The sequence below is a fragment of the Isoptericola sp. GX10416 genome (assembly GCF_056590155.1).
Genome location: NZ_JBWPVO010000004.1, coordinates 271,779 through 327,096 on the forward strand (window position 1 = coordinate 271,779; position 55,318 = coordinate 327,096).

55 protein-coding genes, 4 pseudogenes and 1 riboswitch (2 of these 60 only partly in view) are annotated in these 55,318 nt (G+C 72.0%); of the genes and pseudogenes, 30 read left to right on the top strand and 29 right to left on the bottom strand.

Going from position 1 to position 55,318, the window contains the following annotated elements:
• The 9 genes from ACWAT2_RS09000 to ACWAT2_RS09040 all read right to left on the bottom strand — a co-directional run.
• Window positions 1-114 carry the start of a proton-conducting transporter transmembrane domain-containing protein gene (locus tag ACWAT2_RS09000; RefSeq protein ID WP_402374995.1) on the bottom strand. Its footprint begins 1,833 nt before the window's first position, so only the first 114 of its 1,947 coding nucleotides appear in the window; its start codon is at window positions 112-114; the stop codon falls past the left edge of the window.
• On the bottom strand, window positions 111-425 hold the full coding sequence (locus tag ACWAT2_RS09005; protein ID WP_402374997.1) for an NADH-quinone oxidoreductase subunit NuoK: 315 nt from the start codon (window positions 423-425) through the stop codon (window positions 111-113). The genes ACWAT2_RS09000 and ACWAT2_RS09005 overlap by 4 nt, the downstream gene beginning before the upstream one ends.
• Window positions 422-985, bottom strand: coding sequence for an NADH-quinone oxidoreductase subunit J (locus ACWAT2_RS09010; protein ID WP_402374999.1), 564 nt, complete (start codon window positions 983-985; stop codon window positions 422-424). Before ACWAT2_RS09010 ends, ACWAT2_RS09005 begins: the two co-directional genes overlap by 4 nt.
• A complete protein-coding gene (locus tag ACWAT2_RS09015) occupies window positions 982-1,950 on the bottom strand; it encodes a complex I subunit 1 family protein (RefSeq protein WP_402375001.1) in 969 nt (322 codons plus the stop codon). The genes ACWAT2_RS09010 and ACWAT2_RS09015 overlap by 4 nt, the downstream gene beginning before the upstream one ends.
• A complete protein-coding gene (locus ACWAT2_RS09020; RefSeq protein ID WP_402375003.1) occupies window positions 1,943-3,010 on the bottom strand; it encodes a hypothetical protein in 1,068 nt (355 codons plus the stop codon). Before ACWAT2_RS09020 ends, ACWAT2_RS09015 begins: the two co-directional genes overlap by 8 nt.
• A gap of 8 nt (window positions 3,011-3,018) precedes the next feature.
• On the bottom strand, window positions 3,019-3,360 hold the full coding sequence (locus tag ACWAT2_RS09025) for an NADH-quinone oxidoreductase subunit A (RefSeq protein WP_402375005.1): 342 nt from the start codon (window positions 3,358-3,360) through the stop codon (window positions 3,019-3,021).
• Window positions 3,361-3,492: 132 nt separating this feature from the next.
• Entirely contained in the window at window positions 3,493-4,239 is a 747-nt protein-coding gene (locus tag ACWAT2_RS09030) for a M15 family metallopeptidase (RefSeq protein WP_402375007.1), read from the bottom strand.
• A gap of 232 nt (window positions 4,240-4,471) precedes the next feature.
• A riboswitch (cyclic di-AMP (ydaO/yuaA leader) is annotated at window positions 4,472-4,628 on the bottom strand.
• A 182-nt stretch (window positions 4,629-4,810) separates the two neighbouring features.
• A complete protein-coding gene (locus ACWAT2_RS09035) occupies window positions 4,811-5,749 on the bottom strand; it encodes a F510_1955 family glycosylhydrolase (protein WP_480048826.1) in 939 nt (312 codons plus the stop codon).
• A 66-nt stretch (window positions 5,750-5,815) separates the two neighbouring features.
• Window positions 5,816-6,430 (bottom strand): DUF305 domain-containing protein, encoded by a 615-nt coding sequence (locus ACWAT2_RS09040; RefSeq protein WP_402375011.1) that lies wholly within the window; start codon window positions 6,428-6,430, stop codon window positions 5,816-5,818.
• An 802-nt stretch (window positions 6,431-7,232) separates the two neighbouring features.
• Between ACWAT2_RS09040 and ACWAT2_RS09045 the strand changes: the two genes are divergently transcribed.
• Window positions 7,233-7,862 carry a DUF305 domain-containing protein gene (locus ACWAT2_RS09045; RefSeq protein WP_402375015.1) on the top strand — a complete coding sequence of 210 codons (630 nt, stop codon included), beginning with the start codon at window positions 7,233-7,235 and terminating at the stop codon, window positions 7,860-7,862.
• Window positions 7,863-8,126: 264 nt separating this feature from the next.
• Here ACWAT2_RS09045 and ACWAT2_RS09050 read toward each other — a convergent pair whose 3' ends face one another.
• Complete coding sequence (locus ACWAT2_RS09050) at window positions 8,127-9,170, bottom strand: S66 family peptidase (RefSeq protein WP_402375017.1); 1,044 nt, start codon at window positions 9,168-9,170, stop codon at window positions 8,127-8,129.
• Between the two features lie 140 nt (window positions 9,171-9,310).
• On the opposite strand from ACWAT2_RS09050, the gene ACWAT2_RS09055 reads away from it, so the two are divergent.
• Window positions 9,311-10,804 (top strand): NAD(P)-binding protein, encoded by a 1,494-nt coding sequence (locus tag ACWAT2_RS09055; RefSeq protein ID WP_402375019.1) that lies wholly within the window; start codon window positions 9,311-9,313, stop codon window positions 10,802-10,804.
• Window positions 10,805-10,834: 30 nt separating this feature from the next.
• On the opposite strand, the gene ACWAT2_RS09060 is transcribed toward ACWAT2_RS09055, so the two are convergent.
• Window positions 10,835-11,725 carry a helix-turn-helix domain-containing protein gene (locus ACWAT2_RS09060; RefSeq protein WP_402375021.1) on the bottom strand — a complete coding sequence of 297 codons (891 nt, stop codon included), beginning with the start codon at window positions 11,723-11,725 and terminating at the stop codon, window positions 10,835-10,837.
• A 55-nt stretch (window positions 11,726-11,780) separates the two neighbouring features.
• Here ACWAT2_RS09060 and ACWAT2_RS09065 point away from each other — a divergent pair, with 55 nt between their 5' ends.
• The 4 genes from ACWAT2_RS09065 (at window position 11,781) to ACWAT2_RS09080 (ending at window position 19,808) form a co-directional block, all read left to right on the top strand.
• Window positions 11,781-17,525 (top strand): DUF5107 domain-containing protein, encoded by a 5,745-nt coding sequence (locus ACWAT2_RS09065; protein WP_402375022.1) that lies wholly within the window; start codon window positions 11,781-11,783, stop codon window positions 17,523-17,525.
• On the top strand, window positions 17,522-18,868 hold the full coding sequence (locus tag ACWAT2_RS09070) for a cellulase-like family protein (protein WP_402375024.1): 1,347 nt from the start codon (window positions 17,522-17,524) through the stop codon (window positions 18,866-18,868). Before ACWAT2_RS09065 ends, ACWAT2_RS09070 begins: the two co-directional genes overlap by 4 nt.
• An 81-nt stretch (window positions 18,869-18,949) precedes the next feature.
• Complete coding sequence (locus ACWAT2_RS09075) at window positions 18,950-19,165, top strand: cation-transporting P-type ATPase (RefSeq protein WP_402375026.1); 216 nt, start codon at window positions 18,950-18,952, stop codon at window positions 19,163-19,165.
• 121 nt (window positions 19,166-19,286) lie between these two features.
• The gene (locus ACWAT2_RS09080; protein WP_402375028.1) at window positions 19,287-19,808 is read left to right on the top strand and encodes an ATP-binding protein; all 522 of its coding nucleotides are present in this window, start codon (window positions 19,287-19,289) and stop codon (window positions 19,806-19,808) included.
• 432 nt (window positions 19,809-20,240) lie between these two features.
• Here ACWAT2_RS09080 and ACWAT2_RS09085 read toward each other — a convergent pair whose 3' ends face one another.
• Complete coding sequence (locus ACWAT2_RS09085) at window positions 20,241-20,648, bottom strand: hypothetical protein (RefSeq protein ID WP_402375030.1); 408 nt, start codon at window positions 20,646-20,648, stop codon at window positions 20,241-20,243.
• A gap of 257 nt (window positions 20,649-20,905) precedes the next feature.
• Here ACWAT2_RS09085 and ACWAT2_RS09090 point away from each other — a divergent pair, with 257 nt between their 5' ends.
• The 4 genes from ACWAT2_RS09090 to ACWAT2_RS09105 all read left to right on the top strand — a co-directional run bounded on the left by ACWAT2_RS09090 (window position 20,906) and on the right by ACWAT2_RS09105 (window position 26,029).
• Window positions 20,906-21,637, top strand: coding sequence for a hypothetical protein (locus ACWAT2_RS09090; protein WP_402375032.1), 732 nt, complete (start codon window positions 20,906-20,908; stop codon window positions 21,635-21,637).
• Window positions 21,637-21,837 carry a hypothetical protein gene (locus ACWAT2_RS09095; protein ID WP_402375034.1) on the top strand — a complete coding sequence of 67 codons (201 nt, stop codon included), beginning with the start codon at window positions 21,637-21,639 and terminating at the stop codon, window positions 21,835-21,837. The genes ACWAT2_RS09090 and ACWAT2_RS09095 overlap by 1 nt, the downstream gene beginning before the upstream one ends.
• An 81-nt stretch (window positions 21,838-21,918) precedes the next feature.
• A complete protein-coding gene (locus ACWAT2_RS09100) occupies window positions 21,919-24,714 on the top strand; it encodes a cation-translocating P-type ATPase (RefSeq protein ID WP_402375035.1) in 2,796 nt (931 codons plus the stop codon).
• A gap of 139 nt (window positions 24,715-24,853) precedes the next feature.
• Window positions 24,854-26,029, top strand: a complete 1,176-nt coding sequence (locus ACWAT2_RS09105) for an AI-2E family transporter (protein WP_402375037.1) — start codon at window positions 24,854-24,856, stop codon at window positions 26,027-26,029.
• 220 nt (window positions 26,030-26,249) lie between these two features.
• Here ACWAT2_RS09105 and ACWAT2_RS09110 read toward each other — a convergent pair whose 3' ends face one another.
• Both ACWAT2_RS09110 and ACWAT2_RS09115 read right to left on the bottom strand, forming a co-directional pair.
• On the bottom strand, window positions 26,250-27,659 hold the full coding sequence (locus tag ACWAT2_RS09110) for a polysaccharide deacetylase family protein (RefSeq protein WP_402375039.1): 1,410 nt from the start codon (window positions 27,657-27,659) through the stop codon (window positions 26,250-26,252).
• Window positions 27,660-27,691: 32 nt separating this feature from the next.
• Entirely contained in the window at window positions 27,692-28,324 is a 633-nt protein-coding gene (locus ACWAT2_RS09115) for an ABC transporter permease (protein WP_402375041.1), read from the bottom strand.
• A gap of 176 nt (window positions 28,325-28,500) precedes the next feature.
• Here ACWAT2_RS09115 and ACWAT2_RS09120 point away from each other — a divergent pair, with 176 nt between their 5' ends.
• Window positions 28,501-30,126, top strand: a complete 1,626-nt coding sequence (locus ACWAT2_RS09120) for an Ig-like domain repeat protein (protein ID WP_402375043.1) — start codon at window positions 28,501-28,503, stop codon at window positions 30,124-30,126.
• Window positions 30,127-30,221: 95 nt separating this feature from the next.
• On the opposite strand, the gene ACWAT2_RS09125 is transcribed toward ACWAT2_RS09120, so the two are convergent.
• Window positions 30,222-31,379, bottom strand: a complete 1,158-nt coding sequence (locus tag ACWAT2_RS09125) for a ThuA domain-containing protein (RefSeq protein WP_402375045.1) — start codon at window positions 31,377-31,379, stop codon at window positions 30,222-30,224.
• 229 nt (window positions 31,380-31,608) lie between these two features.
• Here ACWAT2_RS09125 and ACWAT2_RS09130 point away from each other — a divergent pair, with 229 nt between their 5' ends.
• The 3 genes and pseudogenes from ACWAT2_RS09130 (at window position 31,609) to ACWAT2_RS09140 (ending at window position 33,693) form a co-directional block, all read left to right on the top strand.
• Window positions 31,609-32,409: an SDR family NAD(P)-dependent oxidoreductase gene (locus ACWAT2_RS09130; protein ID WP_402375047.1), complete on the top strand. Its 801-nt coding sequence runs from the start codon at window positions 31,609-31,611 to the stop codon at window positions 32,407-32,409.
• A gap of 52 nt (window positions 32,410-32,461) precedes the next feature.
• Window positions 32,462-33,244: pseudogene (locus ACWAT2_RS09135) on the top strand (FAD-dependent oxidoreductase); the annotation flags it as partial.
• Between the two features lie 77 nt (window positions 33,245-33,321).
• Window positions 33,322-33,693, top strand: a complete 372-nt coding sequence (locus ACWAT2_RS09140) for a hypothetical protein (protein ID WP_402375122.1) — start codon at window positions 33,322-33,324, stop codon at window positions 33,691-33,693.
• A gap of 41 nt (window positions 33,694-33,734) precedes the next feature.
• Here ACWAT2_RS09140 and ACWAT2_RS09145 read toward each other — a convergent pair whose 3' ends face one another.
• Window positions 33,735-34,961 carry an MFS transporter gene (locus ACWAT2_RS09145; protein ID WP_402375049.1) on the bottom strand — a complete coding sequence of 409 codons (1,227 nt, stop codon included), beginning with the start codon at window positions 34,959-34,961 and terminating at the stop codon, window positions 33,735-33,737.
• Window positions 34,958-36,034 carry a flavin-containing monooxygenase gene (locus ACWAT2_RS09150; RefSeq protein ID WP_402375051.1) on the bottom strand — a complete coding sequence of 359 codons (1,077 nt, stop codon included), beginning with the start codon at window positions 36,032-36,034 and terminating at the stop codon, window positions 34,958-34,960. Before ACWAT2_RS09150 ends, ACWAT2_RS09145 begins: the two co-directional genes overlap by 4 nt.
• Window positions 36,035-36,099: 65 nt before the next feature.
• Here ACWAT2_RS09150 and ACWAT2_RS09155 point away from each other — a divergent pair, with 65 nt between their 5' ends.
• Window positions 36,100-36,417: an ArsR/SmtB family transcription factor gene (locus ACWAT2_RS09155; RefSeq protein ID WP_402375053.1), complete on the top strand. Its 318-nt coding sequence runs from the start codon at window positions 36,100-36,102 to the stop codon at window positions 36,415-36,417.
• Window positions 36,418-36,439: 22 nt separating this feature from the next.
• Here ACWAT2_RS09155 and ACWAT2_RS09160 read toward each other — a convergent pair whose 3' ends face one another.
• A complete protein-coding gene (locus ACWAT2_RS09160; RefSeq protein WP_402375055.1) occupies window positions 36,440-37,510 on the bottom strand; it encodes a YihY/virulence factor BrkB family protein in 1,071 nt (356 codons plus the stop codon).
• Between the two features lie 142 nt (window positions 37,511-37,652).
• Here ACWAT2_RS09160 and ACWAT2_RS09165 point away from each other — a divergent pair, with 142 nt between their 5' ends.
• The 4 genes and pseudogenes from ACWAT2_RS09165 (at window position 37,653) to ACWAT2_RS09180 (ending at window position 39,921) form a co-directional block, all read left to right on the top strand.
• Window positions 37,653-37,892, top strand: a complete 240-nt coding sequence (locus ACWAT2_RS09165) for a DUF6480 family protein (RefSeq protein WP_402375057.1) — start codon at window positions 37,653-37,655, stop codon at window positions 37,890-37,892.
• A 95-nt stretch (window positions 37,893-37,987) separates the two neighbouring features.
• Window positions 37,988-38,140 (top strand): annotated as a pseudogene (locus ACWAT2_RS09170) (type IV toxin-antitoxin system AbiEi family antitoxin domain-containing protein); the annotation flags it as partial.
• Window positions 38,141-39,031: a hypothetical protein gene (locus tag ACWAT2_RS09175; RefSeq protein ID WP_480048844.1), complete on the top strand. Its 891-nt coding sequence runs from the start codon at window positions 38,141-38,143 to the stop codon at window positions 39,029-39,031. It abuts the pseudogene before it with no gap.
• Window positions 39,028-39,921 carry a nucleotidyl transferase AbiEii/AbiGii toxin family protein gene (locus ACWAT2_RS09180; RefSeq protein ID WP_416478880.1) on the top strand — a complete coding sequence of 298 codons (894 nt, stop codon included), beginning with the start codon at window positions 39,028-39,030 and terminating at the stop codon, window positions 39,919-39,921. The genes ACWAT2_RS09175 and ACWAT2_RS09180 overlap by 4 nt, the downstream gene beginning before the upstream one ends.
• Before the next feature lie 46 nt (window positions 39,922-39,967).
• On the opposite strand, the gene ACWAT2_RS09185 is transcribed toward ACWAT2_RS09180, so the two are convergent.
• Window positions 39,968-40,318, bottom strand: a complete 351-nt coding sequence (locus tag ACWAT2_RS09185) for a VOC family protein (RefSeq protein ID WP_402375062.1) — start codon at window positions 40,316-40,318, stop codon at window positions 39,968-39,970.
• Window positions 40,319-40,365: 47 nt separating this feature from the next.
• Entirely contained in the window at window positions 40,366-41,154 is a 789-nt protein-coding gene (locus tag ACWAT2_RS09190) for a helix-turn-helix domain-containing protein (RefSeq protein WP_402375064.1), read from the bottom strand.
• A gap of 168 nt (window positions 41,155-41,322) precedes the next feature.
• Here ACWAT2_RS09190 and helR point away from each other — a divergent pair, with 168 nt between their 5' ends.
• Entirely contained in the window at window positions 41,323-43,611 is a 2,289-nt protein-coding gene (helR, locus tag ACWAT2_RS09195) for an RNA polymerase recycling motor ATPase HelR (protein WP_402375066.1), read from the top strand.
• Here the strand turns inward: helR and ACWAT2_RS09200 are convergent.
• On the bottom strand, window positions 43,601-44,812 hold the full coding sequence (locus tag ACWAT2_RS09200; protein WP_402375068.1) for an alkaline phosphatase family protein: 1,212 nt from the start codon (window positions 44,810-44,812) through the stop codon (window positions 43,601-43,603). The genes helR and ACWAT2_RS09200 overlap by 11 nt on opposite strands.
• Before the next feature lie 100 nt (window positions 44,813-44,912).
• Here ACWAT2_RS09200 and ACWAT2_RS09205 point away from each other — a divergent pair, with 100 nt between their 5' ends.
• From ACWAT2_RS09205 to ACWAT2_RS09240, 8 genes are all read left to right on the top strand, one after another.
• A complete protein-coding gene (locus ACWAT2_RS09205) occupies window positions 44,913-45,233 on the top strand; it encodes an STAS domain-containing protein (RefSeq protein ID WP_402375070.1) in 321 nt (106 codons plus the stop codon).
• Window positions 45,234-45,246: 13 nt separating this feature from the next.
• A complete protein-coding gene (locus ACWAT2_RS09210; protein ID WP_402375072.1) occupies window positions 45,247-45,693 on the top strand; it encodes an ATP-binding protein in 447 nt (148 codons plus the stop codon).
• 85 nt (window positions 45,694-45,778) lie between these two features.
• On the top strand, window positions 45,779-46,096 hold the full coding sequence (locus tag ACWAT2_RS09215; RefSeq protein ID WP_402375074.1) for a DUF4235 domain-containing protein: 318 nt from the start codon (window positions 45,779-45,781) through the stop codon (window positions 46,094-46,096).
• Between the two features lie 64 nt (window positions 46,097-46,160).
• Entirely contained in the window at window positions 46,161-47,366 is a 1,206-nt protein-coding gene (locus tag ACWAT2_RS09220) for an MFS transporter (protein WP_402375076.1), read from the top strand.
• A gap of 130 nt (window positions 47,367-47,496) precedes the next feature.
• Entirely contained in the window at window positions 47,497-47,802 is a 306-nt protein-coding gene (locus tag ACWAT2_RS09225) for a type B 50S ribosomal protein L31 (RefSeq protein WP_402375078.1), read from the top strand.
• A 204-nt stretch (window positions 47,803-48,006) separates the two neighbouring features.
• Window positions 48,007-48,477, top strand: a complete 471-nt coding sequence (locus tag ACWAT2_RS09230; RefSeq protein WP_402375080.1) for a hemerythrin domain-containing protein — start codon at window positions 48,007-48,009, stop codon at window positions 48,475-48,477.
• Window positions 48,478-48,593: 116 nt separating this feature from the next.
• Window positions 48,594-48,860: a GlsB/YeaQ/YmgE family stress response membrane protein gene (locus ACWAT2_RS09235; protein WP_402375082.1), complete on the top strand. Its 267-nt coding sequence runs from the start codon at window positions 48,594-48,596 to the stop codon at window positions 48,858-48,860.
• 4 nt (window positions 48,861-48,864) lie between these two features.
• On the top strand, window positions 48,865-49,131 hold the full coding sequence (locus tag ACWAT2_RS09240; RefSeq protein WP_402375084.1) for a hypothetical protein: 267 nt from the start codon (window positions 48,865-48,867) through the stop codon (window positions 49,129-49,131).
• 7 nt (window positions 49,132-49,138) lie between these two features.
• Here ACWAT2_RS09240 and ACWAT2_RS09245 read toward each other — a convergent pair whose 3' ends face one another.
• The 3 genes from ACWAT2_RS09245 to ACWAT2_RS09255 form a co-directional block, all read right to left on the bottom strand.
• Window positions 49,139-49,825, bottom strand: a complete 687-nt coding sequence (locus tag ACWAT2_RS09245) for an HAD family hydrolase (protein ID WP_402375086.1) — start codon at window positions 49,823-49,825, stop codon at window positions 49,139-49,141.
• Between the two features lie 95 nt (window positions 49,826-49,920).
• On the bottom strand, window positions 49,921-50,337 hold the full coding sequence (locus tag ACWAT2_RS09250; RefSeq protein ID WP_402375088.1) for a hypothetical protein: 417 nt from the start codon (window positions 50,335-50,337) through the stop codon (window positions 49,921-49,923).
• Window positions 50,334-50,789 carry an OsmC family protein gene (locus tag ACWAT2_RS09255; protein WP_402375090.1) on the bottom strand — a complete coding sequence of 152 codons (456 nt, stop codon included), beginning with the start codon at window positions 50,787-50,789 and terminating at the stop codon, window positions 50,334-50,336. The genes ACWAT2_RS09250 and ACWAT2_RS09255 overlap by 4 nt, the downstream gene beginning before the upstream one ends.
• 66 nt (window positions 50,790-50,855) lie before the next feature.
• Between ACWAT2_RS09255 and ACWAT2_RS09260 the strand changes: the two genes are divergently transcribed.
• A complete protein-coding gene (locus ACWAT2_RS09260) occupies window positions 50,856-51,638 on the top strand; it encodes an ArsR/SmtB family transcription factor (RefSeq protein ID WP_402375092.1) in 783 nt (260 codons plus the stop codon).
• A 408-nt stretch (window positions 51,639-52,046) separates the two neighbouring features.
• On the opposite strand, the pseudogene ACWAT2_RS09265 reads toward ACWAT2_RS09260, so the two are convergent.
• Window positions 52,047-52,637: pseudogene (locus ACWAT2_RS09265) on the bottom strand (flavin-containing monooxygenase); the annotation flags it as partial.
• Window positions 52,638-52,689: 52 nt separating this feature from the next.
• Window positions 52,690-53,142, bottom strand: coding sequence for a nitroreductase family deazaflavin-dependent oxidoreductase (locus ACWAT2_RS09270; RefSeq protein WP_402375094.1), 453 nt, complete (start codon window positions 53,140-53,142; stop codon window positions 52,690-52,692).
• 151 nt (window positions 53,143-53,293) lie between these two features.
• On the opposite strand from ACWAT2_RS09270, the pseudogene ACWAT2_RS09275 reads away from it, so the two are divergent.
• Window positions 53,294-53,509: pseudogene (locus ACWAT2_RS09275) on the top strand (helix-turn-helix domain-containing protein); the annotation flags it as partial.
• Window positions 53,510-53,677: 168 nt separating this feature from the next.
• On the opposite strand, the gene ACWAT2_RS09280 reads toward ACWAT2_RS09275, so the two are convergent.
• The 3 genes from ACWAT2_RS09280 to ACWAT2_RS09290 form a co-directional block, all read right to left on the bottom strand.
• Window positions 53,678-54,247, bottom strand: coding sequence for an SDR family oxidoreductase (locus ACWAT2_RS09280; protein WP_402375096.1), 570 nt, complete (start codon window positions 54,245-54,247; stop codon window positions 53,678-53,680).
• Window positions 54,248-54,413: 166 nt separating this feature from the next.
• Window positions 54,414-54,743, bottom strand: a complete 330-nt coding sequence (locus ACWAT2_RS09285; protein WP_402375098.1) for a hypothetical protein — start codon at window positions 54,741-54,743, stop codon at window positions 54,414-54,416.
• Window positions 54,744-54,795: 52 nt separating this feature from the next.
• Window positions 54,796-55,318, bottom strand: the final stretch of a protein-coding gene (locus ACWAT2_RS09290; protein WP_402375100.1) for a trypsin-like serine protease. The gene runs 638 nt beyond the window's last position; 523 of the gene's 1,161 nt are visible here — the last part of the coding sequence; its start codon lies off the right edge, out of view; its stop codon occupies window positions 54,796-54,798.

The following is a 55,318-nucleotide window of genomic DNA, read 5'->3' on the forward strand; positions in this document are numbered from 1 at the left end:
GCCGAGCAGCAGGGCGAGCGGGACGGCGGCGCGATCGAACCGATGCCTGCCCAGCAGCAAGACCATCCCCCCGGCGGCGGGCAGCACGACCAGGGCGAGCAGCGTGGCGCTCATCCGCCGAGCTCCTCGGCCGCATCGACCGTGTCGACCTGTCGCGCGCGGTAGATGGCCAGCGCGACGGCGAATCCCATGGCCATCTCCACCGCCATGACCACCGTGGCCACCAGGACGAGCACCTGAGGTCCCGGAAGCTGCGGCGTCACGAAGTACCAGGCCGAGCCGGCAGCCAGGAGCACACCGTTGACGACGAGTTCGAGGCCCATCATGACCATCACGATCGACTGCTGGGACAGCGCGCCGAACAGGCCTGTGCCCACCAGGGCGGCAGCGATCGTCAGCACGACCTGCAAGGTCAGGACACTCATCGGGGCAGCCCTCCATGCACGGGGTCGTCCGGGCGGCCCTGGCCCAGATCGGCACCGAACCGGTCGTAGCGGCCACGGTGCGTCGCCAGCGTGATGCCGGCGACCATCGTCGACAGCAGCACGACGCCGACGACGACCATCAACAACATGTGCTGGCCCATGATCGCCTCACCGACCTGCCGCGTGGGATCCGGCGGCGGGGTACCGGTGCGCTCGGGCCAGTCCACCGTCCAGATGCCCACGACCAGCACGGCGAACGTCGCGGCACCCACCACCGCCGACACCTTGGTGCTGTGCATCATCGTCATCGGCATGAGGCCGGCCGGATTCATCATCAGCATGATCATGAACACGACCATGATCGCCATCTCGATGGTCATCATCAGGATCGTCAGCAGGCCGAGGTAGGCGAGGTCCATGACCAGCAGCATCCCGCCGGTCGCGAGGAAGGACGCCAACAGGCAGAACGTCGCACGGGCCATGGAGTCGACGACGAACACCAGGACGCCCGCGCATACCGCCGCGGCACCGAGGCCCGCCAGCAGGAGCAGCTCCGTCATCCGTAGAAACCTCCCAGGGTCAGCACCGCCGCGACGGCGCTCTGGACGATGACCAACGGCAGGACGACCACCCAGGCGACGTCGGCGAACCGCTCGGGACGCACCAGCGGTAGCCGTCGTCCGACGCCGACGAGCACGGCCATCACGGCCAGGGTCTTGAGCGCATACCACAGTGCACCGGGCAGGGCCGGCCCGTCCTCGGCCCCGAGGAACCAGGCCGCTGCGGTCGCGGACGCGACGCCGAGCAGGACGGCGCGTCCGAGGTCCACCAGCAGCCGGTCGAGCCCGGAGAGCTCGCTCAGGACGCCGCCGGCGACGTCTTGCGCGGCCGGCGCGCCGAACGGCCCCCAGAAGGTGAAGGCCGCCGCACCCAGGAGGAACACGACGAACGCCACCGGCATGGTCCACACGAACCAGGCGCCACCCGCCTGAGCGGCCACCACCTCGGTGGCACGCAACGATCCGGCCCCCACACCCACCGTGATGATCGCGAACATCAACGGCAGCTCGTAGGCGAGCCCCTGGGCGAGGAAGCGGTAGGCGCCCACCAGGGAGTACACCGCGTTGGGGCCCCAGCCCAGCAGCCACACGGCGACCCACAACAGTGCCTCGGCGGCGTTGAACCAAACCAGGTCCGCCGATGTCGAGACCACGCTGCGCCCGTCCCACGGGAGCACCGCGGCGGAGGTCAGCGCGAGCGTCGGCACGGCGGCGACGGCGACCGTGCGCAGCAAGGCGTCCGGAGCCAAGGTGGTGCGCCGCCGACCCAGCAACAGCCGCGTCCCTGCACGCACGGGTGCGGCCGCGTCCGGCCCGGGCCCGGCGCGGAACCCGGGGCGGAACCCGGGGCGGAACCCGGCGCGAGCCGCAGCGTCGAGCCCTGCGAAGAACAGTCCGAGCAGCAGCGCGCCGACCACCACGACGAGCCCGGCCCACACCGAGGTCCAGGTGGTCGGATCAGTCATGTCCGCCCCCGTGGTGGCCTCGTGCCGGCTCGACGTGCGCGGCGCCGTCCCCAGCGTCGTCGTGCGCCAGGGCGTGTCCCGGACCGACGACGACGCTCGCCACGGCGAGGCGGGCGCCGGCAAGCTCCGCACCCTGGAGTGTCGTTGCCAGCTCCTGCGGACCGACGACCGGGCTGCGCGCGTCCGGCGGAGGGCTCTCGCTCAGCACGTCGCACCAGCGGTGCAGGCACTCCGCGACGTCCGTCCCGGCCGGGGCCGGCACGCCGCGCAGCGACCAGGCCAACACCCGGGAACGCGCGAGCCGGCGCGCCGACCGAGCGGCGTGCGCCGCGGCTCCGGGCCGTTGCTCGCGGACCGCCGCGCGAGTCTCACGCCACCGCTGCAGGACGGGGGCGGGCCCGGTCAGCGTGAGCAGCCGGACCAGCGCGTCCAGCGCACACTGTTGCGGACCGGCTGTCCAGGGGTGCGCGTCGTCGGCCCAGCGCACCCCGACATCGGACAGCACGTCGCCCTGCATCGACGCCTCGACGACCAGACCGTCGGGCCACCCGGGCAACCAAGGGCCCAAGGTCACGTGCAACGTCTCAAGCTCGAGCCCGTCCCGGTCTGGCGCCGAGGACGCCATGGGCAGCCCGGCGACGTCCATGTCGTCGTGGTCGTGGCCCTCGCCGCTTGTGGGCCCCTCGTGATCGGCGTGTCGGTCGGTGTCCGCGTCCGGCCCCCGGCCCACCCACGGGTCTGCGGGCCCGGCGTCGGATCGTTGCGCCTCCCACGCCAGGAGGTGGCGAACCGCCGCGTCCAGGCGGGCGTCCAGGTCCGACGCCGTCGCGAGGTGTACGTGCGACCGTGGTGCCGGCACCTGGGCCCAGAGCACCTCCACGGCGGCCGCGAGCTCCGGCCCAGGGCTGCCCGCGACGACCAGCAGGTCGGCATCCGCAGGGGAACGCGCCAAGGGCCAGCCGCGGCGCAGCAGCACGGATTCGACGACGCTCCCGACCCCACGCCCGTCAGGCGCCACCACGACCAGCACATGAGGTCGCGCCAGAGCGAACCGGGCCACCCGCCCTCTCAGACCCATCGCAACGCGCCCTCCCGCCAGGCGTAGACGACACCGACCAGCAGGACCGCGAGGAACCCGAACATCTCGATCACGGACGTTGCCCCCGTCTGGGCGACCACCACCGCCCACGGGTACATGAAGATCATCTCCATGTCGAAGGCGAGGAACAGCACGCACAGGGCGTACCAGCGCACGTGGAACCGCGAGACGGCGTGCTGGGCTGGGAGGTTGCCCGACTCGAAAGGCAGGCTCATGGCGGGCGTCTGCGCGACGGCCAGCGCCATCGCAGCCACCCGCAGCCCGATCAGCACGAGCCCGATGCCCAGAGCCAGCCCACCCAGCGCGACCACAGGTGCCTCCCTCGCATCGGCACGTCACCTTCGGCTATGGCTCCCCACGATGCCGAGAACCGGATGTGTCAGCATCTCGGCAACCCCCGTGCCATTTGCGAGGCCGTGCTCATCCACGGCGCGGGCGCCGGCTCAGGGGGTTTGTGCCGCGACCGCGTCGACGAACTCCCAATGCCACGGCTCGTACTTCGAGCCGCCGGCCCTCGCCCAGTCGGGGTTGTCCCAGCCGGAGGTCTGCGCCTGGCCTGCGAGCCAGTCCCACCGCTCCCCGGCATAAGTCTCGGCGCACAGGTCGACCGCGAGGCCCCAGCCGTGGTTGGAGGTACCCGGCGTGGCTGCGAGGTAGCCCTTGGCCGCCTTGGTCGCGACCTGCTGGTCGTAGGACCGGTAGCCGTCCGAGATGCACATGGCCTCGCCGAACCTGGCGAGGTAGGCCTCATTCAGCTGGGCCAGCGACTGGGCTGCGTCCGCGCGCATCTGCGCCGCACCGTCCCAGGGCGAGCACAGCTGGTCGACAGGGACTTGACCGTTGGCCAACCCCTGCTGAACTGTGACGTCGCAGCCAGGGGGCATCGCCGCATCGCCAGACGCATCGTGGTTCTGAGGCTCGCCATGGTCGTGCTGCGGGGCTTCGTCCGGCTCCACCTGCGGCGGCGGGGTCGGCTCCGGTTCCGGAGCCGGCTCGATCTTGATCTTCGGTCGTTCCCCGGCCCTGGAGACCTTGGCGGACCGGTCGACAACGACCGGGGGAGCTGCGGCCACCGGCTTGCCCTTGCTGGCTTCCTGCGCCCGGGCGTCGGGCCCCTGCCCGAAAGCGTCGGCATGGGCGTCCCGGGACTCGCCGGTAGTGATCGCGAAGGCAGCCGTCGCAGCGACCATGGCGGCAACACCGAGGCCGCCGCCAAGGAGGCGGGCGCCGGCGAGCGCGCTCCGCGGGCGAGCCTCTGTATGGCGACCACGTCTCGTGCGGCTGCGGGTCGACTGAGCTCGACGAACCCGCCGGGACTCAACAGGACTCGTGTAGCCGTGCCTCATGCGAGGCCATCACAGAGCAGTCGGCCCCGGGCAGGCTTGAGATCGGCTACCGGACCAGCGCACAGGTAAACAGGCATCGACATCTCCTGGCGCCTGCGAGGTTAGCTGTCGGGTTCGGGTCGGAGACTGACCCGGCCAGCGAGATCGCTCGCATGGCTTCACCCCAAGGACGCCGACCTGCGGCGCCCGAAAGTGGTTCCCCCGTCCCTGCCGAACCTCGACGAGCACGCGACGGCGGCAGGGCTCGACGCCCGCCCGTGCACCCCACGATCGTGAGATGGACAGAACGTACCGGACGACGCACCGAATGTCACGGATAGATAACGAGGCCCGAGTCTGGCGACGGCTTCCGCCGAGATCCCGGATGCGCCTCCGGGTATGTGTGCTCGTGGCTGTGGTAGCCGCGATCACGGTGTCACCCGGCCTCCTGGCCAAGCACCGGATCCCAACTGGCACCCAGGTCACGGCTGGTGAGCAGGCCGGTGTCCGTGGCGATGAGGATCCATGGCTGGTTGCCGGGGCTGTCGTCGGGCACGTACGTCATGGCCTGGAACCCGCTGGGCGTGCTGCCGTGCTCGGTCCAGTCCTCGGAGCCGGGTGAGCCGGTCCAGACGACGCCCTGGGGGTCGATCCCGACCAAGGTCCCGCCCAGCCCGGCATCGACGAGTACGAGGCGTGGCGCATCCCGGTCCAGGGTGAAGGTCCGCCCACCGTCACGGCTCAACTGCAGTCCCGCGGGCGTGGCGGCGACGATGGTGTCCGGGGCGGCGCCCATGACGTGCACGTCGCGGGCCTCCACGGTCGCGCCAGGCGTCCAGCTCTGCCCGGAGTCATCGCTGATCAGCAGCCGTGAGGTAGCCGAGTCCAGACCGACGACGCGCACGGCGCCGCCACTGGTCGTCGCTGTGCTCAGCGCGTGGAAATCGACTTCACCGGTGAGGGAGACCTGCTCCCAGGTGGCGGCGCCGTCGGTGCTGCGCATCAGCCCGAGATTGGGCGACTTGAGGTCCGGATATTCCCCGGGAGCGGGGTGACCAGAGGCGTAGACGGTGCCATCGACAGCGAGGGTCATGCCCATCGTGTCCTGGCGACCCTCGCCGGCCCGCTCGAGCTGTCCGGGCTCGTCCCGGAACGGGTCGGTGATGGTCCAGACGCCGGTATGGGTCGCGATCAAGATGGTGTGGTCGGTCCTGGCGACCTGGACGTCGTGCACATGCCTGAAGTCAGGCAAGTCCTGGGTTGCCGGCGTCGTAGCGGTAGGCGTCGGTGGTGGGGTGGTGGTGCAGGCAGCCAACAGCAGCACGGCTGCCGCTGCTGCCCACCTGCTCCGCCGTCTCATCAGGGCAAAGTTCATCAAGGCAGTCCTTCGGCAAGAGCCCGCGGGGCGTGCGCCGTCATGCGCACCCCCACGGGCAGAGGGTCACATCGAGGCGAGTAGGTCTTCCATGGTGGAGATCTCCGCCTGCTGGGTCTCGACGATCTGCTGCGCCATCGCGACAGCGTCATCGTGTCGGCCCTCGTCCATCTGGACCTGCGCCATCTCGATGGCACCCTGGTGATGAACGATCATCTGCTCAAGGAACAGCCGCCCTGCCTCGGCACCCTGCGCGTCCTGCAGAGCCTGCATGTCCTCTTCGCCCATCATCCCGTCCATGGACCCGTGATCCATCGAGCCGGACTCAGCCATCGGTGATCCCCATTCCTCGAGCCAGGTGCTCAGCTGCTCGATCTCGGGGCCCTGTGCGCCCTTGATCTGGTTCCCCAGGTCGACGACCTGGGGGTCGACGCCGTCCTTGACCAAGATGACGTCGGACATCTCGATCGCCTGCTCGTGGTGGGGAACCATCATCTGGGCGAACATCATGTCTTGCTGGTTGAACAAGTCGCCCTGCGCTGAGCTCTCCTGCTCTTCGATCTCGGTCGCGGAGGGCATCGACGCCATGTCGTGCCCAGAGTCGTCGTCGTTCGAGCACGCCGCGAGACTCACGACGGCCGCCAGCGCGATCGCTGGCGCAAACACACGCTTGAACTTCATGAAAATGGACCTCTCAACTCGGTACTCAGCAACCACACATGCCCCCAGAGAGGGGCGAAACGGTCGACGCGAAAGCGTCGAGGGCGTGCGGTTCCTACGTCCGAGAGATCCCGAGGAGATGAAGCGACGGCGCGGAGCCATGGTGGGACTGCGCCCGGCCCCCATCGACGAGGCGTGACCACACGGGGGCAAGGCGTGCCAGGATGCCGGCGCCGGGGCGCGTGAAGGCGAGGAGCACGACCAGGACCATCAGGCACATGGCCGATGCCATCTCGTGCACGCCACAGTCAACGCAACCATCCTGCTCGTGGTGCCCACTGCCAGCCCCCTGGGCTGCCAGGTCATGGGTGGGGGCAACGTGGTGGTCCGCGCTGGCCATAGTCGCTGCCGCCGGCCCGCCGTGGGCACTGGACGACCCGCTCATCGCGTGCATCGTCACGACACCCAGCAGCAGCGCCGCGATCAGCAGGGCACCCGAAAGACCTCGCCGGTGCCCAGCGAGGAGCGAACGAAAGTCGGCCATCAGGTGCATGTCCCCGTCAGCCTAACTACCGCTCCAGAGCATTGCCACGAAGGCCACTCCTCCAGCCCCTGATCCCAGCGCGGCGAACAGCGCCCGACGTGCCCATCGCCCACCCGTACGCACACCGTGCCGTGCTCGTGCCTCCCACCTCGCGCACTCGGCCCCGCACGCAGCGCACGGCGCCATGCACACCGGCGTGAGCTCCGGTGCGAGCTCCCGGGCCCAGTTGTAGCGTCCCGGACAGAGCCCGGATCCTGTGCCGACAGAAGGGACGAGGCCATGCCGACGGAGAACCAGCACGACGGCGGCGCTCAGCACGCCGAGACTCAGCACTCGGACGACCAGCACCAGCACGGCTCCGACGGCCACCAGATGAAGGGCATGTACCTGCGCTTCGCCGCGATGATCCTCACGGCCATGGTCGTCATGTACTGGGTGATGTTCGTCGGTTCCTGGGAGTGGAGCCACGTCCGCTTCAGCCAGAGCCGGGTCTTCATGGCGATCACCATGGGCGGCACCATGGGCCTGATCATGCTCGCCTGGATGCTGAACATGTACAAGAACACCAAGGCCAACGTGGCGATCGTCGTCGCGAGCCTCGTGCTCCTCGCCGGTGGTACCGCCCTGGACCGGAGCCAGGTGACGGTCGACGACACGGCGTTCATGAGCGCGATGATCCCGCACCACTCCCTGGCCATCACGCGGTCCGAGCGAGCACAGATCACCGACGTCCGGGTGTGCCAGCTCGCGGTCGAGATCATCGAGGCGCAGAACCGCGAGATCGCCGAGATGGACTGGCTCATCGAGGACATCCAGCGCAACGGGCTCGCCCTGACACCCGAGGAGGCCGACGCCCGACCGGTCCCGGCGTTCCCCGGGACCGCGATCCGCGGCTGCCCGACGCCCTGACCCACGGGAACGAGGGCAGGATCGGATGAACGCGAAAGGGGCTGCTACCCGGTGAGATGACGCCCATCTCTGGTGCCCGCGGCTCCGGTTGCGCAAACCGCGTGCACTATTCGTCCGAACACTGCGAGATGGAACACTGCACTTCCGCCAGACGGGCGTCGCAGCAGACCGCCCCACGACTTGAGGTCGTCGAAGCGCAACTGGAAGAGCGGCGCCCGGCCGGTCGGCGGCTCGGGCCGTCGACGCGCCTGGTCGGCGCACCTCCTACGCGAAGTCGGCCCAGATCCGCTGCTCGCTACCGTCGACAGTCATCGTCCCGCCGTGGGGAAGGATCCACTGTGGTCGCGTGTGGCCGAACGGCACGCCGACGACGATGACGGCGTCGGAGTTGTAGCGCTGCACCGTCTCGATGGCGGCATCGCGCTGCTCGGCACGCTGGGCGGATCGCTCTGCCGACGTCCGGCGCACCTCGAAGGACGAGGCCGGCGGTCGGGCGACGACGACGGCGTCGACGGCGTCGAGGAGGCCGCGCTCCCCGAGCGAACGCACGATCCAGCCGAACTCCCGAGCGGGGATGAGCTCTTCCGAGCTCTCGAGCAGCAGGACACCGCCCTGCAGCACGCCCGGGTCGGTGGGGAACCGGCCCGCCATGAGGATCCAGGCGAGTATCTCGATGCAGCCTCCCCAGGTGCGGCCGGTGACGGACCGCTGGGGTCCGGCCCAGGTCCACGGTTCGGTGGGTTCCCGGTCGCCGTGGTCCGTCAACGCTGCGGGGTCCTGCCAGTCGATGCCGAAGTCCTCGGACTCGCCCGGATCGGTGATCTCCAGGCGCTCACCGGTGAGCAGCGCGGCGCGCAGCGAGGCGGCGTGGATCGGGTCCACGGAGGGACCAGGCCCGAGGTGGACCTGCGTGGAGCCGCCGTAGAAGCCGGCGATGCCGTGGGTCCACAGCCAGTTGAGGAGGTTGGTGTTGTCGCTGTAGCCGAGGAACGGCTTGGGGTCGGCCCGCATCAGGTCGGCGTCGAGGTGGGGGATCACGGTGATCTGGTCCTCGCCGCCGATGGTGGCCAGGACCGCCCGGATGTCAGGGTCACCGAACGCCGCGTTGAGGTCGGAGGCACGGGCCTGCGGCGTCGCGCCGAGCTGGCGCGTGGTCGGGTACTCCACGGGGACCAGGCCGGTGATCTCCTGCAGACGCGCCATGGCTTGTTCGTGCACCGCCGGCGCGAACCCGGGCGCGGCGAACGATGGTGAGACGACAGCGACCTTGTCCCCGGGGGCGGCCTTGCGCGGCGATGCGAGCTCCATGACCGACAAGGTGCCACACCGGAAGACCGGCGGAAGACGACTTTTCGTCTGACCTGTGTCGCAGTGCCGAAGCGACGCCGATATCTCGCGAAACCGCCGTGCCGCAGAATGGCGGAAGCGCTGTCGCTGCTAGTGCTACGGTGGCCACGGAGGTCGCAGCCATGGAAGTGGTATATCAGACCGGCGAGAACCGTGTTGTTCTCCGTCCCGCGCTTCTCGTGATCGCGTGTGATCCACGCGCGCTCGAGCCGGTGATGGACTACACGCCCCAAGAGCTGGAACTGCTGAATTCTCTGCGCAACTTCACCTTCTACACGACGTGCCTGCGCGTGTATCCGCGCACGTCGCAAGGTCGGGTCGTCATCCTCGCTCCTGATGTCGTCGAGTCCCAGTCGGGCCTCGTGCAGGGTTATCGCAACGAGACGGCCAAACAGTGGGGTCTTCCGGTCGCGAACGACGCCGAGAGCAACGTGGTCACGATCTATCAGATGGCCGGGATCGACGGCGAGGCGGATCCAGCCACCCTGGCCGCGCAGCGCGAGGCGTTCCTGGACGACCCGCCGTCGTGGTGGCCGTTCCAGCCTGGTCGGTACGAGATCGTGCAGGTCGAGGAGAACCAGAACGGCGTGACCCACCCGGCCGCCAACCCGTTGTTGACGCCGTACTTCAACCAGTTCTCGTTCGGCGAGCTCGGTGCCGGTGCACCGTGGCGATGGCTCGACATGCAGGGCGCGAACGACACCGTCTACGTCCACGCGTCGACCTGCTTCGAGTCCGTCCTGCACTGCTGGTCGTACCTGAACATCCTGCTCAGGGCGAAGCCGGAGCTGATGACGATGCCCAAGGACAGTGCCATCGTCATCATCGGGGCGGGGGTGAGCGGGCTGCTCTGCGCGCAGCGCCTCATCGACGCGGGCTACACGAACGTCATCCTGCTGGAGAAGACGGATCGCTTTGCCGGCAAGACGCACTCGCTGCAGGTGCCGGATCAGGACCGTACGACGATCGCCGAGCTCGGCACGTGCTATCTGTCACCGGCGTACGACCAGATGGTGCAGTCGCTCTCCGACTTCACCGTCGGCAACGCCCGTGTGCCCGTCGCGCACGGTTCCGAGCGCGGCATCGTGGTCGGTGAGCCACCCCACGAGGCGGTCATGACTTTCGGTGACTACGGGCTGATGGTCGCCTGTCAGCACCTTGGTTTCGGGTGGCCCTGCAGCGAGGAGGAGCAGGAGCTCGCCTACCTTGCGCTCGCGGTCGCCGCCGCGAACTACGTCCGCCTGCGCTACGAGATCTTCGGCACCTTCAACGGAGTCATGCCGGACTCGAGACCGGCGGGTGACCCGTACGGCGTGTTCTCGAAGACCTTCGCGCAGTACCTCGATGACAACTGGATGGGCGTGCTGAAGGGCTATCTGATGTACGCCTATCAGGTGCAGGGATATGGCGATCTCGACAAGATTCCTGCGTACTACGGCCTCGTCTGGGTCACGCCGGACATGGCGTGGCCCTTCGGCGAGTGGAGCGGCGTCACAGCCTGGCAGAAGGGCTGGGAGGACGTCTGGGATCAGATGGTCAGGAAGTGCACCATGAACATCACGCTGAACGCGGACGTCGTGAGCATCCGCCGCTGATCCCGTGCGCCGGCCGTGCCCAGCCCGGCGTCAGACGGCGCGGGCCCGGTACGCCGTCGGCGACATCCCGTGCGTGCGGGCGAACCGCCGGGAGAAGTACAGCGGGTCGTCGTAGCCGCACGCCCGCGCCACCGCGGCGACGGGCAGGTCGGTGGTGTCGAGCAGCACGCGAGCGCGGGCCAGGCGCAGCCCGGTCTGGTACTGCAGCGGGGAGGCGCCGACCTGAGCACGGAACAGGGCGCCCAGCTGGGAGGTGCTGATCCCGACGATCGCCGCGAGCGCCCCGACCGACGTCCGGCGCGGGGCGGTGGCGCGCAGGTGCTCGACGGCGCGCTCCACCGGGTCCGGTGCGGGTCCGGGGGAGCGGCGCCCGGTCGCCACGACGTGGGCGAGGGCGTGCCAGGCGGCTCCCGCAGCTCGGACGAACCCTCCCGCCGTGCCGTCGTCGACGGCGTCGATCACCTGGGAGACGAGGCTGGCGGTCGTCGTCGGGTCGCGCAGGTGCGAGACGGGTCCCCCGGCGGCCTGACGGGCGGCGGCGGCGAGCTCGTCGGCGTCCGGGCCGGTCACGTGCAACCACCAGAGCGTCCAGGGTGCGCCCTGGGCGGCGGCGTACTCGTGCGGGGTCCGTGCGGGCACGAGCACGACATCCCCGGCTCCGACGTCGAACCGTCCGTCCGGCGTCCGGCACCAGCCGGCCCCGTCGGTGCAGACGAGCAGGACGTGCTCTCGGGCGCCGTCGGGCCGCGACCGCCCGTGGCGGGCGGCATGGGGGAAGAATCCCGCGTCCGTCACCACGAGGCGGCCCGTCACGGGCCGTGCGAGTGCCGCGCGGACCTCCGGGCGCGGCACGACGACCATGCGCTGGCCGGCGAAGCCCTCGCGGAGACCTCCGCCCGCCTCGACCGTCGATTCGTCCATGCGCCTCAGAGAATCGCCCATCGCACCGCGCCGTCAAGCCGCCTACGTTCGTACCGTGCCCCCTGAGGAGTCGCGGATCATCCTGCCGCCCGCCCCCGAGAACATCGCTGCCCACCCGGTGCGCGGCTGGCGAGAGCCGGTGTCGATCGACACCTACGGCATCGGCGAGCCGGACCGCTACCCGGCATACCTCGACCAGCGGGTGTACCAGGGGTCGACGGGCGCGGTGTACCCGATGCCGTTCGTCGACAGGGTGGAGCACACCAAGGCGCCTCGGGAGTGGGACGCGATCCACCTCGAGAACGCGTACGTGCGGCTGATGGTCCTGCCCGAGCTGGGCGGACGCATCCACGTGGGCCTGGACCGCACCCGCGGCTACGACTTCTTCTACCGCAACGACGTCATCAAGCCGGCACTGGTCGGGCTGCTCGGGCCGTGGGTCTCGGGCGGGGTGGAGCTCAACTGGCCGCAGCACCACCGCCCGGCCACGTTTCTCCCCACAGAGGCGTGGATCGAGCGCGAGCCCGACGGCGCCGTCACCGTCTGGTGCTCCGACCACGACCCGTTCGCCCGCATGCAGGGGATGCACGGCGTCCGGCTGCGCCCGGACAGCGCGCTCGTCGAGCTGCGGGTACGTCTCGTCAACCGCACCGACGACGTGCAGACGTTCCTGTGGTGGGCCAACGTCGCTGCCGCCGTCCACGACGACTACCAGGCGTTCTTCCCGACGGACGTCACCGTGGTCGCCGACCATGCCAAGCGTGCCGTCACGACCTTCCCCGCGGCGTCGGGCCGCTACTACGGCGTCGACTATCCGGCCCGCCGCACCGCGGAGCGCCCCGACGGCGACCGCCTGGACTGGTACCGCAACATCCCCGTGCCGACGTCGTACATGTGCCTCGGCTCGCAGGACGACTTCTTCGGCGGGTACGACCACGCCGCCGGTGCCGGGTTCGTGCACTGGGCGGACCACCGCATCTCGCCCGGCAAGAAGCTGTGGACCTGGGGGAACGCGCCGTTCGGCCGGGCGTGGGACCAGCACCTGACCGACTCCAACGGCCCGTACGTCGAGCTGATGGCGGGCGTCTTCACGGACAACCAACCGGACTTCGCGTTCCTGCGCCCGGGGGAGACCACGAGCTTCTCGCAGTACTGGTACCCGATCCAGGACGTCGGCCCGGTGCACCAGGCGACGCGGGACGCGGCCGTGCGGCTCGACGTCTCCGCCGAGGGCGCGGTGCGCGTCGGCGTCGCCGTGACGTCCCCGCGCGCCGGGGCGCGGGTCGTGCTGCGCGCCGGCGAGGAGGTGCTGCTGGACGAGCGGGCCGACGTCGCGCCCGGTGCCCCGCTGGTGCGCGAGCTGACCGGACCCGCGGGTGTCGCGGCCACCGCGTACGAGCTCGTCGTCGAGCACGACGGCGCGCCCCTCCTCACCTGGCGCCCCCGCACCGCGGCCGACGCCGACGCCGACGCCGCCACCGCGGCCGACGCCGCCACCGACGCCGACGCCGCCACCGAGCCCCCCGCCCCGGCGGACATCGACTCTCTCGACGAGCTCTACGTCACCGGCCTGCACCTGGACCAGTACCGGCACGCGACGCGGTCGCCGGAGCCCTACTGGACCGAGGCGCTGCGTCGCGACCCGTCGGACGCGCGCTGCGCGACGGCGCTCGCGGCCCGGCGGGCGCGCGCGGGCCGGCTGGCCGACGCCGAGCAGCTGCTGCGCACCGCGACGGCGCGCCTGACGCTGCGCAACCCGAACCCGCGCGACGGCGAGGCGCACTACCGGCTGGGCGTCGTCCTCGCCCGCCAGGGCCGGACGGCGGAGGCGCGCGAGGCGCTCGGTACGGCGGCGTGGGACCAGGCCTGGCGGGACGCGGCAACCGTCGCGACGGCACGCCTGGACCTTGCCGAAGGGCGTGCCGCGGACGCCACGGAGCAGCTCGACGCGCTGCTGCGCCGCAGCCCGGAGCACGTCCAGGGGCGCAACCTCGCGGCGCTCGCCGCACGGCGCGGCGGCGACGTCGAGCGCACTCACGACCTGGTCCGCGGCACGCTCGCCGTCGACCCGCTCGATGCGTGGGCGCGCGACCTCGCGGCCCGGTTCGGCGTCGCGACCACGGTCGGCCCGACGACGGACCCGACCATCGCGCTCGACGTCGCGCTCGAGCATGCGTCGGCCGGTCAGACGACTGCTGCGGTCGAGCTGCTCGAGGACGTCGCGACGCGTCCGTCGCCGCGCGGGCAGCGGGACGTGCGCGCTCTCGCCCTGCTGCACCTCGCCGACCTGGAGCTGTCCCGCGGCGACCGGGCGGCCGCGGGACGCGCGCTCGAACGGGCCCGGCGCGCACCGCGGGACCGGGCGTTCCCGGCGGCGACCGACGACGACGCGCTGGCCCGCCTGCGTCGCGCCTGGCCGCAGGACCCGCTCGTCGCCGGCCTCGCGGGGCACCGCCTCTACGCGGCAGGTCGGCGCGAGGAGGCGATCGCCGCCTGGGAGGTAGCGGCGTCGGGCGACGGGACCGACCCCGTGGTGCTGCGGAACCTCGGCGTCGCGGCCCACAACGTGCGCGGTGACGCGGAGGCGGCGGCCGCCTGGTACGCGCGGGCACGCGCGGTGGCGCCCGACGACGCACGCCTGCTCTACGAGGGCGACCAGCTCGAGGCACGCCGCGGCACCGCCCCGGAGCGCCGCTTGGCGGTGCTGCTCGACCGGCCGGACCTCGTCGGTGCGCGCGACGACCTGTCCGTCCAGCTCGCCGAGCTGCTGACCGCCGTCGGCCGGGCCGACGAGGCGCTCGAGATCCTGACCGGCCGACCGTTCCAGCCGTGGGAGGGCGGTGAGGGGCGGGTGCTGGCCGCCTGGGACGCCGCGCACCTGGCTCTCGGGCGGCGAGCGCTGGAGGACGGCGACGCCGCGGCCGCGCTCGCCCACGCCACCGCGGCCCTGGCCCCAGCCGCGACCCTGGGTGAGGCGCGGCACCCGCTCGCCAACACCGCCGACCTGCACCTGCTGGAGGGCGATGCGCTGTCCGCCGCCGGTCGCGCCGACGAGGCGCGCGACGCCTGGCGGACGGCGGCCGACCAGCAGGGCGACTTCGCGGGCATGGCCGTGCAGGCGTTCTCGGAGCGCACGGCGGCCTCCGTCCTCGCGCTGCGGCGGCTGGGCCGCGACGGCGAGGCACGGCTGCTGCGCGACGGGCTCGCCCGGTACGTGGAGCAGGAGGCCGGGCGCCGCGCGACCATCGATTACTTCGCGACGTCGCTGCCCGCCATGCTGCTGTTCACCCGTGACGTGCAGCAGGATCACGACGACCGCGTCCGGGCGCTGCGCGGCCAGCTCGCCGCCCTCGACGGGGGCGGCGCCACGTCCCCCACCCTCACCCGACGCGTCCGCGTCACCCGCCCGCCCGCGCCGCGCCGCGACCATCTCGAGCTGGGCGACCCGCCAGGCACGCCGGACGCCGTGGAGGTGACCGGACGGTACCTCGAGCGGGCGGGCCGGCCCTGGTTCCCGGTGACCGGGGAGGTGCACTACTCCCGCATCCCGCGCGAGCGCTGGTCGGAGGTCCTGGGGCACGCGCGGGCGGGTGGGCTGGACTCGGTGGCCACGTACGTCTTCTGGCAGGCGCACGAGCCGACGCCCGGTGACTTCCGCTGGGACGGCAACCTCGATCTGCGGGCGTTCGTCGAGCTCGCGGGGCGGCACGGCCTCGACGTGATCGTGCGGATGGGGCCGTGGGCGCACGGCGAGGCGCGCTACGGCGGGTTCCCGGACTGGCTCGTCGAGCGCGGGGTGGCCGCGCGCACGAACGACCCGGCCTACGTCGACCTGGTCCGGGCGTTCTACGCGCAGACGGTGGCGCAGCTCGACGGGCTCCTGCACGCCCAGGGCGGGCCGGTGGTCGGCGCCCAGATGGACAACGAGCTCTACGACCAGCCGGAGCACCTGGCCATGCTGCGCACGATCGCCGAGGAGCTCGGCCTGCAGGTCCCGCTCTGGACGGCCACCGGCTGGGGCGGGGCGCAGGTGCCGAGCACGCTCCTGCCGGTGTACAGCGCGTACGCGGACGGGTTCTGGGAGGACGCCGACACCGAGTGGCCGGCGTTCGCGCCCGTGCACTTCCGCTACAGCACCGTGCGCGACGACCTGTCGGTGGGCGCGGACCTGCGCGAGGCCCTGGACGGGCTCGCGGTCGACGACGCGTCCGGGGTCGCGCTCCCGGAGCCCGACGACGACCTCCTCCCGTACGCCACCTGCGAGCTCGGCGGCGGGATGCACGTGGCCTACCACCGGCGTCCGCTCGTCACGCCCGACGACGTGGCGGCGCTCGCGCTGGCGAAGATCGGCAGCGGCTCGGTCTGGCAGGGGTACTACATGTACGCGGGCGGCACCCAGCGCGTCGGGCCCCTGGGGACCGAGCAGGAGTCGCAGGCCACCGCGTACCCGAACGACGTCCCCACCCGTACCTACGACTTCGGCGCTCCCGTCGGCGAGCACGGGCAGGTGCGCCGCCACCACCACCTGCTGCGGCGCCAGCACCTGTGGCTGCGGGCCGACGGCGACGCGCTCGCGGCCATGACGACGAGGGTGGGCGGGGGCAGCGACGACCCGTCCGCGCTGCGCTGGTCGGTGCGCTCGGACGGGCGCCGCGGGTACGTCTTCCTCACCACCTACCAGCCCGCACGCCGACCGCTCGCGGCGCAGCCGAGCACCCAGGTGCAGGTGGAGCTGGAGGACACGACGGTCACCGTGCCCACGCGGCCGGTCGACCTGCCCGCGGGCGTCTCGGTCGCGTGGCCGCTGCGCTTCCCGCTCGCCGACGGGCTGGTGCTGCGCAGCGCCACGGCGCAGCTCCTCGCACGTCTCCCGCACGACGACGCGCACGACGGCGCGGACGACGACGGCGGGCTCGTCGTGCTGGTCGCGACCGACGGTGTGCCGGTGGAGCTGGTGCTCGACGGCGACGTGGAGGCGACGGGCCCGGTGGCCGCCCGGCGCGAGGGCGGGACGACCGTCCTCGACCTCACCGGGGCGCCGGGGCCTGAGGCGGTGGTCCGGCTGCAGGGCGCGGCCGACGAGTCCGGGGTGCGGGTGCTGGTGCTCGACGAGGCGACCGCGAACCGCCTGTACCGGCTGGACGTCGGCGGCCGCGAGCGGCTGGTCCTGAGCGACGTGCCGGTCCACGCCCTCGACGGGGCACTGGTCGTCCACACGGACGTCCCCACCGCGACCGTGTCCCTGCTGCCCGCGCCGGCGTCGCTCACGGTGTCTGGAGGCGACGCCGCCGTCGTCGAGACCGGTGGACAGGGCGCCCTCTGGACGACCTGGACGCTGGCCGTGCCCGGCGCGGGGCGTGTCCCGGTCGCGGCGGACCTGCGCCCGCACGCGCCCGCCCCGCCGCCGCCCGCGCGTGGTGGTCCGATGGATCGGCTCGGTGCACCGACGGACTTCGACGGTGCGGCCCGCGTGCACCTGGACGTGCCCGCCGACGTGCTCGGCGGCGTCGACCGCACGCTGCTACGGATCACGTGGACCGGCGACGTCGGCCGCGCGCTGGTGGGCGACGAGGTGGTGAGCGACCACTTCTGGCACGGTCGTGCCTGGGACGTCGACCTCACCCCCTGGCGTGAGGACGTCGCCCGCGACGGCGTGGAGCTCGAGCTGTTGCCGTGGTGCGCCGAGACCGGCGTCTGGGTCGACCCGTCCGTGCGGGACGTGCCCGACGGGATCACCGTCGAGGCGGTGGACGTCGTGCGCGTGGCGCGCACGGTGCTGACCTTGGAGGAGGACTCGTGACCGGCACGACGGCCCGCATGGTGACGGGCGCAGGGACGACGGCGGAGACGGCAGGTGACGCAGCGCCCCGGCGTCTGCCCGGGCACCTGCCCCCGCGGCTGGCGATCACGCTCTGGGACTTCTCCTGGTACGTGCGCACCGGGCCGGGGGAGCCGTTCGAGGACCTCGACGCGGCGTTCTCCCGCGCCGTCGAGCTCGGCTACAACGCCGTGCGGGTCTGCGCGATGCCGTTCCTGCTGTTCCGCTCCGGCCTCGACACGACGGCGCTGCGGCTGGGGCCCATCGGCGGCGGCTACGCGTCCCGCGTGCGCTGGTACGACGTGCGGGAGCCCACCGTCATCGACGCCCGCGCGCACCTGCTGGAGCTGTTCCGCGCCGCCGACCGGCACGGCATGACGGTGATCGCGTCGTCGTGGGAGTACCAGCAGAGCCCGGCCTTCGCCGTCGACCGCGCCTGGTACGACGCGCTGCACGCCGTCGACCCCGAGGAGCGCCTCACCGTGCTGGGCGAGGCGATGGGCGACCTCGTCGACCTGCTCAAGGACGAGGTGCTCGACCACGTGCTCGCCTGCGTCGAGCCGCACAACGAGGTCCAGGCCGGGCACCTCACCGCCGGGCTGCCCGGCACGCAGGACCCGGTGGTGGAGCTGCGCGGCCGCCTCGAGCGCGGCATCGCGGCCTTCTCCGCACGCCACCCCGACGTGCTGTGCGGGCCGAACTACGCCGCCGTCCCGGTCACCGCGATGCGCGGGCTGCCGCGCAACGCCCAGGTGCTGGGCGTTCACCCCTACGTGTACGGCGTCCTGGACGACCTGGTGCGCGAGTTCGAGCTGCGCGGCGCCCCCGCCGACTTTCCGCAGGCACGGGCCGACGCCGAGCTCCTGCGCCCCGGCGCACCGCGGCTCGCCGACTGGGCTCCGCCGTCCGACGAGGAGTGGAAGCGGCACGCGTCGATCGTCGGCCACGCCGAGATCTATCTGCACGACTGGTGCGACCCGCAGGCCGTGGACCGGTGGCTGTACGACCGCTACGGCGCGCACCGCATCGCCATGGCGGAGCGGTTGCGCGAGTGGATCGGCGTGGCCGCGGACCACGCCGCCCGGCTCGGGATCCCGCTCGTCCTCGGGGAGGGCTGGGTCGGGTACACCCCCCGCGACACCCGCTTCGAGGAAGGCCCTGTCGGCGCGCAGATCTGCCGGGACGCCGTGCGGCACGCGGACGCCGTCGACGCCTGGGGCTCCGTCGTCTGCTCCAACGCCGCGCCGCAGCACGCCATGTGGCAGGACGAGGACCTTCAGCGCGAGTGCACCGCGATCCTGCGGGGCGCGGGGAACCCGGGCTGAGGCGGCGCCCCGCCGACGGCAGCGCCCACCGACGGCACCCCCCGCCGCGCGCTCACCGGCGCGGACGGGTGGAATAGCCCCATGGAAACCGACCGGGACCACGCCGCCGACACGGCTCCGTGGTCGCTCTCCCCGAATACGGTGCTCGACACGCTCGACGTGGGGGAGGACGGGTTGGCGGCCTCGGTCGCCGCCGAGCGGCTCGCCGAGGTGGGGCCCAACCGGCTGCCCCCGCCGGACCTGAGTTTGGTCACCGCGTCGCGTTCCGGGAGGGTGCGGCTCGCTGACCTGGGGTGATGGGTGCGCGGGTGGCTGTTTTGAGGCACTAATTGGTGCTCTACGGTGGGGTGCGTGGCGTGGATTCGGCGGGTACGGACGGCCTCGGGAGCGACGGCCGTGCAGATCGCTGAGTCCGTCAATGGTCGTCGGCGGATCGTCGCGCATATCGGCCCTGGCGACACTGGAGTGGGTCCACCGCGCCGAGAACCTGGCCATCTCCGGCCCGTCGGGGACGGGCAAGACCCACTTTGTCGAGGCCCTGGCCCACAAGGTCATCGACGCCGGCATGCGCGTGGCGTGGTTCACCCTGGAGTCTCTCACCGCCGCCATCGGCAAGGCCGCCGTCGACGGCTCGGTCAGCAAGGTCATCGCCCGCATCACCCGCGCCGAGCTCATCGTCGTCGACGACATCGGCATGCTTCCCAGTGGGCAGTCCGCCGCCGAGGCCTTCTACCGCCTCGTCGATGCCACCTACGAGCGCCGCAGCCTGGCGGTGACGAGCAACATCCACCCCGCCGGGTTCGACACCATCATGCCCAAGACCCTGGCCACCGCCGCCGTCGACCGCCTGCTGCACCACGCCCACGTCATCATCACCGAGGGCACCTCACTACGCCTGGCCGAGGCCACCGCCGGACGCGGGGTGGTCCCCTTGAACTGAGCACCCCAGGGAGATCAGCTGTCCGCGGACAGGGAGATGAGCTGTCCGCCTACAGGGAGGTCTCCTGTCCGTCCACGGGGAGGTCCCGCTGTCCCTTGACAGAGAGTTCGACCGCCTACGACGCGCTCGGAACCAGGACCGCTACGAGGCCAGCCGGTGGGCGCCGCGGCGACCGAGAAGGCCGAGCAGGTCGCCCGGACGCTCTGCGAAGCGGCCGTCGCTCAGGTTGCGCCGTGAGCCCAGCGGTCCGCAAACAGTCCGCAAGAAGTCCGGCGGAGGCCGATGACGGCCAACCGGGCCCAACGGTCTGATAGGAGCGTTCGTGCAGGTCAGAGCGGGTTTCCGACGCCTACCGACGGCGCCCGTCACCAGCCAGAATGGGCCGTTTTCGTTCCGCTTCAACGTGTGAATCGGAAACCAGCGCGGGAAGAATCAGGAGGGGAGTGAGCCGGTCCGGATCAGATGCTCGAGCTCGTGGGCGAATCGCTCGGCATCGGCCTTCCGGTGCGGCATCATGGCGATGTCGCGCCCCGAAGCCCGCGCCACCCGCACCCTGGTGAAGGCTCCCGGACGGTAGCGCACGCCCACCACGTCCGAGCTCCTAACGTCGCGCTTGATTTTCGCCTTCTTGAGGGGGCCGGCGACGGAGGCGAGGAGGAGTCGGGTGGCGGTGACGATCAGGACGTTGGGGAAGTCGCCGGCAACGCCGGGGAGCACCAGCAGCACCTCTTCCTCCGGGTGGAGCAGCCGCGGGATGTCGCGGCGAAGTCCTGGGCTCTCGAACAGCGTGTTGCGGTTGAGGGCCTGTGCGTAAGTGACAGCGGCACGAGTGGAGGTCACGTCGGGAGTCTTCCTGAGCCGATGGTGCGGAGCAACCGACGAACTGGGCACTGTCCCGTCTAGCGCCGGTGCCACCCCACGTCGACGTTGTGGGCTACCCCGATGTACGACAGGGTGCCTACGGCACGAATCGACTCGACGACGCAAAGGCGGGACATGACGACGAACGCTCGCGCCCAAGTGACCGGGCCGCACGATCACGACGACCGTCGGGCGCGGACCGCGCCGGACCGCCGGCACGGCCGGGCGGTGCAGCGGTGAGCGTCCGGTCCGCGGCCCGCCGCCACCGTGAGGAGCTCGGTGGTGTCGTCGCCGAGTACTGGGACAAGCCCACCCCGAAGACGATCGGGGTCTTCGTGGGGACCTGGCTGCTGCTCTCCGGACTCACCCTCGTCAGTCCCGGGGAGACCATCCTGCTGGCCCTGGCGCCGACGGTGGTCTTCGGGGTCTTGCTCGGGCTGGCGCTGCTCTACGTCGGCAACGAGCGGTTGCTCGTGTGTGAGCGCGGCCTGATCATCGGGTCCTTCGCTCCAGGCCTGCGCCCCTACGTGATCCGCTACGACCAAATCGTCCCGGGCAGCGTGGTCCCCGTGACCGGTGCTGGTCGTTACACCAAGGAAACCGATCCCGGTGGCCCCCCGCAGTCGACGGTGCGGAGGAGTGCCTGGACCCGGCAGGGCGTCCACCTCGTCGGGCCCTCGCCGAAAGACGCCCGTCGCCACCGTGGCAGGTTCGCCAAGGTGCTGGATCCGCGGCCGCTCACGTTCGACGGTCGCTGGGCCTGGTTCGCCGGCACCGGATCGACGGCCCCCGAGCATGTCACGGTCGCGATCGCCCGGGCGGCGGGCGCGGCCGGAGCGGTCGAGCTGGCCCAGGCGACCGCTTCCGCGCCCGTGCGTGAGCTCAGTGGCAATCCTGCTGATGCCGCCCGGCACCTTCCCGGGTTCCCCGACATTCCCGATCTGCGGGGACGGGAGAGCGCGCGGTGATGGCGTCGCGCGACACCCGCTTCGAGGAAGGCCCTGTCGGCGCGCAGATCTGCCGGGACGCCGTGCGGCACGCGGACGCCGTCGACGCCTGGGGCTCCGTCGTCTGCTCCAACGCCGCGCCGCAGCACGCCATGTGGCAGGACGAGGACCTTCAGCGCGAGTGCACCGCGATCCTGCGGGGCGCGGGGAACCCGGGCTGAGGCGGCGCCCCGCCGACGGCAGCGCCCACCGACGGCACCCCCCGCCGCGCGCTCACCGGCGCGGACGGGTGGAATAGCCCCATGGAAACCGACCGGGACCACGCCGCCGACACGGCTCCGTGGTCGCTCTCCCCGAATACGGTGCTCGACACGCTCGACGTGGGGGAGGACGGGCTGGCGGCCTCGGTCGCCGCCGAGCGGCTCGCCGAGGTGGGGCCCAACCGGCTGCCCCCGCCGGAGCGGGAACCGCTGTGGAAGCGGGTCCTGGTGCACTTCGACGACGTGCTCATCTACATCCTGCTCGTCTCGGCGGTGCTCAAGGCGATCCTCGGCGACTGGGTGGACTTCACGGTGATCCTGCTGGTCGCGGTCGTGAACGCCGCCATCGGGTTCATCCAGGAGGGCCGCGCCGAGAACGCGCTCGACGGCATCCGGCAGATGCTCTCCGTGCACGCGGAGGTGCGTCGCGACGGGGCCTGGGCGCGGATCGACGCCGACGACGTCGTGCCGGGAGACGTGGTGCGGGTGCGCTCCGGCGACCGGGTGCCCGCGGACGTGCGGCTGCTGCAGGCCACCAACCTGCGGGTCGAGGAGTCGGCGCTGACGGGCGAGTCGGTCGCGGCGTCCAAGCGGGTGGAGCCGGTGAGCGCGGACGCGGGCGTGGGAGATCGCACGAGCATGCTGTTCTCCGGCACCCTCGTGGCGGCCGGGCAGGGTGTCGGCGTGGTCACGGCCACGGGGTCGCGCACGGAGATCGGGCGCATCCAGACGATGATCTCCGAGGTCGCGAGCCTCGAGACGCCCCTCACACGGCAGCTCGACCGGTTCGGCAAGCTGCTCGCGGTGCTCATCCTGGGCATGGCCCTGGTGATGGTCGTGATCGGCCGCGTGGTGCACGACTTCTCGGTGCCCGACCTCGTGTCCGCATCGATCGGGTTCGCCGTCGCCGCGGTGCCCGAGGGTCTGCCCGCCCTGGTGACGATCACCCTCGCGCTCGGCGTGCAGCAGATGGCACGACGGCGCGCGATCACCCGCAAGCTGCCCGCCGTCGAGACGCTCGGGTCGGTGACGACCATCTGCTCGGACAAGACGGGCACGCTCACCAAGAACGAGATGACGGCGCGCATCGTGCGCACTGCGGGCCGTACGGTCGACGTCGACGGCGCGGGCTACGCACCGGTGCCCTGGCAGCCCGGGCTCCTCGACCACGCTGACATCGCCGACGTCGTCGCGACCATGATGCAGTGCAACGACGCCCGGGTCATGTCGGCGCAGCACGACGCCGGGGTCGGGTCGAGCGCCGCCGCGGCCGACGACGCCGCCGCGGCCGACGACGAGGCCGACGCCGACGACGACGCCGCGGCCGACGACGGCTGGCGGCTCGTGGGCGAACCGACGGAGGGCGCCCTGCGCAGCCTCGGCATGAAGGCCGGTCTGGACCCGGCGGGCTGGCGACGCGTCGCCGTCGTGCCGTTCGAGTCCGAGACCAAGTACATGGCGACCCTCGACCGCGCCCCGGACGGCGAGCTGTTCGTCCACGTCAAGGGCGCCCCGGACCGCGTGCTCGACCGGTGCGCCACGCAGACCGGCGTCGACGGAGCCCGCGAGCCGCTGGACCGCGCCTTCTGGGAGGCGCAGATCGACGAGATCGGTGGACGCGGGCTGCGCGTCCTGGCCGCCGCACGCACCCGCCCGCCCGCGGGCACCACCACGATCGAGGCCACCGACGTCGACGCGGGTCTCGAGCTGTGCGGGCTGGTCGGCATCGTGGACCCGCCCCGGCCGGAGGCGATCGACGCCATCGGGCAGTGCCGCGCCGCGGGCGTGCGGGTCACGATGATCACGGGCGACCATGCCGGGACGGCGCTCGCGATCGGCCGTGAGATGGGGATCGTCGACGGGCCGTCCGACGGATCCGGGTCGGGGCCTGCGGTGCTCACCGGGCCGGAGCTGGAGGCCATGAGCACCGAGCAGCTGCGCGCCGTCGTGCGCGACGTGTCGGTGTACGCGCGTACCAGCCCGGAGCACAAGATCCGGATCGTCTCGGCGCTGCAGTCGCACGGCGAGGTGGTCGCGATGACGGGCGACGGCGTGAACGACGCCCCCGCGCTCACCCAGGCGGACGTCGGCGTCGCCATGGGGATCAAGGGCACGGAGGCGACGAAGGACGCCGCCGAGGTGGTGCTCGCCGACGACAACTTCGCGACCATCGAGCGGGCGGTCGAGGAGGGGCGCCGGATCTACGACAACATCCGCAAGTCGGTGCTCTTCCTGCTGCCCACCAACGGGGCGCAGTCGCTGGTCATCCTCGTGGCCGTCCTGTTCGGGCTGGCGCTGCCGCTGGCGCCCGTGCAGGTGCTGTGGATCAACATGATCACGGCGGTCACGTTGTCGCTCGGGCTGGCGTACGAGCGGGCGGAGCCCGACGTGATGTCCCGGCCGCCGCGCGATCCCGGGGCGTCGATCCTCGACGCCGTGTTCGTTCGGCGCATCCTCATCGTCTCGCTGCTCATCGGCGGCGCCACGATGTTCGTCTTCTACGCGGAGCGCGCGCAGGGTGCCCCCCTGGCGCAGGCTCAGACGACGGCGGTGACGATGCTGGCTCTGGGCCAGCTCGCCTACCTGTTCAACTGCCGGTTCCTCGACGCGTCGAGCCTCACGCTCGGCGTGCTCCGGGGCAACCGGGTCATCTGGATCTCTGCGGTGTCCCTCGTCGCCCTGCAGTGCGTGTTCGTGTACGCGCCGTTCATGCACCTCTGGTTCGGCTCGGCGACCATCGGCCTGGAGGAGTGGGGCAAGACGCTCGCCCTCGCGCTGGTCGTATTCTTCCTGGTCGAGGCGGTCAAGGGGGTGCGACGGGCGCTGCGCAGGAGGTAGGGGCCGCTCGGGACCGCAGGATGGCGCGGCAGACGTGCGAGGTCTGGTACCCGCCGACGTGTCGTCGCCGGACCCGGACCTGGCCGCACTAGCGTCGGGACGTCCGGCGCCCCGCCGGACCAATGAGGGAGGACAGACGATGGGTCTCTTCGGCCGCCGTGCACCGCGCCCCGACCGCCGGCCGGTCGAGGCCAACCGCGTCGCGGGTCGCGCGCCCGCCCAGCAGGAGGCGCGCGGGGCGTCCAGGCTGTGGTCGGACGGGTTCGGCCGCGTAGGGACGCGTTCGTTGCAGGTCCTCGCGGTGATCGCGGTGATCGCGGTCCTCGGGTTCGTGGGGACCCGCCTGACCCTGGTCGTCATCCCCATCCTCATCGCGCTCGTGCTGGCGGCGGCCATCTCCCCGCTGGTGTCGTTCCTGCGCCGTCGCGGCGTGCCGTCGTTGCTGGCGACGTGGATCGCGCTCCTGACGCTGGTCGCCCTGCTGGCGGGGGTCGTGTGGCTCGTGGTGCGGGCCGTCGTCGACCAGTGGGACGAGCTGCAGAGCCAGGCCCTCGACGGCTTCGACTCCCTGCAGAGCTACGTCCAGGGCCTGCCGTTCGAGATCTCCGAGGAGCAGATCACCTCGGTGCGCGAGTCCGCCGCGGGCCTGCTGCAGTCCAGCGCGGTGGGGTCCGGAGCCATCGAGGGCGTCTCCCAGACCGCCGACTTCGTCACCGGCTTCTTCATCATGATCGTCGTCCTGTTCTTCTTCCTCAAGGACGGGCCGGCGATGTGGGAGTTCATGCTGCGGCCGTTCGAGGGGCGTGCCTACGAGCGCGGGCTGCGCGTCGGCGACGCCACCATCGGCACTCTCGGCGGGTACGTGCGGGGGACCGCCATCATCGCGGTCGTCGACGCCGTGGGCATCGGGATCGGCCTCGCGATCATGGGCGTGCCCCTCGTCGTCCCGCTCTCGGTGCTGGTCTTCCTGCTGGCCTTCATCCCGCTGGTCGGCGCCACCCTGGCGGGCATCCTCGCGGCCCTGGTCGCGCTGGTCGCCGTCGGCCCGGTCGAGGCGCTCGTCGTCGTCGGGATCGTCGTCGCCGTCAACCAGCTGGAGGGCACGTTCCTCCAGCCCGTGGTCATGGGTCGGACCTTGCGCCTGCACCCGCTGGTCATCCTGTTCGCCCTGACCACCGGCACGGTGCTCGTCGGCATCACCGGCGCCGTGCTCGCCGTGCCGATCGCCGCCTCCATCTGGCGCGCGATCCAGGTGTGGGACGGGCCTGACCAGCCGGCACGGTTCGCCCGGCAGAAGCGCGCCGAGACCGTCTGACCGGCCGCCGGCCCGGCAGCTGGGGTGCCTAGTTATATAAACCTGCGACCCTGTTGCCGAGAGTTATATAACTGCTCATACTCTCGATGCGGTGCCCCTTTCCCGCTCGCTGATCTCCAGGTGCTGCACGAGCTCCGCCGAGAAGGTGACCTCAGTGTTCGCGAGGCCGCGACCGTCCTGAGGCCGCCGCTACCACCCGTCGCCGGCAGGCCATCGCCCCTCACGGCTCGTCGCGGTCGACGAGCAGCTCGGCCGTGACGAGCACGTAGTCCTCGTCGCGCAGGTCGTCAATGATCTTCGGGACGGCGTCCACGCTGGTCGCGTGGATGTCGTGCAGCAGGATGTTGCTGCCCGGCTCCACCTCGGCACGCACCCGACGGCGGATCTCGCGGGCGTCGCGGGACTCCCAGTCCCGGCTGTCGAGGCTCCACAGGACGACGTCCAGCCCGGTCCGTGTCGAGATCGACCGGACGCGGCCGTCGACGTCGCCGTACGGGGGCCGCAGCAGGAACGGCGTGAAGCCGGTGGCGTCGGTGACGGCGTCCTGGGTGCGCCGAAGCTCGTCGCGCACCTCTGCGTCGTCGAGCCCGGTGAGCTGTGGATGGTTCCAGGTGTGGTTGGCGACCAGGTGGCCGCCGTCGACGACGGCGCGAGCGATCTCGGGCCGTCTCGCGACGTTGTCGCCCACCATGAAGAACGTGGCGGGCGCGTCCTTGCGGGCGAGGATCCGCAGCAGGCGCTCGGTGCTCGCCGCGGGGCCGTCGTCGAACGTCAGCGCCACGCACCTGTCCCGGCGGCAGTCGACGCCGTCGTCCCGGGCGGCCTGGCGGCGCTCGCGGACGATCTGGTCGAGCCGGTCCGCCCACAGGGACTCCGTGGTGCCGAGCAGCGTGTCCCGCAGCGAGACGGCGTCGTCCGCGTCGACGGCGTCCGCGCCCGCGTCGAGCATCGCCTCCCCGTCGGTGACCGCCGCGTCGAGCTCGTCCAGCGCGCCGTCGTCCACCTGCGACCGGAGGTCGGTCAGGGCGTCGCGGCCCTCGGTCGTGGCCGCCTGCAGCTCCTCGAAGGCCCACCGCCGGCGCGCTTCGACGACGGCGCCGGTCGCCTCGGTCACCTCGGTCGCCGCGGCGTCCAGCTCGGCGGGCGCCGGGTCAGACCTGTCGACCACCTCGACCTCCACCTGCGGCAGCGTCTCGGGGCGGAACGGGTTCGGCCGGGTGACCTCGTCCACCGTGAGGGTCGCGACCGGATAGGTCACCTCGGCATCGCGCAGGTCCTCGGCCCGGTCGAGCGCCTCGGCCAGCGATCTGCGCACGGCAGGGCCGCCCACCTGGCCCTCGCTGGCGTCCAGGACGGGCCTCCCGCCGTCGACCGCCTCGTCGAGCGCGTCGGCGCTCGCGGCGTAGGCCTCCTCGGCGCGGTCGCGGGAGGTGTCGGCCGCCGCGGTGACGCGGGCGACCTCCGCCTCGTACTCGGCGACGGCCTCGACCCAGGCACGGTGCTCGAGCACCCCGGCGACGACGGCGCCCCCCGCGACGAGGACGGCGGCGAGCGCCGCGATCCACCACCGGCGTGCGCGACGGCGTGGCGCCGGTCCGGAGGCGGCGTCCGATCCTGACGGAGTGCTCACCCCTCGATCCTCCGCCGGTGGGGGAGTGCTGGCTAGCCCGTCTTGCGGCGGTAGGCCGCGATCGCCGCGGTGTGAGCGACCGCGAGGATGCCGACGAGCCAGGCGAGGGCGACCCAGATGTCGGCGCCGGGGGACTGCTGCTCGAAGAGGGCGCGGAGCGTGTTGACGATGGACGTCACGGGCTGGTTCTCGGCGAGCCAGGTGAGGGACAGGGTGAACAGGCCGAGGATGCCGGCCACGGCGAGCCAGGCGCCCACCGAGGCGCCGGTCCGGAAGCCCAGGAGCAGGGCGACGCCGATCACGATCCCGATCGAGGCGAGGTTGGCCACCAGGGACGTGAGCACGTGGCCCCACAGGACGCTCGACCGGGCGATCGGCATGGACCGGAAGCGCTCGAAGATGCCGCCCTGCAGGTCGAGGAACAGGCGGTAGGCGGTGTACGCGATACCGGACGCGATCGTGATGAGCAGGATGCCGGGGAGCATGTAGTCGAGGTACGACTCGTCGGACCCCGTGTCGATCGCGCCGCCGAACACGTACACGAACAGCAGCATGAGGGCGATCGGCGTGACCGCGGTGGTGAGGATCGTGTCGGGGCTGCGGCTGATGTGTCGCAGGGACCGCCCGGTGAGGACGCGGGTGTCGGTCAGGACGTGGGTGGTCATCAGGACTCCTTTCCGGCGTCGGCACCCACGAGGGTGAGGAAGACGTCCTCGAGGGACGGCTGCTTCTCGACGTGCCCAGGGGGCCTTCCGACCGGCAGGTTTTGCGAGCGGATGGTCTGCCGATGACCTGATGCGCTAGGGTCCCCGCAGCAACGACGCCCAAGGAGAGATGCTCGGTGACCAGCAGTGCCGCGGTACGGACCATGCCACTCCCGGACCACAGGCACGCGGTGATGCGGCTCCTGGCCGCAGTCCTGGCGTTCGCCCTCGCCGGCATGGTGGTCGTCGCGCCGGAGGCGCGGGCGGCGGGCTCTGGCGATCTGATACCCACCACGGTGAGCGTCAAGCAGTATGAGACGTGGTGGCCGGCCGGTGCGCGGCACCTCGACGTGCGGGTGACCACGCCCGACGGCGAGCTCGTCCACGACGGCGGGCTCCGCGCCGAGGTCAACGGGATCGACTACTCCGGCTCGAGCGCCTGGGCCTCCGGGCGTCTCCCGATCTACGCCGAGTTCTCCGCGGCCGGCACGTACCCCGTCACGGTGCGGTACCTCCCGGCGGCAGGGTACGCGGCGGCGGAGTGGACCGGCACGGTGGAGGTGTCGGAGGGAACCGTCGAGACGACGACCACCGTCGTCGACGCCCCTGACGAGCTCCACTACGGCGACCGGGGAGAGGTCGACGTCCAGGTGGACGTGCAGGGCGAACACCTGCCGAGGGGTGTGGTGGAGCTGTGGTCGCTCGACACCGGCGAGTTCGTCGACCAGGACGAGGTCGGCGCCGAGGGGCGAGCACGGCTCCTCTTGCGCGACGTCGCGCCAGGCAACGAGGCGTTCGAGGTCGTCTTCGCGCCGTACGGCGGCCTGCAGCGGTCGCGGGCGGTCTTGACCGTCCCGGTGCTGAAAGCCGAGCGGGAGCTGGCCGCCTGGGTGGTCGGTGGCGGCGACGTCCACCCGTACGACACCTGGTGGAAGGTGGCGGTCGACGTCCCGGACGTGGACCGCGTCGCAGGGACCTTGTCGCTCTACGACGGGAAGCGTCGCCTCGCGCGCATCCGGCCGTGGGAGCAGCGGAACCGTACCGAGGTCTTCGTCATCGACTCCGACGTGCTGGACCCGGGAAAGCACCGGCTCGAGGTACGCCTCACAGGTTCGCCGTACGTCGCGGACACCAGCACCGAGGTCGTGCTTCGTGTCGCGAAGGTCGAGAGCGGTGTCTGGGCGACGGAGAAGCGAAGGATGCGCTGGGGGGTCGACCACCGGCTGCTCGTCACGACGGGGGCGAAGAGCTCCTCGGCCGTCAACGACGGTCACTTCACCACCGGAACGGTCACCGTCTACAAGGGCCGCACGAAGGTCGGCAGCGAGAAGATCCGCCGCGAGGGGCGCACCACGGTGCGCATCGACGGCCACCGGTTGCCCGTGGGCAAGACGAAGCTGCGCGTCGTCTACGCGGGTGACAGCCGGTACGGCTCGTCGACGACGTACGAGACGGTCCGGGTGCGCAAGGCCAAGACGAAGCTGCGCGCCACGGTGAAGGACACGACGGTGAACGGCTCGCAGCGCGCCAAGGTCAAGGTCCGCGTGAAGTCACCGTCGGACATCGTCCCGACCGGCAAGATCAAGATCAAGGCCGACGGCAAGGTCGTCAAGAAGGTCCGGCTGAAGAAGAAGCACGACGGCTCTCGCACGGTGAAGCTGCCCCGGCTCAGCGACGGCCACCACACGATCAAGGTCGTCTACCCCGGGACGTCGAAGACCAAGCGGGCGGTCAAGAGGAACCTGTATGTCTGGGTTCGCTGAGCGCTGCGGGAGCACGAGGGCCTGGCGAAGGGCTCCTTCCCGGACCGACCGGTCCGGGAAAGAGCCCTTCACCGCAGCTGCCTCAGCGGCAGTCGTCAGAGCCCGGCGTCGACCAGGCCCTGCTGCCACTCGATCAGGTCGCTGACCTTGGCCTTCAGCGTCTCGGCGCTGGCGTCGTCGCGCACGAGCGCACCGGCGAGCGCCGCCGTCGGGCGCAGGATGCGGACGGCCTTCGAGGCGTTGCCGGCGTCGGCGGCCTGCTGGGCGTCGTCCAGGCGACGGTCGAGCTGAGAGATCGCGACGCGGTCACGCGCCGTGTCGGACGGCAGCTCCTCGACGAGCGCGTCGACCTCGGACCAGGTGACGCAGTCGCCGCCGCCCGAGACCGTCCCCGCGGTCCACTGGACCCCGCGCAGCACGGAGGTCAGGAAGACGGGGTCGGACCACGCCTCGTCGACGTGCCCGGCACCCTGGTGCCAGGACCGACCGCCCTCGAAGTTCTGGCACCAGGCGATCGGGTGGTCCTCGCCCATCGTGCCGCCCTGATAGGTCGACTCGTCGATGGTCTGCAGCACGTGGACGTCACCGCGCGGGTTGAGCGTGTAGTTGTACCACTCGTCCCAGCGCTCCCACTCGAGCGGGACGCCCTGCATCGACGGGTGCGAGGGGTTCTCGACCCGCATGGTGGCGGTCTGCTGCTGCGGGTGGTTGGCGAAGCGGGCGCCGCCACCGATGAGCTGGGTGAACCAGCCTGAGGTGTGCATCGTGTCGGTGGCCGCGTGGATCCCGACGACCCCACCGCCGTCGTGGACGTAGCCCTGGAGGGCCGTGAGCTCGGCGTCGTCGAGCAGGCGGGGCTGGGCGGGGTCGAGGCTGTTGGTGTTGTCCACCGGGGAGACGAACACGATCGAGTCGTACTGCGCCAGGTCCGCCGCGGACGTGAACGGGGTGGAGTCCATGGTCAGGTCGGGCTGACCCGGCGACCCGGGACCCCACCAGCCGCCGGAGTCGTTGGGCGGGTCCCAGACGTCGACGTCGAAGCCGTGCTCGGCGCCGAGGTCGATCAGGGCGTGGGTGGTCTCGTCGATGTGGGAGTGGCGGAATCCCAGGGTCTTGCCCACCACGAGGACCTCGTCGAGGCCGTCGTCGGCGGCAGCAGCCGGCATGGCTGCGGCGAGCCCCAGGGTGAGGGTGAGAGTGGCGGTCGCCGTTCCGGCGACGGCACAGCGGGTGGCGGAGGCTGGCTTGCTCATGACGCTCCTTTGCGCAGGCAACACATTCGTTGACCGGTTCAACTTAACTCGCTGCGGGCGAGTTGTCACTACCTCTGGACAGAAGGGTGTCGACAATCGACAGAAGTTGCCGGGATCGGTGTCGAACCGCGGCGGCGAGGGTGCGGTCGGTCCCGTCGTGCGAACCGGCGGCGTCCCTGGGCACGATGACGGCGCGCCAGACCTGCCGCACGGACGAGGAGAGCAACCAGTGGACCTGGGAATCGAAGGACGTGTCGCCGTCGTCACCGGGGCAGACTCCGGCATCGGCCTCGCGGCCGCTCACGAGCTGTTGCGCGAGGGGGCGCGCGTGGTCCTCACGGACACCGACACCGGCAGGGTCCGCGCGGCGGCCGAGTCGCTGGACGCGCCGCAGGGGTCGTGGATGGCCGTCGGTGCGGACCTCACGCGACCCGACGACGTCGCGAGGCTGGTGCGGGCCACGGAGGAGAACTTCGGGACGGCCGACATTCTGGTCCACTCCGCAGGGGTCCACGGCGCGGTGGGGCTGTTCCACGAGATCGACGACGACGGCTGGCTCGAGACGTTGCAGGTCGACCTGCTCGCCGCAGTGCGCACGGTGCGCGCGCTGCTTCCCGGCATGCGTGCCTCCAGGTGGGGCCGCGTCGTCCTCGTGGCGTCCGAGGACGGCGTGCAGCCCTACGTCGACGAGCTGCCCTACAGCGCCTCGAAGGCGGCGATCCTCAACCTCACCAAGGGGCTGTCCAAGACGTACGGCCGCGAGGGCGTGCTGGTCAACGCCGTCTCGCCCGCCTTCGTCGAGACGCCCATGACCGACGAGATGATGGACGCCCGCGCCGCCGATCTCGGCGTCGACCGGGACGAGGCGATCCGGAGCTTCCTGGCCGAGGAGCGGCCCTTCATCGAGCGGGACCACCGGGGGAGGCCCGAGGAGGTCGCCGCGGTGGTCGCGTTGCTCTGCTCCGCCCGCGCGAGCTACGTCGTCGGCTCGAACTACCGGGTCGACGGCGGCTCGGTCGCCACGATCTGAGGAGGCCACCATGGCGAAGGACCACTACGACTACCTGCTGCTCGGCGGCGGCATGGCCTCGGACGCCGCGGCGCGCGGCATCCGGGAGGTCGATCGGCGCGGCACCATCGCCGTCGTCGGGCGCGAGCCGACCGAGCCCGTGACCCGGCCCGCGCTGTCGAAGAAGCTGTGGACGGACCCCGACTTCGCCTTCGAGCAGGTCTGGACGGGCACGGCCGAGGACACCGGGGCGGACCTGCTGCTCGGTGAGACCGTCGTCGCGCTCGACACGGACCGCCGCACGGTGAGCACGGCGTCGGGGCGGGAGATCGGCTACGGCAGGGCCCTGGTGGCGACCAGCGGCACGCCCGGGTCGGCCGACGTCGACGACTCGCACGGCACGGGCCGGGTCATCCCGTTCCGCAGCGTGCGCGACTACGAGCGGCTGCGCGGGCTCACCTCGCACGGCAGCCCGCACGTCGTGGTGGTGGGCGGCAGCTACATCGCCACCGAGCTGGCGGCCGGGCTCACCGAGACGGACACGCGCGTGACGCTCGTCTTCACCCAGGACACGCTGCTCGGCCAGATGTTCCCGCCCGATCTCGCCGAGCGGGTGGAGCACCTGTTCCGCGAGCACGGCGTCGCGCTCGTCCGCAACACCGCCGCGACGGGCGGCGAGATCCGCGGGCCCGACGGCCCCGTGCGCCTGACGCTCTCGTTCGACGACGAGCTCGAGGCCGACGCCGTCGTGGCCGGCCTGGGCATCTCGCTCGAGACCGGGTTCGCCGTCGAAGCAGGCCTGGAGGCGGTCGACGACGGCGGGATCGTCGTCGACGCGCACCTGCGGTCGAGCGACCCCGCGGTGTGGGCCGCCGGCGACGTGGCGCACTACCCGGACCGGACCGGGTGCTCGGTGCGCGGCGGGTCGAGCACGTGGACCACGCGACGTCGTCGGGCAGGGCGGCCGGGCGCGACATGGCGGGCGCCGACGAGCCGTACACGCACACACCGTTCTACTACTCGGTGCTGTTCGGCGTGCGCTACGAGGCGGTCGGCACCCTCGACGCGTCGCTGGAGATCGTCGAGGACCGTCAGGGTCCCGCCGACGACCCGCTCGCGCAGGTCGTGGCCTACTACGTGGAGCGCGAGACCGACGGGGCGAGCACCGCGCAGGTGCACGGCGTGCTGCTCTGGGGCGTCGAGGAGGGCACCGCCGGGCCGGACGCCGCCCGCGAGGTGCTGGCCGGCGGTCCGGTCGACCCGGCGGCGCTGCGCGGTCGGATCGTGCTGGACGATCTCGGGTAGCCGCGCTTCCAGGCTGTGTTCTGCGAGGTCGCCGGGCCAGGTCACCCGCCTGCTCGTCGGGCCTCGCGGGGTCGGGTGCCGAGCGCGACGAGTGTGGCGACGCCGGCGAGGACGGCGAGGACGGCGAACGTCTGGGGGTATGACCCGGTCGCATCGGTGAGCGCGCCGGCCGCCCATGGTGCCAGCGCCATCGCGAGGGTGGTCGGTGCGTTGAGGACGCCGTAGAGCGCACCGAACCCGCTGGTGCCCCAACGGTCGCTCACCGCGGTCGACTGGAGAAGGGTGAACGCGCCGCGGACGACACCCAGGACCGTGGCCGCCGCGACGAGCGCCAAGGCAGGGCCCGGGATCACGCCTACCGCGAGAACGGTTGCTCCGGCGCACGCCGCCAGGACGACGGTGCGGCTCATCGGTGTCGTGCAACGGACCAGCGGTGGATAGGCGATACGCCCCAGGAGCTGGCCCGCGCCTGACAGGCCGAGCGCCCAGGCCGCGGCTGTCGGCGACAACCCGCGCCAGCCAAGCATGGAGACCAGGTGGATGGTGGCCGCGAACAGGGCGAACGCGATCAGCGACGTGGTGACCGTCAGCAGGACGAACGGTCGGCTCGTGGTGATCCTGCGCCGGTCCGAGCGCGCGGAACTGGCGTCGTGACCGGGCAGCGAGGGCCACGCGGCCCGCAGGCCCAGGGCATGGGTGGGGATCGTGGTCAGGGCGAGCAGCGCGGCGAGGGTCACATAGGTCAGGCGCCACCCGAGATGCGCCACGAGCGCTGCCGTGACCGGCGCGAACACGGTGCTGGCCAGTCCGGCGACCAGTGTCAAGATCATCAGTGCACGACCCCGGGCGGGGCCGTACCAGCGGGTGAGGGCTGTGAAGGCCGGCGCATAGAGCACCATCGACTGCGAGATGCCGGCCACGATCCAGGCGGCGGCGAACCAGCCCAGCGTCGGGGCGGCACCGACACCCAGGACCGCGACGGTGGCGATCACGGACCCCGTCGTCATCACGCCTCGGGGGCCGTGATGGTCGATCAAGCGGCCGACGGCGACCCCGGCTGCCGCGGCGACGACCAGTGCCGCGGAGAACGCTGCCATCGCGGACGTCGATGTCCACCCGGTGTCCGCGACGATCGCCGGGAGGGCGACGGGGAAGGAGTAGTACAGGACGCCCCAGCCGACGACCTGCGTCATGCACAGCGCCACCAGAGCCTGCCGGGGCCCGCCGGCGCGCGGGCGTAAACCCTCGTTGCTCTGGCGGCCGGTCATCGGCCGACCGGCACGCCGCGCCGCCCGAGGTGTGCAGCCAGCGCACCGACGACGTGCGTGGCGTCGCGGCCCACGCCGCGCAACGTGTTGGAGGAGAACGAGCGCTGCAGCTCGAGGCCGACGTAGCCGAGCCCGCGGTGCGTGGTCGAGACGCCGCCCTGGTGCCGCGGTGCACCCGTCGCATCGAGCGCCCCCAGCGGACGGAGGTACCCGAGGTCCGGGCGGAACCCTGTCGCGAGCACCAGCGCATCGACCTTCTCCCTGGACCCGTCTGCCCACACGACCTCCTCGCCCGCGAGCCGCGTGAACATCTCGCGGCGGACGAGGCGGCCGGAGGTGATCTCCTGACGATAGGTGCCGGTGTCCAGGACCAACGGCCGGGTGACGAGGCGTCGCAGCCAGGGCGTGGGAAGCACGTCGAGGCCGGTGACCCGGAGCCAGAAGTGGAGGTCGAAACCTCCCCGGCGCTGCGGGGTGAATGCGATCGGGGACCGGGTCGCCAGGGTCACGCGCGCGACCTGGTGGAGCTCGTGGGCGATCTGGACCGCCGAGTTGCCGCCGCCGACGATCACCACCCGCTTCCCTGCCAGGGCGTGCGGGTTGCGGTAGCCCGCGGAGTGCAGCACCTCGCCCGGGAACGCGTCGAGGCCGGGCAGGTCGGGCAGGACGGGGGATCCGAACGACCCGCTCGCCGCGATCACGCCCGCGGCCGGCTCCTCGGCTCCGTCGGCGGTGCGCACGACGAGCTCGCCGCCATGCTGCTCGACGGACTCGACCCGGGTGTCGGTGCGGATCTCGGCGCCGACGTGCTCGGCGTAGCGCGCGAGGTAGCCCACGACCTCGTCGCGGGCGGGATAGCGGCGTGGGTCGCCGTCGAACGGCAGGCCGGGCAGGCTGGAGTACCCGGCCGGTGAGAACAGTCGCAGGCTGTCGTAGTACGAGCTCCACGAACCGGTCGGCCGGGAGCCGGCCTCCAGGACGAGCGGCGTGAGCCCGGCGGCGCGGACCGCTCTGGCGGTGGCGAGCCCGGACTGGCCGGCGCCGACGATGATCATGGGTGAGGAAGAGGTCATGGCGTTCAACATATCGACGCATCGCGATATGTCAATGCGACGAACTGAGCCGGTACGATCGAGCGATGACCTCGTCCGCGCCGTCGGGGCCCGCGGGGCCGGTGCTGAGCCAGGAGACCCAGGACTTCCTCGCCGCCCTGGCCAGCCCCACCCGCCAGGCGATCCTCGCGCTCTTCGCCCGCGGTGCCGAGCTCTCCGTCGGTGAGGTCGCGGAGCAGGCCGGCCTCGGGCAGTCCACCGCCTCCGAGCAGCTCAAGGCACTGCGCCGCGCCGGGACGGTGCTGTCCCGGCGCGACGGGAAGACGGTCCTCTACCGGGCCGACCGCGAGGGGATGACCCGCGTGCTGGCCGACCTCCAGGACTACCTGCGGACCTGCTGCTGATCTTGGGCGCCCTCGACCGGTGTCACGTCCGGTCCACGTGCCGCGGTGCCGGCCCGTCGGCGGGGGTGTCCCCGCCCCGCAGCGCCCGCGCCTCGGCGACGGCGTCGGCCCTCTTGGCGGCCTTCTTGTCGCTGGCGCGGGTGTCGCGGGGCGGGAGCTGGATGGTCTCCTCGGCCGCGAGCCCGCCCTGCAGCTCGCGGCTGCGTTCCACCTCGGCGTCCAGCTCCGCACCGAACAGCAGCGCCAGGTTGCTGATCCACAGCCACAGCAGGAACACGATGACGCTACCGAGGGTGCCGTACGTCGACCCGTAGCTGCCGAAGTTGGCGACGTAGAACCCGAACGCGGCCGAGGCCAGCGCCCAGACGACGATCGCGACGGCCGCACCGACGCTGATCCACCGGAACTTCGGCTGCTTGACGTTCGGCGTCGAGTGGTAGAGCAGCGCGATCACGATGATGACGAGCAGCAGTGCGACGGGCCACTTGGCGATGTTCCAGACTGTCAGCGCGACGTCGCTGAGCCCGACGGCGCTGCCGACGGCGGAGGCGACCGGCCCGGACAGCACCAGGCTGGCGACGACCAGGATCACCAGGACGAGGACGACGGCGGTGATCACCAGCATGACGGGGCGCAGCTTCCAGAACGGCCGGCCCTCCTCGACCTCGTACACGCGGTTCATCGCGCGGCTGAAGGCGGTGACGTATCCGGAGGCGGACCACAGGGCCAGCGCGACACCGAGGATCAGGGCGAGGCCCGCACCGGTGGAGTTCGCGGCGTTCTCGACGAGCGGCTGGACGATCGACAGGGTCTCCTCGGGCAGGAAGTCGGAGACGGTGTTCATCACCGAGTTCACCGCTGCCTCGGCGTCGGCGACCAGCCCGAGCACGGAGATGAGGGCCAGCAGAGCCGGCGCGGACGCCAGCACCGCGTAGTAGGTGAGTGCGGCGGCGAGGTCGGTGCACTGGTCGTCGCTGAACTCGCGGAAGGCGTTCTTGAACCCCAGCTTCCAGCTCCCACCCTTCAGGTCGGGTGGCGATTCAGGCTTCTGGGAGTGCGCCCCGTGAGGGCGTCCCTCGTCGGTGTCAGCCATCGGCCCTCCAGGTGTCGTCGCGACCACCACCAGGCTCTGCGGGTTGGGTGATCCCCGCAACGCGAGCGGTGCCGTGGTGACGCGCGAGGTGACGCCGTCGGTGCCTACGGTGGTCAGGAACCTCGACGTGGGGGAGGCCTCGATGACGCACGACGCTGACGACCGGGAGCACCAGCCGGACCCGGAACCGGGACGTGACAGCGAGACGGACGTCCAGCCCGGCGAGACCCCACCGGCCTCGGGTCAGATGAGCGCCCCGCAGGGCCACGAGGAGCACGGTCCGCACCGCGCGACGCCGTGGCTGTGGATCGTGGCGATCGGACTGGTGGTCGTGCTCGCCGCGGGGCTCTTCGTGGGCTACGGCATCGGCCTCGTGGGCTGACCGGCCGGTCGCCCCCGGGTACCGACACCTCCGCTGAACCTTGCCCACGGATCGAGCATGGCGCATATGTAACACCCAGGGGTTACAATCGCTCCATGAGTGGTGCTGGGATTCGAGCTGCCGTAGCGGAGATCGCCGCCGGCCAGTGGGGCCTGCTCACTACGGCGCAGGCGACGGCGGCCGGGGTCTCGCGCATGATGCTGTCGCGGATGGCTGAGCGTGGCGAGCTCGAGCGGATCACCCACGGCGTGTACGCCACGCCGGCGGGGGCAGGGGACGAGCTGTCGGAGAAGCGAGCAGCGTGGCTTTCGATCGAGCCCAACCGGCTTGCCTACGAGCGTCTTGCCGAGTCCCCACCGACCGGGGTGCTCTCGCACGCCACGGCTGCGGGACTACATCAGGCCGGTGACCTGCTTGAGGCCCAGGTCGAGGTGACCCTGCCGACCCGGTACCGGGCGCGACGTCCGGAGGTGCGCGCCCATCGCGGGACACTGCGCAGCGACGAGGTGACCCTTGTCGACGGGCTTCCCGTGACGACTCCAGCGCGCACCGTGGCCGATCTGCTCGCCGATGGCCATGACCGAGACCACGTGGCCACGGTGGTCGCCGACATGCTCAAGCGCAGCATCGTCACGGTGAGCGAGCTCGAGAGCGCGCTGGGATCGGTCGAGCGTGACCGGTCCGGGCCTGAGGTCGTGGCGGACCTCCTCGAGATCGCCGGCATCGATGAAGACCACCTCGTTCAGCAGCTCGTCACCTCCAGCCTCGGAGCTTCCGCCGTGAGTTCGGCTGCGGCGCGAGTCCTCCAGATGCTCGCCGAGTCGTCATCGGGGGACAACGGATCCGGAGTCGCTGCGCACTACTCGCGGGCTCTGCAGCGCTCAGGTGTCCAGAAGTGGCTCCGCGACGACCGCGCGGTCGTCGACGTGGTGAAGCAGATCAACGCAAGCAGTGCCCTGCCGGCACTCAGCCTGCCGGAGACCTCGAAGGCGATCTCAAGAACAGCCGCGGCCAGCCTTCCGCCCGGAGTCCTGGCTGCGACTGTCGAGGCGTGGAGAAAGCTGGCACTGGCTCAGCAGGTCAGCACCGACGACACCCGATCCAGGGACGGATCAGACGAAGGGAGCCCCGCCTCGTGACTAAGCCGAAGCCCCCGAGCCCGGTCGCGATGTGGAGCTCGATCACCGCGCGTGCCAAGGCCGCGAGCCGAACGAGCTCGAAGACGCCCGGCGAGCTCCAGAGAGAGTATGTGTACGGTCGGCTCCTCGCTCGGGTGTTTGCTGACCAGGACGACTCGTGGGTCCTCAAGGGCGGCACGGCGCTGCTGATGCGCGTGGAGGATGCTCGCCACAGCAAGGACGTCGACCTGCTGCACCGCGTCCGAGACCTCTCGGCGGCTGAGGTAGATCTTCGCCGGGTGCTCGCCCAGGATCTGGGCGACTGGATGCGGTTCGTGGTGACCGGCACGTTCCCACTGGGCGGAGACCAGCAGCCGGACGTGTCCGGCATGCAGGTCAACGTCGAGTGCTTCTGCGGGGCGCAGAAGATCCAGGCGTTCCACATCGATCTCGTCGTCGGGTCGCTCATGACCGCTGACCCTGACGTCGCAGCCGCGCCAAGCGTGATCGCGGTCCCGCAGATCGATCCACCGCGTCTTCGCCTGTATCCCGTCGTCGACCACGTGGCCGACAAGGTCTGCGCGACCGAGGCCGTCTACCCCGGTGGCCGAGAGTCCTCTCGCGTGCGCGACCTCGTCGACCTGCTGGTCATCGCTCGTACCCAGCAGATCGACGGCAGTGCCCTGGACGCGGCGATCGCAGGCGAACGAACGCACCGCGGCCTTCCCGGCCGGGACGCGTTCACTGTTCCTGCCGCATGGTCCACCACCTACGCCAAGGTGGCTGCGAACACACCGAGTCCGTCTGGCTTCGACGAAGCGGTCGTACTCGCTGGAGACTTTCTCGATCCGGTCCTGCAGGGTGCAGTGAGCGGGCTGTCCTGGTCGCCAGAAACGGGCCGATGGGCATGAGCTCGGTGACGTGCACGGCGCGTCTGCGAGGGCGACCTGCTCGAAGTCAGCTCGACTGCTTGAGCCCGAGGACCACGCCGTCCGGATCCTCGACGTACCCGACCCTGCCCTCGCCGGGCAGGTCGAGGACGTCGCCGGCCGAGGATCCGCCGGCCGCCTCGACCGCGGCGATCGCGGCGTCGATGTCGGGCACATCGATCCAGAGGATGGTGTTCTGCGCCTGGTACCGGCTGCTCATGACGGCGGCGTCGATGCCGGGGCCGTCCCCGGTGCGGGTGAGGAGGTAGTCCGGTACGTGCGGGGACGCGGTGGACTCCCAGCCGAAGGCGCGGGCGTAGAAGTCCGCGGTCTTCTCGGGTGCGGTGCTGGTCAGCTCGATGTGGATGATTGTTCCCATGCCGCCACGCTAGGAGCGTCGCCGGGTGCTCGGCTTGAAGGAATCGGTCATCCTGCGGACGGTGCCATGAGGCGCGCGATGCCGTCGTACGTGTCGCGGAACGCCGTCGCCGTCATCCCCGTGAAGCGGGTGAAGTCGCGGGACGCGTGCGACTGGTCGGCGTACCCGGACAGCGCCGCGAGCAGCGCCGTGGGCAGGCCGCCCGCCTCCGCGAGCAGCGCGTCGGTGAAGGCCCGGTGGCGCATCACCTGGAGGTACTGCTTCGGGGAGAGACCGATCCCGCGGCGGAACGCCCGGTAGAGGGTCGAGGCGGCGACGGCGAGCTCGCCGGTCAGCGAACCGACGTCGACGGCGGACGGCGCGGCGTCGATCCGGGCCGTCGCCCGCGCGAGGAGCTCGGGCGAGCCGGTCGGCTGCCCGGGAAGGAACCCGTCGAGCCAGCGGTCGAGCTCACGGGCAGGGTCCTCGGCGAGGGCGTCCTTGGCGGGCAGGGGACCGATCGCGTCGACCACCTGCGCCGGCTGCTCGGGAGCCCGGGGGAACAGCGTGCGAGCGCCCCAGGGCGTGAACTGGATGCCGACGTAGTGGGAGGGGCCTTCCTGCTCGATGACCATCGACGCGGTGCCGGTCGGCAGGTAGACGTCCGCGTTCTCCCGGGCGGGCGTGTCTGCGGCGAAGCGCCGCCCCGGACGGCCCAGGCAGAACTGGATCGTGCCGCGCCCGTTCGGCACGAGCACGGCACGTAGCGGGCCGGGGGGCGCGGGGGAGATCACCGACCAGTAGTGCTCGACGAGTCCGGTGAGGCGCGGCGCCGGGGCGTGGCGGCGGTAGTCCATCGCGGGCTCCTGTCCGGGCGCGGCCCGCGGCCACGCGGTCGGGGAACGTGCGCTCCGGCTGCCCTTTCCAAGGTATAGCGCACCGGGGGTCTTGCGGCAAGACCCCCTGCGAGGCGCAGAATCGCAAGCCTCCGCCTCGGTCAACCCGGGGCCTCGCGATCGGAGCCGATGCCCGTGACCTCCCTCTCCTCGAGTGCCTTCGACCTGCCCGACTCTCGCGCCGCCAAGGCTGACGTCGCCCTGGTCGGCGCCGACGAGCGCCACTTCGCCGCGATCGCCGCGAGCCTCGCCGAGTCGACGGCGGACCTCACCGAGCGCCTCGACGCTGCCCGCCGCGCCCCCGCCGGTCCGGGGCAGGCGGCGCTGGACCGCGACCAGGAGATCCACCGGCTCACGGGGCGCCTGCGCACGCTGCAACGGTTCGGCCTGGACCTGTGCCTCGGGCGCATGGTCCCGGCCGACGGCGGCGACCCGGTCTACGTGGGGCGCCTCGGCCTGACGGACGGCACCGGCGAACGTCTGCTCGTCGACTGGCGCTCGCCGGTGGCCGAACCGTTCTTCGGCGCCACGCATGCCGACCCGATGGGGTTGGCCAGCCGCCGCCGCTACCACTGGACGGACGGGCGGGTCAGCGACTACTGGGACGAGGTCTTCGCCACCGATGCGGATGGGGCGCCGGGCGGTGCCGGTGCCGCCGGACCGGCCGAGCACCCCGCGCTCGACGACCAGTCCGCGTTCATCGCCGGCCTGGGTGCCGAGCGCTCGGACCGGATGCGCGACGTGCTCGGCACCATCCAGGCGGACCAGGACGCGATCATCCGTGCCGGGTCGCGGGGCACCCTGGTGGTGGACGGCGGGCCGGGCACCGGCAAGACGGTGGTGGCCCTGCACCGCACCGCCTACCTGCTGTACTCCGACCCGCGGCTCGGGCACCGTCGGGGCGGGGTGCTGTTCGTCGGCCCGCACCGGCCGTACCTGGCGTACGTCTCGGACGTCCTGCCCAGCCTGGGCGAGGAGGGCGTGCAGACCTGCGTTCTGGCGGACCTCGTCCCGGAGGGGCGGACGGCGGCCCCTGAGCCGGATCCGCAGGTGGCCCGGCTGAAGGCGGACGCGCGCATGGTGGCCGCGATCGAGCCTGCGGTACGCCTCTACGAGAACCCGCCGACGGAAGGGCTCCTGGTCGAGACGCCCTCGGCGGACGTCTGGATCGGCGCCGACGACTGGGCGGAGGCGTTCGCGACCGCCGAGCCGGGTACGCCGCACAACGAGGCCCGCGACCAGGTGTGGGAGGCGCTGCTGCGCATCGGTGTGGACAAGCTTCGCGACGAGCTCGCCGACGGCGGCAACCTCGACGCCTGGGACGACGGCACGGGGGACGGCGTCGACGGGGCCGACGGCGGCGCGGACGACGAGTTCGACGCCTACGGGCGTATCGCCGTCGACCCGGACGGCGCCTCGCGGGCCGCGCTCACGGCGAACCGCGATCTGGTGCGGACGTTCGGGCGGGCGTGGCCGCTGCTGGAGCCGACCGACGTCGTCGGCGACCTGTGGGAGGTGCCCGCCTATCTGCGCCGGTGCGCGCCGTGGCTGGAGCCGGACGAGGTCTCCGCGCTGCAGCGGGCGGACGCCCGGGCGTGGTCGGTGGCGGACGTACCGCTGCTGGACGCGGCGCACCGGCGGATCGGGGACCCGGGGGCGGCGCGCCGTCGACGGCGGCAGGAGGCGGCCGCAGCGGCCGAGCGGGCGCGCATGGCCGACGTGGTCGACGACCTGATCGCGACGGACGACTCGGACATGGGTGTGATGTCGATGCTGCGGGGCCAGGACCTGCGGACCGCGCTGGTGGACACCTCCGAGGTCCCCGTGGCGGAGCCGGACGAGCTCGCCGGACCGTTCGCGCACGTGGTGGTCGACGAGGCGCAGGAGCTGACCGACGCGGAGTGGCAGATGCTGCTGGCGCGCTGCCCGTCGCGGAGCCTGACGGTGGTGGGGGACCGCGCCCAGGCGCGGCACGGCTTCACGGAGACCTGGGCGGAGCGGCTCGAGCGCGTGGGCCTGGACCGGGTCGGGATCGCCTCGCTCACGATCAACTACCGCACGCCGCGGGAGGTGATGGCCGCGGCCGAACCAGTGATCCGGGCGGCGATCCCGGACGCGAACGTCCCCACGTCGGTGCGCGGTGCCGGGCCGGTCGTCCACCGGACGACGGCGGAGCTGGAGCGGGTGCTCGACGACTGGCTCGCGGAGCACCCCGGCACCGCGTGCGTCGTCGGCGACGTCGACATCGCCCCGCGGGAACGCCTCCGGGTGCTGACGCCGGTGCTGGCCAAGGGGCTCGAGTTCGACCTGGTCGTGCTCGTGGACCCGCAGCGGTTCGGCGACGGGATCGAGGGAGCGGTGGACCGCTACGTGGCGATGACCCGTGCGACGCAGCAGCTCGTGGTGCTCACGGGCTGAGCGCCTCGGTCAGGACCCGGCCCTGCGTGCCGGCCGGCGGGTCGATGCCGAGCAGCGCGGCGACCGTGGGCGCCACGTCGACGTGCCGCGGGTCCGACGGCGCCCGGCCCGGCACGATCCCGGCGCCCGCCAGCGCGAACCCGACGTCGAGCTCGGTGGTGGCCCCGTGGCGGCCGGCCGGGCGCCGGGGTGCGGAGCCGAACGACCAGCCGGGCTCGGGCTCGACCAGCAGCTCGCCGTAGCGAGGGCTCATCCGCATCCGGGCCTGGTCCTCCCGGTCGAAGACGGCCCGCACCGGGGGCAGCTCCTCGAGAGCCGCGCGGATCGTCCGCTCGGCCGCCCGGTCCCCGGCGGCGCGGCCGACCAGGTGCAGGCTCGCCACCCCGCCCACGACGGCCACCACGTCGGTCCGGCGCCGGGGGGAGCCCCCGGGACGCACGATCTCGAGGCGGTACCCGGCGCGGGAGACCGCGCGCCGGGCCGCACGGCCGAACCCTCGGTCGAACGTCGTCATGCCGTGGTCGCCGAGCAGCACGAACGCGGTGCGCTCGGCGATGCCGGCCTCCTCGAGGGCCGCGAGCAGGCGCCCCACCTGGGCGTCGATGTCTCGCAGCGCGGCGGGGATCCCGGGGTGCCGGTCCCCGCCGGCGTGGCCCAGCGCGTCCAGGGTGTCGCAGTACACCGCGAGGAGCTGCGGCAGCCGCCGCAGGGTGACCGGCCGCCCGGCGCTGGCCACGGCCTCGCCGCGCAGCACGGCGAGCGCGTCGTCGACGCGCCGCGCGCAGTCGCCGCCCGGCCGCGTGTAGAGGCCGTCCGGATCGCCGTAGGCCGTGCCGTGGCCCTGCAGCACCGGCCACTGGACGCAGAGGACGGTGCCACCCTGCTCGCGTACCGCCTCCGCGAGCGTGGGGACGGCGATCTCGCGGTGCTGGCCCTGGGCGGTGCGCGTCGTGGGGTCGTACCAGAACGCCGCGTTGAGGTGGCGCTCCGGCCACGCGCCCGTGGCGACGGAGGTCCATGACGGGTTGGTGACGCTCGGCATGACGCCGGTCCCGGTGGTCAGGCTCCCGCGGCGCACCAGGGCGTCCAGGTGCGGCGTCGGCAGCCTGTCGAGCAGCGGGAGGTAGCCGGCGCCGAACCCGTCCAGGGCGAGGAGGACGACGTGGTCGGCCGGCGGCGGTGTGTCGACGGGCGTGTCCATGTCCTCATGGTCGCCGACGGACCTGATTCGGCACGAGGGCCACGGGTCGGGCAGTATATGAGCGGTCGCGAAGCAGCCGCGACCCCGAGAGGCTCAGAAGGTGACTGTGGACGACAAGTTGATTCACGGTGGTGTCCGGATCGACGAGGAGCGCGCCCACTGGGTGATGTGGGGCGAGGTCGACGGTGCCGTCCAGAAGCGGGTGGAGGCCGAGGTGGCCGACCACCTGCGCCGGACGGCCGAGGAGACGCTCACCGTGGATCTCGGCGGCGTGACGTTCATCGACTCCGGTGGTCTGCGCCTGCTGTACTCGGCGGCGGAGTCGAAGCCCACCCCGCCGGTGCTGATCGACGCCCCGGCGAGGGTCGTCGACCTGCTGCGGATCAGCGGGGTGGATACGCTGTTCGTCCTGAAGGACTGAGGAGGACGACTTCGTGGACCAGACTCTTCCGCTGGCCCGAGCACCCCACGGATTCCGCGAGGTGCGGTCCTGGCCGCTCCTGGAGCTCGAGGAGCTCGCCCTGATCCGTGACGATCTCTGCGCCACGTTGCCGGGCCGCGAGCGGTCGAGGCTCGAGGACGTGCCGGAGTCCGTCGTGCTGGTCGCCAGCGAGCTGGCGACCAACGCCCTGAGCTACGCCGGTCAGCCGGCGGTGGTCCGGCTGTCCGAGCGGGACGGCGAGTACCTCCTCGAGGTGGTCGACCGGGCACCCGACCGGATCCCGGGGGCGGTCGGGGGCGGCCCCAGCGGTCAGGGAGGGTTCGGGCTCCTGCTGGCGGCGCGGCTGGCCGACGAGGTCGGCTGGTACCGGACCGCCACGGCCAAGCACGTCTGGGCCCGGTTCGTCGTGCGCTCCCGCCAGCCCAGCATGTCCGCCTGACGCGGGTCCGCCCGGTCAGCGCGTGACGCGGACGAGCCGCGTCGGCGCGGCTGCGTGCTTGCCCGCGCGGGCCTAACGTCGGGGGATGAGCCAGGAGAACGACGGAGCCCGTCGCGAGGCGGCGGGCAGCAAGAGTGCCAAGATCCTCTACCGCCCCTTCGGTCTGGCGAGCTCGATCGTGGGAGGCGTCGTGGCGGGGCAGGTGTTCCGCCGGGTCTACAAGCGGGTGGCGCCCGGGCACCCCGACGACCCGCCGAAGCCGCTGGAGTCCGAGTACTCGCTGCGCGAGATCGTCCTCGCGTCGCTCCTGCAGGGCGCGATCTTCGCCCTCGTCAAGGCGCTCGTCGACCGCGGTGGCGCCCGGGTGTTCCAGCGGTGGACGGGGGAGTGGCCCGGGGACTGACCGGCGCCCTGCTCTCACGCGAGCTCTCCGCGAGCTCTCGTGGGCGCGGGATAGGTTGACGGGGATGCGTCAGCCCTCCACGTCGCCAGGCGGACCGATCACCCGGGTGCCCGGCATGCCGGCGCTGCTGACCATGTCCGCGCTCGGGTTCTCGGGCTACGCGCTGCTCCTGCCCGTGGCTCCTCTGTGGGCGGTGCACGGCGGGGCGGGCTCCGGTGGGGCCGGGCTCGTCAACGCGGTGCTGATGCTCGCGACGGTGCTGACCCAGACCACGATGCCGACGGCGCTGCGCCGCATCGGCTGGCGTCCGACGATGGTCGCGGGCGTGCTTCTGCTCGGCCTGCCGTCGGCCCTGTTCATGCTGACCGACGCCCTGGGGTGGCTGCTCGCGCTGTCCGCCGTGCGGGGGATGGGCTTCGCGGTCCTGACGGTGTGCGGGTCGAGCGCCGTGGCCGCCCTGGTGGACGGCCCGCGGCACGGCCGGGCGATCGGCGTGTACGGGCTGTCGATCGCCGTCCCGCAGCTCCTGCTGGTGCCGGGCTCGGCCTGGATCGCCGAGTCGCTCGACTTCCCCGTGGTGTTCGCCCTCGGGGCGCTGCCGGTGCTCGCCGTCCCGGCGGCAGCCGCGCTCGGCGGGCGCCTCCAACGGATCACGGCGGACGACGACCACGAGGCCGAGGACGCCGCACCGGGCCGCGCGGGGTGGCGGGTGCTGCTCGGGCTGATCCTGCCGTCGCTCGTCCTCCTCGCGGTCACGACACCCGGCGGGGCGCTGTTGACGTTCGCGCCACAGTTCGCCGGCAGCGCCGCGCTGGCGGCGGTCGGACTGCTCGGGTTCACGGCGGCGACCGCTCTCTCGCGCTGGGCCGTGGGCGGGCCGGCGGACCGGTACGGCCCGCGGGTCTTCCTCGCGCCGCTGCTGGTGTTGTGCGCTGGCGGGCTCGGGGTGTGCGCCTGGGCGATCGCCGACGGCGGCACGCACGGTGCGGCGCTGGTGCTGGGTATGACCGTGGTGGGCCTGGCCTACGGCAGCCTGCAGAACCTCACCCTGGTGGAGGCGTTCGCCGCTGTGCCGCGCCGCTCGCACCCGACGGCCAGCGCCGTGTGGAACATCGGGTTCGACGCGGGCACGGGGCTCGGTTCGCTGGTGGTGGGGTTCGTCGCGGCGGGCGCGAGCTTCGCGGCCGGGCTGACGACGACGGCGGCGGTCTGCGTGCTCGCGGCGGCTGTCGTGCTGGTGGTGGGCCGGCCCGTCCGCCGGACGGCTTGACCTGCCTGGCGGCTCGACCTGCCGGGCGGGAATGCACGGGACCCGCCACCGGTTGAGAACGATTATCGCTGCCATCCCTGCGCTCCAGGGACGCCCCCGGCGTGACCACCTCGAGCTGGTGAGGAGAACCATGAAGAACAGCATCCACCCGACCTACGGCCCCGTCGTCTTCCGTGACGACAGCGCCGGGTTCGCGTTCCTGACACGGTCGACCCTGGCCGGGGAGACGCCGTCAGGCCGAGGCCGACCCACCCGCACGATCGAGTGGGAGGACGGCGGCACCTACCCCGTCATCGACGTCGACGTCTCCAACGCGAGCCACCCGTTCTGGACCGGCGCCTCGCGCGTCGTGGACACCGCCGGGCGCGTCGAGAAGTTCCGCCGCCGGTACGGCGCCGGGTCCGCCGCCGCCACACCGGGCGGCGGTACGCGATGACGGTACGGGGCCGCGTCCGGGTCCCGCCGCGGCTCGCCCGAGCGGTGCGGGAGGGGCGCATCGAGATCCGCTGACGACGGCGCGGCGCACGGCCCAGCCCTTATGCTGGGCCGAGCGTCGCGTGCCGGTGGCAGACCGTGTCAGGCATGGAGGCGCCGGACCGAAGGAGGACGACGATGCGCTCGTCGAACTCTTCGTCGTCGCGTGACTGAGCGCGAGACGACCAGGCTCGTCGCCTGGAGCCAGGAGCTGCGCCGGGTGCACGGACGCCTGCGCGAGGCCCTGGACGTGACCCGCGAGGCGCTGGCCGACGGGACGCCCGGGCAGGCCGCCACCCGCGACCTGCTGCTGTACTGCCACGGCTTCTGCTCGGCGCTGGACGCCCACCACCGCGGTGAGGATCGAGCCCTGTTCCCCGCCATCGAGACGGCACACCCGGAGCTCGCGCCCGTGCTGCGGGCCCTCGAGCAGGATCACTCGATGATCGGCCACCTGCTCGGCGGGCTCCAGGCCGCCGTCGACCGGGCTGCGCCCGCGGCCGAGCTGGACCGCCACCTCGAGGGCGTCGCCGCGATCATGGAGAGCCACTTCCGCTACGAGGAGCGCCAGCTGCTCCGGGTCCTGGACTTGCTCGAGCTGGAAACCGACCCTGGTGACGCGATCGGCCCGCTGTAGGAGGCGCTCGCCCAGCTCCCGGCGGGCGGGCGCCCGGCCCAAGCCGCCGTGCAGCGGAGGCGGACCCGCCATACGTTGGGGTCAAAGGCGAGACCCGACGACCAGGAGGTTCGGCCATGACCGCAGGCGGCATCATCACGGCCATCATCATCGGCGCCATCATCGGCGCGCTCGGGCGGCTGGTAGTGCGCGGCCGTCAGAACATCTCGATCATCGCGACGATCCTCGTCGGCATCGTGGCGGCGCTGATCGGTACGTGGATCGCCAGCCTGATCGGTGTGCAGGACACGGGCGGCATCGACTGGATCGAGCTGGCCCTGCAGATCGTCCTCGCCGCGATCGGTGTCTCCATCGTGGCAGGCACCTCCGGGCGGAAGGCCTGAGCGGATGAGCGTGACGACGACGGACCACCGCGAGATCCGCTCGTGGGTCGAGGCGCGGTCGGGCGTGCCGATGCTCATCGAGTCGCCCGGACTCGGTGGTGAGCGCCCGGTCCCGGCGGTGGTGTTCCCGCACGACGAGAGCATCCCGGAGTCCCGCGAGGTCGGCTGGGACGAGTGGTTCGAGGTGTTCGACGCCTCGAACCTGGCGTTCCGCCACTCCCCGGGCGGGCCCGAGGACTCCCCGCCGGTCTACGAGCTGCTCAACCCCTGAGCCGCGCTCAGGTGCGGTGCCCGAGGACCGGGGCGAGCGCGCTGCCGTCCAGGTCGGCGAGGAGCTCCGCGGTGTCGGTGCGGATCTCGACAGCACCCGCCTCGGTCAGCTCGTGCGCGCCGACCCCGCCGCTGAGCACCCCCACGCACGGCACACCGGCCCGCTCCGCGGCGATGGCGTCCCACACGGAGTCACCCACGAACACCGCGTCCGCGGCCTCGACGCCCGCGGCCCGGAGCGCCACCTGCACGAGCTCCGGTTCGGGCTTGGAGGCCTCGACGTCCTGCGACGACGTCACCGCGTGGAGCGCGTCCTCCACGTCGAGCAGCTCCCGCAGCCGCGCGAGCTGCTCGGGCGAGGCCGACGTCGCGAGCACCGGCCGGGCACCGCGCGCGGCGATCTCGCGCACCAGCTCGCGTGCCCCGTCGAACACACGCATGCGATGGGCGGACTCGGCCTCGTGCCGAGAGTGGGCCTCGTCGACCTCGTCCGCGAGCGCCGACGACAGCTCGACGCCGCTGAGGGAGGCGACGCGCGGGATCAGCTGCGACCCGGCCATCCCGAGCGTCCGGTGGATCCGCCAAGCGTCGACCTCGATCCCGACGTCGGCGAAGGAGCGGAGCCACGCGTCGACCTGCAGGTAGTTCGAGTCGACGAGCGTCCCGTCGACGTCGAGCAGCACCGCGCCGGTCATGCGGAGCCATTTTTGGACGGTGCGGGCAGAGGGGCACAAGTTCGGCTCATCTGTCGATCCTCGGGCCCGGCCGCCGATACCGCCACCCCGAGCAGTCACCCGCGCGGCAGCCCTCGCTCCCACCGCCCGACGACGTCTCGGCACGCCGTGACGTCGTCGTCCGCGACGACCAGGACCAGGTTGCCGTCGTGGTCGCTGTACTGGACCTCGACGTTCACCCCGGCGTCGCCGAGCTGCCGGGCAAGCGTGCCGAGCTGGCCGGGGGCGTCCTGGTCGAGCCGGGTCATGATCACGTCGCGCGCGACGGCGCGGCCCAGCCCGGCCGAGGCGACGGCCGCCACGGCCGCTGCGCCGTCGTCCACGAGGTAGTGCGCGACCGCCCACTCACCGTGCGCGACGACGCCGCCGCCCTCGAGGCTGACGCCCGCGTCGCCGAGCGCCTCACCGAGGTCGGCGAGCGCCCCGGGCCGGTGGGGCAGCTCGACCCGCAGGTCCTGCCCGGGGGCGCTCACGACGTCACGACCGTCGTCTCGACGACCACCGGCACGGACAGGGAGCTCGCGACGTAGCACTCCCGGTGCGCCTGCTCGGCGAGGCGGCGCACCTGGTCGGGGGCGACGTCGGGGCCGGTCGTGACTGTCGGGCGCAGGCGGACCTCGCCGAGCCGCGGGGGCTGCGCGCCCAGGTCGAGGTGGCTGGTGGCCTCGTCGGCGTACGCCAGCACCTCGACGCCCGCCCGTGCCGCCACCGCGAGGAAGGACAGCATCTGGCACGACGACGCGGCCATCACGACGAGCTGCTCCGGGTTGAGGCGGTCAGGGCTCCCGCGGAAGCCCGGGTCCGCGCTCAGGGCGACCTCCGCCGTCGACGGTTCGGTGGTGGCGACGTGGTCGCGCGAGTACGACCGGATGCCCCCGGCCGTCGAACCGGTCCAGTGCAGCGAGGTGGCATAGCGATGGCTCATGCACCGCACGCTAGGCGCGGGACGTTTCGGCGGCCGCCGAACCGTGCCCGTCGTAGCGTGGGTCTCGTGAGCAGGGACCGTGACTTCACCGCCGTCGGCCGGGCGCTGGCCACGCCCGCGCGCTCGGTGTTCCTCAACCTGCTGCTGGACGGCACGCGGCGGCCTGCCGGCGAGCTGGCGCGTGCCGCCGATGTCCGCGCCTCCACCGCGTCGGAGCACCTGTCCGTGCTGGTCGACGCCGGTCTCGTGACGTGCGAGGCGCACGGACGGCACCGCTACTACGCCCTCGCCGGGCCGCACGTCGCCACCGCGCTCGAGGCGCTGGGCACGCTGGCGGCCCCGGCACCCGTCGTCGGCTACCGGCTCAGCCGGCACGCGCAGCACCTGGCCCGTGCACGGTTCTGCTACGACCACCTGGCCGGTCACCTCGGCATCGCGCTCGCGGACGCCTGGGTGGGCCGCGGCTGGCTGGCCGGGCGTGAGGTGCTGGTCCTCACCGACTCCGGTGCCGACGGGCTGCAGGCCACCGGGTTCGACGTCGACGGTGCGGTCGCCGCTCGCAGGCCCACCACGCGGGCCTGCCTCGACTGGACCGAACGGCGACCGCACCTGGCCGGAGCGCTGGGTGCCGCCGTCGGACGCCGGTTCCTCGAGGCGGGCTGGGTGGTGCGGCACCGCTCAGGACGAGGCCTGGACCTCACCGAGGTCGGCACGGCGATGCTCCGGGAGGCGTGGGGCGTCACTCTCGCCGACCCGGACGCGAGGCGCGCGGAGACGGCGAGACCCGACGGGCGAGAGGCGGCGGGCGAGACGGTACGCGTCGCGGTGGACGTAGCCGAGCAGGGCTGAGCCGCGGTCCCGTTGCCACGGTCGTCCGACGGCGTGCAGCCCGGGCACGGGAGTGGCGCCGTCGTCGACGACGAGGCCGCCGTCGTCGTCGAGTGCGCCGGGGACAGCGATCCACGTGTCGTCGTGCCGGTACCCGGTGGCCCACACGACCGCCCGGGGCTGGACGGTGCGGTCGTCGGCGAACCGGACCGTGCGGCCGTCAGCGGCAGTGGCCCGAGGGTGGAACATGACCCCGGCGTCGCGCAGGGCGCGGCGCGGCGTGCCGATGACGGGCTCGTTCGCGCGCAGGCGACGACCGACGAGCGAGCCGGCCGGGGCGTGGATCGCGCGGGTGGTGGTGAGCCACCAGAACAGGTCCCGCCCGAGGGAGCGCTGCGGGAGCTCACGCAGCCGCGCACCCTCCGACAGGTGCACGGTCCGCCCGGCCCGGGCGAGCTCGAGCGCGATCTGGCGTCCGGAGTTCGCACCCCCGACGACCAGCACCGGTCCGGGCGGGACCTCGTCCGGACGCCGGTAGTCGTCGGTGTGGACCTGCACGACGCCCGGGTCGAGACGGGCCGCGAGCGCCGGTGTCCACGGCCGGCCGAACGCACCGGTGGCCACGACCACCCGCGCAGCCCGGACCGTCTCCCCGCCGGCGAGGTGGAGGCGGAAGTCGCCCGCTGCACCCTCCAGCCGGACGACCTCGGCGCCGGTGCGCACGGGGAGTTCGAATTGGGTCGCGTAGTCCTCGAGGTAGGCGGCGACCTGGTCCTTGCCGGGGTAGGACCACGGGTCGGCAGGGAACGTCGCGCCGGGCAGGGCGTCGTACCGCGCCGGGGTGAACAGGCGCAGTGAGTCCCAGCGTCGCGCCCAGCTCGCCCCGACCCGCTCGGCGCGCTCGATCAGCAGCACGTCGACGCCGGCACGGGTCAGGTGGTACCCGAGCGCGAGCCCGGCCTGCCCGGCGCCGACCACGACGACGTCGCGCGGGTCGTTCGGATTCTCTGGAGTTCGCACCGGGCCGACGATACACGGGATCGTGTACTGTCTCGGTGCAAAAGCGGAGGCGTCAGCGCCGCGTCAGCCGGATCACGGGGATCTGCCGGTCCGTCTTGCGCTCGTAGCCCGCGAACTGCTTCGCGCTCGACTTGATCCGCTCCCACGCGACGGTGCGCTCCTCGCCGTGCAGCTCGGTGGCGGAGACGGGGATCGTCTCGCCGCCGAGCTCGATGGTGACCTCGTCAGGATGGGCGGCGACGTTGCGGTACCAGGCAGGGTTCGAGGCCGCCGCGCCGGCAGACGCGATGACGAGCCAACCGTCGTCGTCCGGGAACCAGGCCAGCGGGGTGGACCGCGGTTCGCCGCTCGTGCGCCCCACGGCGGTCAGCACGAGGAGGTTCATGCCCATCGTGGAACCCCGCGCGCGACGTGCCCGGCCGGCCGCCAGCTTGTTGACGCACCGGACGAACCGCCCGGGCCGGATCCCGGCACCGTACGTGCCCTGGGGGTGGGTGAAGGACATGAGGTCTCCTGATCGTCGGTGGGCGGCCGCTCTGCCGAGACTACGTGTCCTCGTGGAGGAGGGAGGGGATCCTTCCGCCGCAACGCATCGTTTCTGATTCACCTCGTGCCGGGAGGGGCGCTGAATCATTCTTGATCCATCGGGCGCGTGGATGTGGTATGAATCAGAGAGGAGTCCTCGCCGACCGTGGTTTCGTGCCAGGACCCAGGCCGGCCTGGGTAGGGCGATCCGGCGCGCCCGCCAGACGGCTGGCTTCTCTCAGGACGAGCTGGCGGCTGAGGCGACCACCTCCCGTCCCACGCTCTCCCGTCTGGAACGCGGCGCGTCCGTCGCCAGCAAGACCGTCCTCGCCGCCGCGGCGGCTTGCGGATACGAGATCGTCCTGGTGCCTCGTGGCGCCCGGGTGACCGTCGGGCCGCCGGATGCGGAGGGCGCGCCCGACGGCCACCCGGAGATTCCTGCACTGGTGGAGCAGCGCGCCGAGGCCGTCCGTGACGCAGCCTGACGGAGCGCCCGGGAGCGGACGGCGCCGGATTCACTGCAGCCCGAACCCGCCGTCCGTCGTCAGCCGCTGGCCCACCATCCACGAACCGGCCGGGCTCACGAGCCAGCCGATCAGCCGGGCCGGGTCGGTCGGCTCGCCCCAGCGTCCGAACGGTGTCGCCGCGCGTAGCTCCTCCAGCTCCGCGAGCGGCCGGTCCGTCGTCCCCGGGTCGAGGTAGCCGGTGTTCACCGGGCCGGGGTTGACGGTGTTGAGGACGACGCCGAGCTCGAGCAGCTCGGCCGCCACGGTGGCGGTCACCCCGGCCAGCGCCGCCTTCGACGTGGCGTAGGCGACCTCGCCACGCATCGGTCCGGCCTCCTGGCCCGACGTCATCCACACCACCTTCGGCGCGGTCGCAGGGTCCGACGGCGCAGCGGTGCCCGACGGCGCGGCACGCCCCAGACGCTCGCCGGGACGCGACGTCGGGCCCGGCTCCGCGGCGACGCGCTGCTGGGCGAAGCGGCGCGTCAGGAGCAGCGTGGACCGGGTGTTCGTCTCCCAGAACGCGTCCAGGGCTGCCGCCGACATGTCGAGGATCGACCCGATAGCGCGAGATGCCATCGCGGGTCTATCGCTGACGGGATGTTGCCAGCGTCTCGAGGGAGCGCGGAAATGGCACCCTGGCGTGATGAGATGCTTGCGGGTGGTGGCCGGTGAACAGACCCTTCATCGTTCGGTGTGAAGCAATGGTGGCACGTCACTCCACGCCGAACGATGAAGCGTCCGCTCAGTTATCGGCCACCGGAGCATCGTCAGACGTTAGATGGACCACGACATCAACTCCGCTACTTGCGGCTTCGGCTGCTGCCTCGAACTCCTCAATTTCCTCGGGCGTGAGGTCATCGCCGAGGGTGTAGACGGTCAGGACTAGGTGGTCTTCTGACGCTTCATAGCGCACTTCCACGGGGCGGTCGTCGATGTTGATGGCGTTGATCACCGTGCGTTCGAGGTTCGCGGCCTCGGCCGACGAGACCTGTGTGGGCGCGAGAGTGCTGTCTTCTCCGCTGGGAGCGTCGACGCCTCCACACCCGCCGATGATGAAGGTCGCGGCGATCACTGCCGATGCGACCACTGAACTCCGAGTGCTGAATCGCATTGGTGGCTCCACTTCAGCTTGTCTTTACCTTGACGGTGCCCGAGATTTTCGAGATGTACGCGATCGGAGTAATGTAGGAGCCCTTGGAGTTGCTTCCGGTGGTCACGCCGTACGCGGTGTGGACGGCGAACCAGGGCCCGCCAGAATCCCCCTTGTCGCTAATCTTTTCGGCAGTCTGGTACAGGTTGCAGTACTTCTTGTTGATGTTCGTAAAGGTCACGCACCCCCTGTATGAAGCGACCTTGCTGTGTGTATAGTTGGTGGTTTTGCCGAACTTGTAAAGCGTCTTGCCGACAGACACGATCCCTGTGCTGTTCACGGTGCGGAACGTCGCGCCCTTCTTGTATCGGAACTTATTCTTTGGTGTCCCGCCAGTAAGCTTTGTAAATCTTAGATCGTTCTGTTCGCTGGCAACGTACGTTGTGCTGGTTGCGTCACCGTCATACTTGGCCGGCTTAGTTGTACAATGCGCTGCCGTTATGATTCCGTAGGCGCTCCCGCGCTTGCCGACAAACCCGCCGGTGCAGCCACCGTAG

What these genes read in the sequence shown, in the direction of transcription:
- ACWAT2_RS09150 (WP_402375051.1), bottom strand. Translation starts at nt 36,034, where the DNA reads ATGACCTCTTCCTCACCCATGATCATCGTCGGCGCCGGCCAGTCCGGG.
- ACWAT2_RS09145 (WP_402375049.1), bottom strand. Translation starts at nt 34,961, where the DNA reads ATGACCGGCCGCCAGAGCAACGAGGGTTTACGCCCGCGCGCCGGCGGG.
- ACWAT2_RS09050 (WP_402375017.1), bottom strand. Translation starts at nt 9,170, where the DNA reads ATGGAGCTCGCATCGCCGCGCAAGGCCGCCCCCGGGGACAAGGTCGCT.
- ACWAT2_RS09190 (WP_402375064.1), bottom strand. Translation starts at nt 41,154, where the DNA reads ATGGACTACCGCCGCCACGCCCCGGCGCCGCGCCTCACCGGACTCGTC.
- ACWAT2_RS09235 (WP_402375082.1), top strand. Translation starts at nt 48,594, where the DNA reads ATGACCGCAGGCGGCATCATCACGGCCATCATCATCGGCGCCATCATC.
- ACWAT2_RS09030 (WP_402375007.1), bottom strand. Translation starts at nt 4,239, where the DNA reads ATGGTCGCTGCGACGGCTGCCTTCGCGATCACTACCGGCGAGTCCCGG.
- ACWAT2_RS09105 (WP_402375037.1), top strand. Translation starts at nt 24,854, where the DNA reads ATGGGTCTCTTCGGCCGCCGTGCACCGCGCCCCGACCGCCGGCCGGTC.
- ACWAT2_RS09040 (WP_402375011.1), bottom strand. Translation starts at nt 6,430, where the DNA reads ATGAAGTTCAAGCGTGTGTTTGCGCCAGCGATCGCGCTGGCGGCCGTC.
- ACWAT2_RS09240 (WP_402375084.1), top strand. Translation starts at nt 48,865, where the DNA reads ATGAGCGTGACGACGACGGACCACCGCGAGATCCGCTCGTGGGTCGAG.
- ACWAT2_RS09160 (WP_402375055.1), bottom strand. Translation starts at nt 37,510, where the DNA reads ATGGCTGACACCGACGAGGGACGCCCTCACGGGGCGCACTCCCAGAAG.
- ACWAT2_RS09125 (WP_402375045.1), bottom strand. Translation starts at nt 31,379, where the DNA reads ATGAGCAAGCCAGCCTCCGCCACCCGCTGTGCCGTCGCCGGAACGGCG.
- ACWAT2_RS09080 (WP_402375028.1), top strand. Translation starts at nt 19,287, where the DNA reads ATGGTCGTCGGCGGATCGTCGCGCATATCGGCCCTGGCGACACTGGAG.
- ACWAT2_RS09115 (WP_402375041.1), bottom strand. Translation starts at nt 28,324, where the DNA reads ATGACCACCCACGTCCTGACCGACACCCGCGTCCTCACCGGGCGGTCC.
- ACWAT2_RS09225 (WP_402375078.1), top strand. Translation starts at nt 47,497, where the DNA reads ATGAAGAACAGCATCCACCCGACCTACGGCCCCGTCGTCTTCCGTGAC.
- ACWAT2_RS09095 (WP_402375034.1), top strand. Translation starts at nt 21,637, where the DNA reads ATGGCGTCGCGCGACACCCGCTTCGAGGAAGGCCCTGTCGGCGCGCAG.
- ACWAT2_RS09005 (WP_402374997.1), bottom strand. Translation starts at nt 425, where the DNA reads ATGAGTGTCCTGACCTTGCAGGTCGTGCTGACGATCGCTGCCGCCCTG.
- ACWAT2_RS09185 (WP_402375062.1), bottom strand. Translation starts at nt 40,318, where the DNA reads ATGGGAACAATCATCCACATCGAGCTGACCAGCACCGCACCCGAGAAG.
- ACWAT2_RS09155 (WP_402375053.1), top strand. Translation starts at nt 36,100, where the DNA reads ATGACCTCGTCCGCGCCGTCGGGGCCCGCGGGGCCGGTGCTGAGCCAG.
- helR (WP_402375066.1), top strand. Translation starts at nt 41,323, where the DNA reads ATGCCCGTGACCTCCCTCTCCTCGAGTGCCTTCGACCTGCCCGACTCT.
- ACWAT2_RS09060 (WP_402375021.1), bottom strand. Translation starts at nt 11,725, where the DNA reads ATGGACGAATCGACGGTCGAGGCGGGCGGAGGTCTCCGCGAGGGCTTC.
- ACWAT2_RS09245 (WP_402375086.1), bottom strand. Translation starts at nt 49,825, where the DNA reads ATGACCGGCGCGGTGCTGCTCGACGTCGACGGGACGCTCGTCGACTCG.
- ACWAT2_RS09200 (WP_402375068.1), bottom strand. Translation starts at nt 44,812, where the DNA reads ATGGACACGCCCGTCGACACACCGCCGCCGGCCGACCACGTCGTCCTC.
- ACWAT2_RS09280 (WP_402375096.1), bottom strand. Translation starts at nt 54,247, where the DNA reads ATGGCATCTCGCGCTATCGGGTCGATCCTCGACATGTCGGCGGCAGCC.
- ACWAT2_RS09045 (WP_402375015.1), top strand. Translation starts at nt 7,233, where the DNA reads ATGCCGACGGAGAACCAGCACGACGGCGGCGCTCAGCACGCCGAGACT.
- ACWAT2_RS09035 (WP_480048826.1), bottom strand. Translation starts at nt 5,749, where the DNA reads ATGAACTTTGCCCTGATGAGACGGCGGAGCAGGTGGGCAGCAGCGGCA.
- ACWAT2_RS09165 (WP_402375057.1), top strand. Translation starts at nt 37,653, where the DNA reads ATGACGCACGACGCTGACGACCGGGAGCACCAGCCGGACCCGGAACCG.
- ACWAT2_RS09015 (WP_402375001.1), bottom strand. Translation starts at nt 1,950, where the DNA reads ATGACTGATCCGACCACCTGGACCTCGGTGTGGGCCGGGCTCGTCGTG.
- ACWAT2_RS09010 (WP_402374999.1), bottom strand. Translation starts at nt 985, where the DNA reads ATGACGGAGCTGCTCCTGCTGGCGGGCCTCGGTGCCGCGGCGGTATGC.
- ACWAT2_RS09220 (WP_402375076.1), top strand. Translation starts at nt 46,161, where the DNA reads ATGCGTCAGCCCTCCACGTCGCCAGGCGGACCGATCACCCGGGTGCCC.
- ACWAT2_RS09255 (WP_402375090.1), bottom strand. Translation starts at nt 50,789, where the DNA reads ATGAGCCATCGCTATGCCACCTCGCTGCACTGGACCGGTTCGACGGCC.
- ACWAT2_RS09100 (WP_402375035.1), top strand. Translation starts at nt 21,919, where the DNA reads ATGGAAACCGACCGGGACCACGCCGCCGACACGGCTCCGTGGTCGCTC.
- ACWAT2_RS09270 (WP_402375094.1), bottom strand. Translation starts at nt 53,142, where the DNA reads ATGTCCTTCACCCACCCCCAGGGCACGTACGGTGCCGGGATCCGGCCC.
- ACWAT2_RS09215 (WP_402375074.1), top strand. Translation starts at nt 45,779, where the DNA reads ATGAGCCAGGAGAACGACGGAGCCCGTCGCGAGGCGGCGGGCAGCAAG.
- ACWAT2_RS09075 (WP_402375026.1), top strand. Translation starts at nt 18,950, where the DNA reads ATGGAAACCGACCGGGACCACGCCGCCGACACGGCTCCGTGGTCGCTC.